This is a genomic window from Clostridium simiarum, from assembly GCF_018919175.1.
In the GTDB taxonomy this organism is placed as follows: Bacteria; Bacillota; Clostridia; order Clostridiales; family Clostridiaceae; genus Clostridium_L; species Clostridium_L simiarum.
Genome location: NZ_JAHLQL010000001.1, coordinates 1,441,789 through 1,499,459, shown reverse-complemented (window position 1 = coordinate 1,499,459; position 57,671 = coordinate 1,441,789). Strand labels below are relative to the sequence as shown.

The 57,671-nt window shown below is 30.2% G+C and carries 51 protein-coding genes and 1 riboswitch (2 of these 52 only partly in view); of the genes, 45 read left to right on the top strand and 6 right to left on the bottom strand.

What is annotated here, in order from left to right:
* Both dusA and KQI89_RS07060 read right to left on the bottom strand, forming a co-directional pair.
* Window positions 1-810: the 5' portion of a tRNA dihydrouridine(20/20a) synthase DusA gene (dusA, locus tag KQI89_RS07065; RefSeq protein ID WP_216456476.1), read on the bottom strand. 219 nt of this gene lie to the left of the window's left edge; 810 of the gene's 1,029 nt are visible here — the first part of the coding sequence; the start codon lies at window positions 808-810; the stop codon falls past the left edge of the window.
* Between the two features lie 160 nt (window positions 811-970).
* Window positions 971-1,729 (bottom strand): helix-turn-helix transcriptional regulator, encoded by a 759-nt coding sequence (locus tag KQI89_RS07060; protein WP_343216334.1) that lies wholly within the window; start codon window positions 1,727-1,729, stop codon window positions 971-973.
* Window positions 1,730-1,908: 179 nt separating this feature from the next.
* Between KQI89_RS07060 and KQI89_RS07055 the strand changes: the two genes are divergently transcribed.
* From KQI89_RS07055 to KQI89_RS06880, 36 genes are all read left to right on the top strand, one after another.
* A complete protein-coding gene (locus KQI89_RS07055; protein ID WP_216456475.1) occupies window positions 1,909-2,862 on the top strand; it encodes an ABC transporter permease in 954 nt (317 codons plus the stop codon).
* Complete coding sequence (locus KQI89_RS07050) at window positions 2,852-3,802, top strand: iron chelate uptake ABC transporter family permease subunit (RefSeq protein WP_216456474.1); 951 nt, start codon at window positions 2,852-2,854, stop codon at window positions 3,800-3,802. The genes KQI89_RS07055 and KQI89_RS07050 overlap by 11 nt, the downstream gene beginning before the upstream one ends.
* Window positions 3,799-4,554, top strand: a complete 756-nt coding sequence (locus KQI89_RS07045) for an iron ABC transporter ATP-binding protein (protein WP_216456473.1) — start codon at window positions 3,799-3,801, stop codon at window positions 4,552-4,554. The genes KQI89_RS07050 and KQI89_RS07045 overlap by 4 nt, the downstream gene beginning before the upstream one ends.
* Before the next feature lie 191 nt (window positions 4,555-4,745).
* Window positions 4,746-5,690, top strand: coding sequence for a siderophore ABC transporter substrate-binding protein (locus KQI89_RS07040; protein WP_216456472.1), 945 nt, complete (start codon window positions 4,746-4,748; stop codon window positions 5,688-5,690).
* 205 nt (window positions 5,691-5,895) lie between these two features.
* Entirely contained in the window at window positions 5,896-7,659 is a 1,764-nt protein-coding gene (locus tag KQI89_RS07035) for an ABC transporter ATP-binding protein (RefSeq protein ID WP_216456471.1), read from the top strand.
* Window positions 7,660-7,746: 87 nt separating this feature from the next.
* Window positions 7,747-7,911 carry a hypothetical protein gene (locus KQI89_RS07030; RefSeq protein WP_216456470.1) on the top strand — a complete coding sequence of 55 codons (165 nt, stop codon included), beginning with the start codon at window positions 7,747-7,749 and terminating at the stop codon, window positions 7,909-7,911.
* A gap of 43 nt (window positions 7,912-7,954) precedes the next feature.
* The gene (locus KQI89_RS07025; protein ID WP_216456469.1) at window positions 7,955-8,119 is read left to right on the top strand and encodes a hypothetical protein; all 165 of its coding nucleotides are present in this window, start codon (window positions 7,955-7,957) and stop codon (window positions 8,117-8,119) included.
* Window positions 8,120-8,164: 45 nt separating this feature from the next.
* Window positions 8,165-8,332 carry a hypothetical protein gene (locus KQI89_RS07020; RefSeq protein ID WP_187117395.1) on the top strand — a complete coding sequence of 56 codons (168 nt, stop codon included), beginning with the start codon at window positions 8,165-8,167 and terminating at the stop codon, window positions 8,330-8,332.
* Window positions 8,333-8,511: 179 nt separating this feature from the next.
* Window positions 8,512-9,948, top strand: a complete 1,437-nt coding sequence (gene ccpM, locus KQI89_RS07015; RefSeq protein WP_216456468.1) for a Cys-rich peptide radical SAM maturase CcpM — start codon at window positions 8,512-8,514, stop codon at window positions 9,946-9,948.
* Window positions 9,949-9,966: 18 nt separating this feature from the next.
* The gene (locus KQI89_RS07010; protein ID WP_216456467.1) at window positions 9,967-11,085 is read left to right on the top strand and encodes a TIGR04066 family peptide maturation system protein; all 1,119 of its coding nucleotides are present in this window, start codon (window positions 9,967-9,969) and stop codon (window positions 11,083-11,085) included.
* A 17-nt stretch (window positions 11,086-11,102) separates the two neighbouring features.
* Window positions 11,103-11,363 (top strand): peptide maturation system acyl carrier-related protein, encoded by a 261-nt coding sequence (locus KQI89_RS07005; RefSeq protein WP_216456466.1) that lies wholly within the window; start codon window positions 11,103-11,105, stop codon window positions 11,361-11,363.
* Window positions 11,364-11,441: 78 nt separating this feature from the next.
* Window positions 11,442-13,040 carry a S8 family serine peptidase gene (locus KQI89_RS07000; protein WP_216456465.1) on the top strand — a complete coding sequence of 533 codons (1,599 nt, stop codon included), beginning with the start codon at window positions 11,442-11,444 and terminating at the stop codon, window positions 13,038-13,040.
* Between the two features lie 102 nt (window positions 13,041-13,142).
* Window positions 13,143-13,331: riboswitch (cobalamin riboswitch) on the top strand.
* Between the two features lie 167 nt (window positions 13,332-13,498).
* Window positions 13,499-14,350, top strand: a complete 852-nt coding sequence (locus tag KQI89_RS06995; protein ID WP_216456464.1) for a YitT family protein — start codon at window positions 13,499-13,501, stop codon at window positions 14,348-14,350.
* A gap of 22 nt (window positions 14,351-14,372) precedes the next feature.
* Complete coding sequence (locus tag KQI89_RS06990; RefSeq protein ID WP_246582968.1) at window positions 14,373-15,425, top strand: sigma-54 interaction domain-containing protein; 1,053 nt, start codon at window positions 14,373-14,375, stop codon at window positions 15,423-15,425.
* A 307-nt stretch (window positions 15,426-15,732) separates the two neighbouring features.
* The gene (locus KQI89_RS06985; protein WP_216456463.1) at window positions 15,733-17,187 is read left to right on the top strand and encodes a 4-hydroxyphenylacetate 3-hydroxylase family protein; all 1,455 of its coding nucleotides are present in this window, start codon (window positions 15,733-15,735) and stop codon (window positions 17,185-17,187) included.
* Window positions 17,188-17,212: 25 nt separating this feature from the next.
* Window positions 17,213-18,544: an acetyl-CoA hydrolase/transferase family protein gene (locus KQI89_RS06980; RefSeq protein WP_216456462.1), complete on the top strand. Its 1,332-nt coding sequence runs from the start codon at window positions 17,213-17,215 to the stop codon at window positions 18,542-18,544.
* Between the two features lie 42 nt (window positions 18,545-18,586).
* Window positions 18,587-18,775, top strand: a complete 189-nt coding sequence (locus KQI89_RS06975) for a 4Fe-4S dicluster domain-containing protein (protein WP_032122349.1) — start codon at window positions 18,587-18,589, stop codon at window positions 18,773-18,775.
* Window positions 18,768-19,889, top strand: a complete 1,122-nt coding sequence (locus KQI89_RS06970; RefSeq protein ID WP_216456461.1) for a 2-oxoacid:acceptor oxidoreductase subunit alpha — start codon at window positions 18,768-18,770, stop codon at window positions 19,887-19,889. Before KQI89_RS06975 ends, KQI89_RS06970 begins: the two co-directional genes overlap by 8 nt.
* Window positions 19,889-20,674, top strand: coding sequence for a 2-oxoacid:ferredoxin oxidoreductase subunit beta (locus KQI89_RS06965; RefSeq protein ID WP_216456460.1), 786 nt, complete (start codon window positions 19,889-19,891; stop codon window positions 20,672-20,674). Before KQI89_RS06970 ends, KQI89_RS06965 begins: the two co-directional genes overlap by 1 nt.
* A 1-nt stretch (window position 20,675) precedes the next feature.
* Window positions 20,676-21,212 carry a 2-oxoacid:acceptor oxidoreductase family protein gene (locus tag KQI89_RS06960; RefSeq protein WP_216456459.1) on the top strand — a complete coding sequence of 179 codons (537 nt, stop codon included), beginning with the start codon at window positions 20,676-20,678 and terminating at the stop codon, window positions 21,210-21,212.
* A gap of 51 nt (window positions 21,213-21,263) precedes the next feature.
* Window positions 21,264-22,628, top strand: coding sequence for an aldehyde dehydrogenase family protein (locus KQI89_RS06955; RefSeq protein ID WP_216456458.1), 1,365 nt, complete (start codon window positions 21,264-21,266; stop codon window positions 22,626-22,628).
* Between the two features lie 125 nt (window positions 22,629-22,753).
* Window positions 22,754-23,869 carry a 4-hydroxybutyrate dehydrogenase gene (locus KQI89_RS06950; protein WP_216456457.1) on the top strand — a complete coding sequence of 372 codons (1,116 nt, stop codon included), beginning with the start codon at window positions 22,754-22,756 and terminating at the stop codon, window positions 23,867-23,869.
* Between the two features lie 301 nt (window positions 23,870-24,170).
* A complete protein-coding gene (locus KQI89_RS06945; protein WP_216456456.1) occupies window positions 24,171-24,512 on the top strand; it encodes a PadR family transcriptional regulator in 342 nt (113 codons plus the stop codon).
* On the top strand, window positions 24,493-25,218 hold the full coding sequence (locus KQI89_RS06940; RefSeq protein ID WP_216456455.1) for a hypothetical protein: 726 nt from the start codon (window positions 24,493-24,495) through the stop codon (window positions 25,216-25,218). The genes KQI89_RS06945 and KQI89_RS06940 overlap by 20 nt, the downstream gene beginning before the upstream one ends.
* Before the next feature lie 209 nt (window positions 25,219-25,427).
* Window positions 25,428-26,240 (top strand): pyrroline-5-carboxylate reductase, encoded by an 813-nt coding sequence (gene proC, locus KQI89_RS06935; protein WP_216456454.1) that lies wholly within the window; start codon window positions 25,428-25,430, stop codon window positions 26,238-26,240.
* Between the two features lie 499 nt (window positions 26,241-26,739).
* Window positions 26,740-27,762: a methylcobamide:CoM methyltransferase MtbA gene (locus tag KQI89_RS06930; RefSeq protein ID WP_216456453.1), complete on the top strand. Its 1,023-nt coding sequence runs from the start codon at window positions 26,740-26,742 to the stop codon at window positions 27,760-27,762.
* Between the two features lie 9 nt (window positions 27,763-27,771).
* Window positions 27,772-29,496 (top strand): ASKHA domain-containing protein, encoded by a 1,725-nt coding sequence (locus tag KQI89_RS06925; protein WP_216456452.1) that lies wholly within the window; start codon window positions 27,772-27,774, stop codon window positions 29,494-29,496.
* Window positions 29,497-29,737: 241 nt separating this feature from the next.
* On the top strand, window positions 29,738-30,661 hold the full coding sequence (locus KQI89_RS06920) for a uroporphyrinogen decarboxylase family protein (protein ID WP_216456451.1): 924 nt from the start codon (window positions 29,738-29,740) through the stop codon (window positions 30,659-30,661).
* Entirely contained in the window at window positions 30,658-31,344 is a 687-nt protein-coding gene (locus KQI89_RS06915; protein ID WP_216456450.1) for a corrinoid protein, read from the top strand. The genes KQI89_RS06920 and KQI89_RS06915 overlap by 4 nt, the downstream gene beginning before the upstream one ends.
* A 280-nt stretch (window positions 31,345-31,624) precedes the next feature.
* A complete protein-coding gene (locus KQI89_RS06910; protein ID WP_216456449.1) occupies window positions 31,625-34,873 on the top strand; it encodes a DEAD/DEAH box helicase in 3,249 nt (1,082 codons plus the stop codon).
* A gap of 42 nt (window positions 34,874-34,915) precedes the next feature.
* Window positions 34,916-35,392 carry a peptide-methionine (S)-S-oxide reductase MsrA gene (gene msrA / locus KQI89_RS06905; protein WP_032122339.1) on the top strand — a complete coding sequence of 159 codons (477 nt, stop codon included), beginning with the start codon at window positions 34,916-34,918 and terminating at the stop codon, window positions 35,390-35,392.
* Window positions 35,393-35,890: 498 nt separating this feature from the next.
* Window positions 35,891-37,609 carry a methyl-accepting chemotaxis protein gene (locus KQI89_RS06900; RefSeq protein ID WP_216456448.1) on the top strand — a complete coding sequence of 573 codons (1,719 nt, stop codon included), beginning with the start codon at window positions 35,891-35,893 and terminating at the stop codon, window positions 37,607-37,609.
* A 283-nt stretch (window positions 37,610-37,892) separates the two neighbouring features.
* Window positions 37,893-39,896: a S9 family peptidase gene (locus KQI89_RS17625; RefSeq protein ID WP_246582967.1), complete on the top strand. Its 2,004-nt coding sequence runs from the start codon at window positions 37,893-37,895 to the stop codon at window positions 39,894-39,896.
* 182 nt (window positions 39,897-40,078) lie between these two features.
* Window positions 40,079-40,609, top strand: coding sequence for an NfeD family protein (locus KQI89_RS06890; RefSeq protein ID WP_216456447.1), 531 nt, complete (start codon window positions 40,079-40,081; stop codon window positions 40,607-40,609).
* A gap of 79 nt (window positions 40,610-40,688) precedes the next feature.
* A complete protein-coding gene (locus tag KQI89_RS06885; RefSeq protein WP_216456688.1) occupies window positions 40,689-42,101 on the top strand; it encodes a flotillin family protein in 1,413 nt (470 codons plus the stop codon).
* 450 nt (window positions 42,102-42,551) lie between these two features.
* A complete protein-coding gene (locus tag KQI89_RS06880; RefSeq protein WP_216456446.1) occupies window positions 42,552-43,919 on the top strand; it encodes an MATE family efflux transporter in 1,368 nt (455 codons plus the stop codon).
* A 75-nt stretch (window positions 43,920-43,994) separates the two neighbouring features.
* Here the strand turns inward: KQI89_RS06880 and KQI89_RS06875 are convergent, their stop codons facing one another.
* Complete coding sequence (locus KQI89_RS06875) at window positions 43,995-45,602, bottom strand: hypothetical protein (protein WP_216456445.1); 1,608 nt, start codon at window positions 45,600-45,602, stop codon at window positions 43,995-43,997.
* Complete coding sequence (locus tag KQI89_RS06870; protein WP_032122333.1) at window positions 45,595-46,305, bottom strand: ABC transporter ATP-binding protein; 711 nt, start codon at window positions 46,303-46,305, stop codon at window positions 45,595-45,597. The genes KQI89_RS06875 and KQI89_RS06870 overlap by 8 nt, the downstream gene beginning before the upstream one ends.
* 321 nt (window positions 46,306-46,626) lie before the next feature.
* Between KQI89_RS06870 and KQI89_RS06865 the strand changes: the two genes are divergently transcribed.
* Window positions 46,627-47,055 carry a flavodoxin gene (locus KQI89_RS06865; RefSeq protein WP_032122332.1) on the top strand — a complete coding sequence of 143 codons (429 nt, stop codon included), beginning with the start codon at window positions 46,627-46,629 and terminating at the stop codon, window positions 47,053-47,055.
* A 178-nt stretch (window positions 47,056-47,233) separates the two neighbouring features.
* Here KQI89_RS06865 and KQI89_RS06860 read toward each other — a convergent pair whose 3' ends face one another.
* Window positions 47,234-47,677, bottom strand: a complete 444-nt coding sequence (locus tag KQI89_RS06860; protein ID WP_216456444.1) for a Dps family protein — start codon at window positions 47,675-47,677, stop codon at window positions 47,234-47,236.
* A gap of 186 nt (window positions 47,678-47,863) precedes the next feature.
* Entirely contained in the window at window positions 47,864-48,280 is a 417-nt protein-coding gene (locus tag KQI89_RS06855; protein ID WP_216456443.1) for a Fur family transcriptional regulator, read from the bottom strand.
* Window positions 48,281-48,460: 180 nt separating this feature from the next.
* Between KQI89_RS06855 and KQI89_RS06850 the strand changes: the two genes are divergently transcribed.
* From KQI89_RS06850 to ord, 8 genes are all read left to right on the top strand, one after another.
* A complete protein-coding gene (locus KQI89_RS06850) occupies window positions 48,461-49,744 on the top strand; it encodes a methyl-accepting chemotaxis protein (protein WP_216456442.1) in 1,284 nt (427 codons plus the stop codon).
* 329 nt (window positions 49,745-50,073) lie between these two features.
* Window positions 50,074-50,370 carry a 2-amino-4-oxopentanoate thiolase subunit OrtA gene (gene ortA, locus KQI89_RS06845; RefSeq protein ID WP_216456441.1) on the top strand — a complete coding sequence of 99 codons (297 nt, stop codon included), beginning with the start codon at window positions 50,074-50,076 and terminating at the stop codon, window positions 50,368-50,370.
* Between the two features lie 38 nt (window positions 50,371-50,408).
* Window positions 50,409-51,821: a 2-amino-4-oxopentanoate thiolase subunit OrtB gene (ortB, locus tag KQI89_RS06840; RefSeq protein WP_216456440.1), complete on the top strand. Its 1,413-nt coding sequence runs from the start codon at window positions 50,409-50,411 to the stop codon at window positions 51,819-51,821.
* Window positions 51,822-51,835: 14 nt separating this feature from the next.
* Window positions 51,836-52,204 carry an ornithine aminomutase subunit alpha gene (locus KQI89_RS06835; RefSeq protein WP_216456439.1) on the top strand — a complete coding sequence of 123 codons (369 nt, stop codon included), beginning with the start codon at window positions 51,836-51,838 and terminating at the stop codon, window positions 52,202-52,204.
* Window positions 52,201-54,405 (top strand): D-ornithine 4,5-aminomutase subunit OraE, encoded by a 2,205-nt coding sequence (gene oraE, locus KQI89_RS06830; RefSeq protein ID WP_343216331.1) that lies wholly within the window; start codon window positions 52,201-52,203, stop codon window positions 54,403-54,405. Before KQI89_RS06835 ends, oraE begins: the two co-directional genes overlap by 4 nt.
* A 36-nt stretch (window positions 54,406-54,441) precedes the next feature.
* On the top strand, window positions 54,442-55,800 hold the full coding sequence (locus tag KQI89_RS06825) for a GlmL-related ornithine degradation protein (RefSeq protein WP_216456438.1): 1,359 nt from the start codon (window positions 54,442-54,444) through the stop codon (window positions 55,798-55,800).
* 48 nt (window positions 55,801-55,848) lie between these two features.
* Complete coding sequence (orr, locus tag KQI89_RS06820) at window positions 55,849-56,958, top strand: ornithine racemase Orr (protein ID WP_216456437.1); 1,110 nt, start codon at window positions 55,849-55,851, stop codon at window positions 56,956-56,958.
* Between the two features lie 13 nt (window positions 56,959-56,971).
* On the top strand, window positions 56,972-57,671 hold the 5' portion of the coding sequence (ord, locus tag KQI89_RS06815) for a 2,4-diaminopentanoate dehydrogenase (RefSeq protein ID WP_216456436.1). It continues 356 nt past the right edge of the window; 700 of the gene's 1,056 nt are visible here — the first part of the coding sequence; its start codon is at window positions 56,972-56,974; its stop codon lies off the right edge, out of view.

Here is a 57,671-nt window from a genome sequence, read left to right as displayed (position 1 = left end):
TATGTTGTTTATTTCACCTTTATTATAAAGTGAGTCTAATTCTCTTAAGATAAAGCTGTTATTATAAGCAGCTCTTCCAATCATTGTACCGTTAACAAATTTAAGATGATGATTAATCTCCTCTAGAGTTTTTATTCCACCATTGATTTCTATATTAAGATGTGAAAATTCTTTTTTTAATCTGTAAACTTCTTCATATCTTAAAGGTGGGATTTCCCTATTCTCTTTTGGACTTAAACCTTCCAATATTGCAATTCTTGCATGAATAATAAATCTGTGGACTCTAGATTTTTCTACTATAGAAATAAAATTAACCATATCCTCATATCTATCAAGTAAAGTTCTATTAAAGCATTGAGGCAGTATGTTTTTACCATCAATGCCAATCCTATGTTTAACTGTTATGGGCTTTTTTGTGGCAGAGGCCATAGCATCAACCATTTCTTTAACAAGTTTTGGATATGCCATTAAGGTAGCACCCATAAGATTACCGGATACTCTATCAGAGGGACAACCTGCATTTAAATTAATTTCATCATAGTCCCAATTATCGGCAATTTTCACAGCCTCATAGATTTCTTCAGGACTACTACCTGCAATCTGTAGAGAGAGAGGTTTTTCAATAGTATTAAAATCTAGTAATTGCTTTCTATTACCATTAATAATACCTTGACAACTTATCATTTCCGTGTATAGTAGAGGTTTTTTCGTAAGTATCCTAGCGAAGTATCTAAAATGTCTATCAGTTCTGTCCACCATAGGAGCGATGCTAACCTTCGGCGAAACAACATTAGATATATATTTTTCCATGTGAAATCTCCTTTAAGGGTTAATACAAATAATATTTTTTATTCTATATAATTCATATTTTGCCGTCTATTATCTTATAATTTAACCATTTATTAATGGATTATGTAGCTTTTTAAGTTATCAATAGGCTTGTATTTATTATATGCTATATGAATGGTACTTAAAAAAATTCATTTCTAAACTCCATAGGAGTCTTATTATTTAGCTTTTTAAACATTGAGCTATAGTAATTTTGACTGTTAAATCCTACAGACAGTGCTATATCTAATATAGATAAATTACTTTGTATTAATAATTCTTTACTTTTATCAATCCTGACTTCATTAAGCAAAGTAGAAAATGTTTTACCAGTTCCTTTTTTTAGCATGGTACAGAAATAAGATTTATTTATATTGAGGTATTCAGATACATCATTTAAGGTTATATCATCACTATATCTTGCATCAATAAAGTCTATGGCTTTTTTTACATGTAAGCTATAGGATGATTCATTTATGCAGGTTTTTTGTTTCGTGTAATTGCTATCCCATGCAATATTTCTAAGTAGAGAAATTAAATGTGGAATACAGCAGGGGGGCTTATACGAAATACCTAGGTGAGTTACCTTAGATGAAGCATAAGGTCCCATGATATATATACCTCTATTAATATTCTTAGTACAAATATAAAAAGCGGCAAAACTTACTCCATCTAGAAAAGGAGTGTTAATAATGTAGTAACCTTTATCATTAAGACTTTCTTTATTTAAATTTTCGTAAATATTATTATTATCAAATATATCTTGAAGCATGCTATTATAGCCAACAGAATGAATCAGCTCTCCATTGAATTTAAAGGCTTTTACTGGAATGCTAGTACATAAAAAGAACTTTTCTATAGTAGATGATATATGATTATTGGCTAAGAAGATAACTATCACTCCTTTTAAAATTATCTAAATATAGTTATAAAAATCTAACTCTAGTTAATATTAAATAATTCATAAACCTGTAGAATGTAATTGATAATAAAAATCAAATGCATTTACATTTGTGATTATATCAATTGAAGAATGGAGGTGTCAAGGATAATATTGGTTACTTGTATAGGGGAGGACTTATGAAAAAGCGGTATTTAATTTTGGCACTTATTATTTTGTCTATTTGCTCCATATTTATTGGAGTAAAGGATATTAGTTTTTTTGATATATTTAATCCAGATGAGGTTAAACTTAAAGTTTTATTAATAAGTAGAATTCCAAGGCTTATAAGCATTATTGTAGCAGGGAGTAGTATGAGTATAGCAGGACTTATTATGCAACAAATAAGTCGTAATAAATTTGTATCACCAGGTACAGCTGCTACCATTGATAGTGCTAAATTAGGGATTTTAGTTTCATTAATGATATTTTCTTCGGCTAGTCCTATTCAAAAAATGATAGTTTCATTTATATTTTCTTTAGCGGGTACATTTTTATTTATGAAAATCTTAAAGAAAATAAAGTTTAAAAATGTTATTTTTATACCACTGATAGGGATAATGCTTGGAAATATAATAGATTCAATAACCACATTCTTTGCCTATAAATACAATCTTGTGCAAAGTATTTCTTCATGGTTACAGGGAGATTTCTCATTGGTTATTAAAGGAAGCTATGAACTTATGTATTTAAGCATACCTCTTGTGATAGTAGCTTTTCTCTATGCTAATAAGTTTACAGTGGCAGGCATGGGAGAGGATTTTTCTAAAAACTTAGGTCTTAATTATAATAAGGTTGTAAATGTAGGGCTTATAATAGTGTCTTTAATATCATCAGTAGTAGTTATTACTATAGGAAAAATACCATTCCTAGGGCTTATAGTACCTAATATAGTTACCCTTTATAAGGGAGATAACTTAAAAAATAGCCTTTATGATACAGCGCTACTTGGAGCAGTTTTTCTTTTAGCTTGTGACATATTAGGTAGATTAATTATCTATCCTTATGAGATATCAATAGGACTTATAGTTGGGGTAATAGGAAGTGCTATATTCCTTTATCTCTTGTTTAGGAGGAATGGAAATGAAGCATAGGAGAAGAGTAGTTTTATTAGGGGTTTTTGCAATAGTACTCATAATACTATTCATATTTATAGGAGCAAATAAAAACAATTATGATTATGTATTACCAAGAAGAGCTTTAAAGGTACTAGCTATAAGTTTAACAGCAGGGTCTATAGCTTTTTCTTCAATGATATTTCAGACAATAACTAACAATAGGATATTAACTCCCAGCGTACTAGGGTTAGATTCTTTATATATGTTTATACAAACCTTTGTAGTCTTTATATTTGGAGCTAATAATATTGCTATTATGAATAATAATGTTAATTTTCTTGTGTCTGTTGCTCTTATGGTGCTTTTTTCGATGATTTTATACAAACTTTTATTTATAGGAGAAGAAAAAAGTATTTTCTTTTTACTATTAGCAGGATTAATATTTGGAACCTTGTTCCAAAGTTTATCATCTTTTATGCAGATGCTTATTAATCCAAATGAGTTTCTAATAATCCAAGATAAGATGTTTGCTAGTTTTAATAGTATAAATACAGATATACTTCTTATATCTATTATAGGAGTTCTACTAGTTATAGCCTATGTGTATGATTATGTAAAAGTATTAGATGTTATGTCTTTAGGCAGAGAACAGGCGATAAATCTAGGAGTTTCCTATGATAAAGTTGTAAAAAAGATGCTTATAGTAGTTGCTATATTAGTATCTATATCTACTGCATTGGTAGGACCTATAACCTTCTTAGGATTGCTTGTTGTAAATCTTACCTATGAATACATAAAAACCTACAAACATAGATACTTAATTACAGGTTCTATATTTATAGGAATTATAGCTTTAGTTGGAGGACAACTTATTGTTGAAAGATTTTTAAATTTTGGTACAACCTTAAGCGTTATTATAAATTTCATTGGAGGAGTTTATTTTATGTATCTGCTGTTAAAGGAGAGTAAGGCATGATAGAGATAAAGAATGTAACAAAAAAGTATGGAAATAAGCCAGTTGTAGATGATGTATCTTTAAATATAGAAAAAGGAAAGATAACTTCTTTTATTGGACCTAATGGAGCAGGAAAAAGTACTTTGTTATCTATAATAAGTCGTCTTATTAGTAAAGATGGTGGAGAGGTGTTTATAGATGGTAAAGAAGTTGGTCATTGGGACAATAAGGAACTGGCTAAAAAAATTTCTATATTAAAACAGTCTAACCACATAAATATAAGATTAACCATTAAAGAGTTAGTTAGCTTTGGAAGATTTCCTTATTGTGAGGGGAATCTTACAGAAGAAGATTGGAAATATGTTGATGATGCTATAGAGTATTTAGAACTTAAAGATATAGAAAATAAATATTTAGATCAACTAAGTGGTGGACAAAGGCAAAGAGCTTACATAGCTATGGTAGTTGCTCAAAATACAGAGTATATACTTTTAGATGAGCCGTTAAATAGTTTAGATATGAAGCATTCAGTACAGATTATGAAAATCTTAAGAAACTTGGTAGAAGAACTTAATAAAACAGTTATATTAGTAATACATGACATTAACTTTGCATCCTGTTATTCAGATTATATAATTGCCTTAAAAGACGGAGTAATAGCAAGCCAAGGTAATACCAATCAAATTATAGATAAGAATATCTTAAGTGATATATATGAGATGGATTTTAAGATAGAAAATATAGAAGATCAAAGAATTTGTATATATTTCTAAATATACACAGAATTCTTGTCTTTAGAGGGAGTTTTTACTTTCTGTAAAGCATAGAAATCCTTATCCAGAGACGTAGCTACTCTTTATTCCAACTTTGAAGAACATGGAAGTATTAGAGCGGAGAGTCATAGAATAAAAATAAATTTGAAACTTAATTTAAGTTAATATAATAAATTATTGAGGTGAAGGACATGAACAAAAAAGTAAGTATAATAGTAGGAATTTTGATAGTTGCTATTATTGGAGGAGCTTTCTTCTTTAAATCTAAAGACAATAAAAAAGAAGAAGCTAAAAATACGGACATAAAAATTACTCATAGTCTTGGAGAGGCAACTTTAAATAAGAAGCCAGAAAAGATAGTAGCATTCGATTATGGTACTATAGATTCCTTAGATAAGATGGGTATAGAAATAGCAGGACTTCCAAAGTCAAACCTTCCAACAGGGCTTCAAAAGTTTAAGGATGATAAATATTTAGATGCAGGTACATTATTTGAGCCTAACTTTGAAAAGATACATGAACTAAAGCCAGATGTAATATTTATATCAGGAAGACAGTCTAAAGTATATGAAGACCTTAATAAGATAGCTCCAACAATATATCTTAATATAGAAGATGGAAAATACATGGAATCTTTAAAGAGTAATTTAAAAACATTAGGTGAAATATTTAAGAAAGAAGATTTTGTGAAAGCTGAAATTAAAAAGTTAGATGAGTCTATAAATGCTATAAACAAAAAGGCTTCTGAGAGTGGAAAAAAAGCTTTAGTAACTTTAACTAATAATGGTTCATTAAGTGTATATGGAAAAGATTCAAGATTTGGGCTTATACATAGTGAACTTGGATTTCCACTTTCTGACGAAAATATAGATGCATCAACCCATGGACAAAAGATAACTTTTGAATATGTTGTAGAAAAGAATCCAGATTATATGTTTGTAATTGATAGAGGTGCCGTGGTTTCTGGTGGAGAAAAATCAGTAAATAAAATATTAGAAAATGATTTAATAAAGACTACAGAAGCATATAAAAACAATAAAGTTATTTCATTAAATCCAGAGTATTGGTATATATCCCCAGGTGGATTAGGATCAACTACTGAAATGTTAAAAGAAGTAGAAAACTCTATTAAATAATTAAAGATTATTTTATATAAGGTAAACAAAAGGCCTAACACAATTAATATGTGTTAGGCCTTAGTGGTATCAAATAATTTTAATTTAAAAGCAAAATTATTTGATACCACTAATTTTATGTAAAATTAGTGGTAAATATTGACAATGAATCTTAGCAAGTATATAATAAATGTAAATATATACCTTAAAAGGAAAAAAGAATGGGGTGAACGTTATAATAATACTTAAAGATAAAAAAGTTACTAAGCAAATATTAAATATTTTTAAGCCATATAATAAAAAACTAATGTTAATAATATTTACTATGATATTAGGAACGATTATATCAATGTTTACACCCCTTATTGCAAAAAAAATAATGGATGAGGGATTAATTAATAAACATATTTATACAGTAATTAAATATTCCTTAATAGCTCTTACTATAGTGATATTTCAACAATTTATAGAATTGATTCAAACAAAATATCTATTAAACATAAATAGCAAAATTAAGTATAGATTGAATAGTAAGTGTATGTCCAAGCTATTTAAAGTTAAGATGAGTTATTATGATGAAAATAATGTAACTGAAATAATGAAAAACATATCTATGGATGTTGAGAATCTTTCAAAACTGTCAGATAGATGTACTTTATTGATTATAACAGAAGTTTTAAAGTTTGTAGGAGGGCTTATAGGATTGTTACTTATAGACTACAAACTTACTTTATGTGTAATTATATTTATTCCATTAAAATATAAGGCAACATCAATATTATCAAAGAAAAAAGAAAAATTATTTCAAAATTATATGGAGTATAACTCAGATTATTACTCATGGTTTGGAAATACTGTATCAGGAATTAGAGAAATAAAGCTTTGGAATGTGTACGATGTAAAGAAGAAAGAATTTACTAAAAAACAAAGAAAATTAATAAAAACAGATGTTAAGTTTGGGTATTTAGACAAGATAAATGATATGTGTGAAATGTCTTTAGTTCAAGGGCTAACTACTTTATTGTATGTATTAGGAGCTTATATGGTTATAGGTGATGAACTAAGCATAGGGAGTCTTTTTGCTTTTCTTACATATTCTACTTATGTAACTAATCCAATATCAATAATACTTAATGTAGGTTATTCATTTTCTACAGTATATCCATCTGCTAAAAGGTTATTTGATTTCTTAAATATGGAAGACGAACAGAGAAATAATAAAATAAAGCATAATGAAATAAATGGAGATTTAGAGCTAAAGGATGTGAGCTTTGCATATAATGAAGAAAAAATTGTGTTAAAAAATATTAACTTAAAGATAGATAAAGGAGAAAAAGTAATATTACTTGGAAATAATGGTTCAGGAAAAAGTACTCTTATAAAATTAATATTAGGGTTATATGAACCTACAGAAGGCAATATATATATGAATGATTTAAATATAAAAGATATAAAGTTTAAAGATTATAGAAATATATTTTCTGTAGTTAACCAGGATAGCTATATATTTGATGGTAGTGTAAAAGATAATATAAGTTTATTTTCCAATAAAAATATTAAGCACATAAAAGATATATGTAAAAAGAGTGGGGCCTCTGAGTTTATTGATAAACTTCCTGGGAAATATGAAGCTATTTTAGGTAAAAGAGGAGTGAAATTATCAGGTGGACAAGTACAAAGATTAGCTATAGCAAGAGCGATGGCTAAGGATTTTGATGTGCTAATTTTTGATGAAGCAACTTCAAACTGTGATTTTAAGACTCAACTATATATGAGTAATTTAGTTAAAGAGTATTTTAGAGATAAAACCTTAATAATGATAACTCATAAAATAGACATAGATTTATTAAAATCTATGGACAAAATAATAATAATGAATAACGGTTCAATAGATTGTGTTGGTAGTCATTATGATCTACTAAATAAAAATGAGTTTTATAAAGAATTAGTAAATAAATATTATCTTAGTTTAGGAAAAAAGGTTATATGAAGAAGAAATTTAAGATTAATTAGGTTTGTGTACTTGAACTTATAAATTCAAGGATTCAAATAAGTTAAAGAGGAAAGGAGGGGTTTTATGAAAAAGTTAGGTAAGGCTATGCATACAAACATGAAAACTATAGAACAATTTAACATCTTTACTAATTGTAGTTGTGACTGTAGTTGTAATCCATATAGTGGAACATTAGCTTATAGAAATTTTAAGTCACTTCAAGGTAGTGTTCTTATGTCTGACTATTAACATTTAATTTGTTAAATATTATTTTATAATGTGGGAGGGTTTTATGAAAAAGTTAGGTAAGGCTATGCATACAAACATGAAAACTATAGAACAATTTAACATCTTTACTAGTTGCAGTTGCGACTGTAGTTGTAATCCATATAGTGGAACATTAGCTTATAAAAATTTTAAGTCACTTCAAGGTAGTATTAGTTACTATGAATATTAACATTTAAGTTATTAAATCTTATTTTATAATGTGGGAGGATTTTTTATGAAAAAGCTAACTAAAAAATCAAATTTCAAAAAGGAAAATTTAGAATCTTACAACATATATGCTGGATGTGGCTGTGAATGTTCAAGCTATTGTAAGAAAAATGATGGTCAAAGTTCTTATAGAAATTTCAAGTCACTTGAAGGAAGCAATAGCTTTAGAGAATAAATTATGAAAAGTTAAATAAAAGTATTAAAAGAAGTCTAACTACACATTATTTATTGTAATTTGTAGTTTATAAATAAGGATTCAGGAGTTTAAATTCCTGAATCCTTTGAAAAATTTCTAATTATATAAAAAATATTTATTACAAAATAAAGTTAAAAATTTGATAAAGGGTGATGGTTATGGAAGAACAAAAGCCGTTTATATATACATTTGATACTTATAATAATAATTATGTATATGATGTAAATACCAATTGTATACTAAAAATAAATAAAGAATGTGGTAATATTTTAAAGAGTATACATAAAGGAAGTGTTAGTGAACAAGCTATAAATGATAATACTACACTTAAAAAGATGAAATCTCAAGGATATCTTTCGAGCCATAGATTTTCTGAAATAATTCATCCAGAGGACGAATTATTAGAATTTCATCTTAAAAACAAAGTGAACCTATTAATTCTTCAAGTTACACAGCAATGTAATCTTAGATGTAAATACTGTCCTTATTCTGGAGGCTTTTATAACAGAGAGCATGCGAATAAAAAAATGGATTTTAACACTGCTAAAAAAGCTATAGATTTCTATATAAATCATAGTACAGATAATTCAATAATAAGTATAGGGTTTTACGGTGGAGAGCCATTATTAGAATTTGAACTTATTAAAAAATGTATAGATTATACAGAGAGTAAAGTAGAGGGAAAAAAAGTGCTTTTTAATATGACTTCAAATGCAACACTACTTACTCCAGAGATTATTGATTATATGGAGAAACATGATATAAGTTTGATGGTAAGTTTAGACGGACCACAAAATGTTCATGATAAAAACAGGGATTTTTTTGGAGGAAAAGGAACCTTTGAATCTGTCATTAAAAATTTAGATATGATAAAGAAGAAGTTTCCAGAATATTTCAAAACTATAACTTTTAACTGTGTCATGGATATAGATAATGATTTTGGTTGTATAAATGAGTTTTTTACAACCTATGATGTTATAAAAGATTCTAATATAAATTTTTCTAGCTTAAACGAAGATCATGCAAAAGAGGAGAGAAAGGTAGATGGGGAGGAGTATATAAGTGATTATAATTATGAGTTATTTAAATTATTCTTATCCAAAACAGGTAGATTAGAAGAAAAGTATTTATCAAAAATGGTAAATGGTCATTACACAAATTTGAGAAACAAAATATTTGAAGAAAGACGTAGAGAAATTCAAGGGGAAAAGGGACATCCAGGTGGTCCATGTGTACCAGGGGCTCAAAGATTGTTTGTTGATATATATGGGAATTTGTATCCCTGTGAGAGAGTAAATGAATCTTCCGAAGCTATGAGAATAGGAAATGTAGATGAAGGATTCTATATGGAAAAGGTAAGGGATATTTTAAATATTGGAAAGCTTACAGAAGAAAGTTGTAAAAGCTGCTGGGCTTATAGGTATTGTTTTCTCTGTGCTTCAGCAGCAGATGATTTAAACAAGCTATCCGCTGAAAGAAAAATGACAAGATGCAAAGAAGTAAGGCAAAGTATTGGAAACATGCTTAAAGAATATTGTATTTTAAAAGAATATGGCGACTCCTTCGAGAGTATTGAGTTAGTAGAATATGTTTAAGGTATGGAGGTGAAGAGGGTGACAAAGAAAAAAGCTATGATATATCCAGTGGATAGAGAATCATTACCTTTAATAAGATATAATGACTTATTAGAAGAATACGATGTTATATATACTGTTTCACCAAAAGGTTGGGGATTTTGTGGAAAAGATTGTGGAGTTTTAGATGGTGGAAAAGAGATAAATAAGACCATAACTGATGATTTTGATACAGCACTAAATTTATGCCAGTGTGTGATATTTGTGGAATCAGATATGGTAATAGATTTTGAAGAAATGATATTTCCTAAGATAGAAAAGGCATTGAATGATGGAAAGGATATAGTATGTACAATAGAAATTCCAGATAAGTTTAAAGAAAGAATTGAAAAGTTGTGTGAGATTAAAGATGGCAGATTTAAACAATATACAAAAGAGAATAAATTCGACTTTAAGTTAATAGACAAAGAATATATATTTGATATAAATGTTCCTGTTATAGGGGTCTTTGGTACTACTGAAAGAACTGGAAAGTTTGATATACAACTTGCCCTTAGAGAAAAGTTTATAAATCAAGGATATAAGGTTTCACAGATTGGGACAAAGCATTATTCGGAGATTATGGGCTTTCATTCATTTCCTAAGTTTATGGTAAATTGTGGTATGAATGAATCTAATAAAGTAATGCTATTTAATCACTATGTCAAAAATATTGAGTTAACGGAAAAACCAGATATTATTTTAATAGGAGTACCTGGTGGAGTTATGCCTTACAATAATAACTATACAAACAAGTTTGGTATTTTAGCTTTTGAGGTTTGTAATGCTGTCCAATTTGATTCAGTGGTTATGAGTACTTTATATGAGGATTATGATGAAAGATATTTTACTACAATGCATGAGTCTTTAAAGTACAAATTAGGATTAGAAATAGATGCTTTTAATATAACACCTTTAAAGGGTGACTTTAAGATGTTAGATTTTACGAATAGGTTTGGATTTTTAACTTTAGATAGTGATTTCATAGATGACAAAATAAGAAAATTTAATAATCTAGATTTTAAGATTTTTAATATTTTAAATGAGAAAAATAAAGAAGACTTAGCGGAATATTTAATAGACAAGCTATCATCTTATTCGGATATTCAGGCTATTTAAAGGTTTGGAGGATTATGATGAAGGATAAAAAAATTATAAGAGAAAAGCTTTTAGATATATTAAGTAATAAATATAAAAGAAATATAGATAAAAAAGAAAATATATGGGATTTAAATTTATTAGGAAAAGCTATAAGAATGGAACCAAGTGATTTATTATGTTTTTTCTTTGATATAGAAAAACAATTTAATATAACTATATCGGAAGAGGATATTGTAAAAGGTAAAATTAAAACTGTAAATACAATAACAGAGGTAATTTATAAGCAATGTATATAAATTTTATAGCTTGCATGCTGAAATAATTTAAGCTATGCAAGCTATAATTATTTTTAAAACTATTATGGAGTGGGTAATATGTTGAAATACAATGAAATAGCTATTATTGATGATGGAATAAATGTGAAATTTTATAATAATATTCACAGAGTAAAAAGTAGTATTGAAATAGATGTTAATTGCAATATAACTAAGTATAAATCAGATAAAATAGAATATAGTCATGGTACGGTATGTGCATCCATAATAAAAAAATATACTAAGGAAGCCATAATTAATAGTATTAAAATAATAAATAAAAGCAAGAAAACTACAGGTAAGCAACTTATAAAGGCTATAGAATGGTGTCTAGAAAATAATATTGGCATTGCAAATTTAAGCTTAGGTTCTACGGATATAAATGAGAAAGAGGACATACGTAAATTAATTAATTATGCTGCAAATAAAGGAATGATCATAATTGCAGCAAGCAGTAATGATGATAAGATAACTTATCCAGCATCTTTTTCAAATGTAATAGGAGTAAAAACTTTAAAGGAACCAGTTCAACATGGAGAATACATATATGATTATAGACCTATAGATGGTGTAGACATATTAGCTCCTTCAATACATAAACTGAAAAACTATTTTGAAGAAGAAGAAAGCAATATGTGTAATAGTTTTGCAGCACCCTATATAACCGCTAAGGTATACAATATAATAAGAGAGGATAATACCCTTAATTCAGTTACAGACATGAAGTATAGGTTATTAAAAGACTCACTAAACTATAAAGATATTATGGATAAAAATATATTATATAATCACCCAGATTGGCTAGATAAAGCAGTTATATTTAATATAGTAAATAATAAAAACTTTAAGAAAAATAATAGCCTATATACATTTAATATAATTGAAGAAAAATTTATATATGAGAAAGACAAGTGTAAGATTTTAAAATATATAAAAGAATGTATAGATAATGAAATTTGTGAAGAGTTTGATACCATAGTTATAAAAGACTTTTACTGTAAAAATTTTAATTTAAATTACTTTGCCGAAAATTTATCTAGTTATAATAAAGGATTAGTTTATGTGAATGATTTATGTGAAAATCTGGAGCCGTTAGCTGTGGAGTATAAGAATAAGGTTTGGTTTACAGGTATACAAAAACAATTTACTTATAATTTAGAAAAATATTTTCATGTTAACATACCTGTGATTTTGATTGTAGGAGAAAAGGAAGAGGGAATGCTTAGTACTTTAAAATTACAAGAGATTTTTAGATTAAATGGTTATAGATGTGGAGTATATTCCGATATTTCATTAGCTGAGCTTTATAATATAAACTTTTTACCTTTAAAAAGTTTATATTATAAAAATAAATTAACAATTAACAGTGTTGAGGAGACTTGGGATTTAGGTGGACTTGATTTAATGATAATTTTTATAGACCTTTATGAACTAGAAATAAGTTATATTAAAAGTATAGAGGATTTTTTAGAAAATGATATAAGGATACTTATTAATCACGATTTAGATGGAGTTTTTATGCCTGATGAAAGAAAATATAATATAAATTTAGATTATAAAAATAATTTACCCATAAATCAGAATAATAGATGTAAAAATTATAATATTTCGGATATAGAAAGGGTGTATCAATATATAATAGAACTATATAATGGATAAATTTTAAAATCATTAATGTATAGTGCAAAAAATATACTTTATATTTCAGAGAAACATTGACTATTTTTTATCAAAACAATATACTTGAGATAGTAGTACAAGTTAATAAATGTAGATAAGGGTATGGAAGAATTATTTCTTTCATTTAAAAGGGAATCAGGTGAAATTCCTGAACGGTCCCGCCGCTGTAATGGGGAGAAGCTTTAGGTAATAAACCACTGACCTATGTCGGGAAGGTATAAAGTAACTATGATCCAAAGTCAGAAGACCTGCCTTTATTGGTGCACTTTAACTCTACGAGTGATAGGGGGTGTTGATTAGCTGATAATTGTTATAAGTACGGTTGTCTTTTAAAGTTCTGGGTACTTATGACTTTCATCTGTTGTGTCTTCATGCCTCTTAGCCTTAAGGTTAAGGGGTTTTTTGATGATTTCATAATATTAAAAAGGGGGGTCTTTATGGGTAGAAAAGTAAGGGATTTTATTGTTATAAATTTAGGAATTGCAATGGTAGCTTTAGGAATGTATTTTTTCTTAATGCCAAACAATTTAGCTACTGGTGGTGCTAATGGCCTAGCCATTGTAATAAATAGCTTCATACCAGCACTATCGGTTGGAATACTTATGATAATTATAAATTTAGTATTATTTATAGTAGCTTTTTTAGCTATAGGAAAAAATTTTGGGATAAAAACTATTTATTCAAGTTTAGGAGTTTCTTTTATGATACTTATATTAGAAAAGATTATTCCTATCCAAAAGTCTATAACAGGTGAACTGTTTTTAGAGCTTATTTTTGGAATAATAATATCAGGAGGAGGCATGGCTATAGTTTTTAATGAAAATGCTTCTACTGGAGGAACAGATATAATAGCTAAAATTTTAAACAAGTTTTTCCATATAAATCTAGGAAAAGCTGTACTTTTAGCAGATCTAAGCATAACTGTTATGGCTGGTTTTGCTTTTGGACCTAGACTGTCTATGTTTTCTATGTTAGGGGTTATAATAAATGGATTCATAATAGATAGCATAATTGAAGGGCTTAATATGAATAAGCAAGTTACAATAATAAGTAGTAAATATGAAGAGGTAAGAAAATATATAATAGAGGAATTAGAAAAGAGTTCAACTATATACGAGGCTATAGGCGGATTTAGTGATGAAAATAAAAAGGTAATTGTTAGTATCATGGGAAGGAGGGAATTTATTAGGCTTAAAAATTTCATAAATACTATAGATCAGGATGCTTTTGTTACAGTAAATAACATATATGAGGTATTCGGAAATGGTTTTGGTAGTTTCACTCATTAATTAAAAATAAAGGAGAATATATATGAAATTTAATGATTCAAATTATGAATCTTATACTAGTAAGACTTCTTTATGTGACTGTAGCTATACTATAGAAAATATGAAAGATAATATTTTTAAAATAAGTGATATGATAGTTGAAGATAAATTAATGATTGATATATTGAAAATTGTTACAAGTTTATCAAAAGTTGACACTACTGTATTAATTTTAGGTGAAACAGGTGTAGGAAAAGAAGGATTAGCAAAATATATGCACTATAATAGCAAGAGAAAAGATAAACCTTTTATAACCATAAATTGTGGAGCCATACCTGAAAATTTAATAGAATCTGAGCTTTTTGGATATGAGGCAGGAGCCTTTACTGGTGCTAGTAAAGAAGGAAAAATAGGATTATTTCAATTAGCCCATGAGGGAACTGTATTTTTAGATGAAGTAGGAGAATTACCTTTAGAAGTTCAGGTAAAGCTTTTAAGAGTGTTACAGGAAAAACAAATAGAAAAAGTAGGAGGAATAAAAAGTACAAAAGTTGATGTTAGGGTTCTAGGTGCAACTAATAAGGATTTAAAAGATCTTGTGGAAAAAGGAGAGTTTAGAGAAGATTTATATTACAGGCTTAGTGTTTTTCCAATAGAGATACCTCCACTTAGAAAAAGAAAAGGGGACATAGTTCCTCTTGTAAAGTATTTTTCCAAAATCATAAATGAAAAATATAATTTTAAGTGTGAGTTTGAAGAAGAGGCTTTGGATTGTTTACAATGGTATGAATGGCCAGGAAATATAAGGGAACTTAAAAATATTGTAGAAAGACATATAGTAATGCAAAGAGAAGGATTTATTAGAAAAAATGATTTAAATGATTATATTTACAAGGAAGGAAATAGAGAATTAACTTTTAGTATAAATAATCTGTGTATAAAAGGGTATGGTTTAAAAGAAATAATACAAAAGATAGAGTTAGAAATAATAGATGATGCTATAGATAGGTATGGAAATATAAGAATGGCAGCAAAAGCTTTAGGTGTAGATCCATCTACTCTAATAAGAAAGAGGCAGAAATCTATCAAAGGTTAGTAATAATAAATAAAAAGTTGCAAAAAAGCAATGTGTGCAATTTTGCAGTAATATATATAATTAAGTGTTTTCAATGCTTTACGTCATACAACATGAATTTATTGTATTTTTCCAATCATAAATTCATGTTGTATGATTTTTTTTTGCTCAAAATTAACTATAAAAATATATTGTTAAAAAAATATCTAGATGCTGATGTATAAAGGATTCAGTTGTAAATTTGTGTACCATTAAAATATGAATTTACAGAGTTGGCATTAGAGTTGCTCACTATAAGTATTGAAAATAAAAAAAGGGGTGTACTAATATGGCTTTAAAAACTAGAGAAGAGTATATAGAAAGTTTAAGATTATTGAAACAAAGAGTGTATTTATTTGGTGAGTTAATAGAAAATCCTGTGGATCATCCAATTATAAGACCTTCTTTAAACTCAGTAGCAATGACTTATGAACTTGCACAAAACCCAGAATATGAAGATATAATGACTGCAACATCTAATTTAACAGGAAAAAAAATAAATAGATTTTGTCATATTCATCAAAATACTCAAGATCTTATAAATAAAGTTAAAATGCAACGTTTGTGTGGGCAAAATACTGCATCCTGTTTTCAGCGTTGTGTAGGTATGGATGCTTTCAACGCTGTTTATAGTACGACTTTTGAAATAGATAAGGCTTATGGAACAGACTATCATGATAGGTTTAAAAAATACATGATATTTGTTCAAGAAAATGACTTAGTGGTAGATGGTGCTATGACAGATCCTAAGGGAGATAGATCTTTATCACCAAGTAAACAATCAGATCCAGATTTATACCTTAGAGTGGTTGAAAGAAGAGAGGATGGAGTGATAGTAAGAGGAGCAAAAGCTCACCAAACTGGAATGGTAAATTCTCATGAAATACTTGTTATGCCAACCATAAGTATGGGACCTGATGATAAAGATTGGGCTATATCTTTTTCGGTGCCAGTAGATACAGAAGGAGTGTTTAGTATATATGGTCGTCAATCTTGTGATACTAGAAAGCTTGAAGAAAATGCAGATATAGATTTAGGGAACTCAAATTTTGGTGGTCACGAAACATTAACTATATTTGAAGATGTATTTGTACCAAATGAAAGAATCTTTTTAAATGGAGAGAGTGAATTTGCAGGCATGATGGTAGAAAGATTTGCAGGATATCATAGACAAAGCTATGGAGGATGCAAAGTTGGGGTTGGAGATGTGTTAATTGGAGCGGCGGCAGTGGCAGCAGATTATAATGGTGCTAATAAAGCTTCGCACATAAAAGATAAACTTATAGAAATGATCCACTTAAATGAAACTTTATATAGTTGCGGAATTGCTTGCTCTTGTGAAGGTTCTGAGACTAAGTCCGGAAACTATCAAATAGACTTATTGCTTGCTAATGTTTGTAAGCAAAATATAACAAGATATCCTTATGAAATTGCTAGATTAGCTGAAGATATAGCTGGAGGTCTAATGGTTACCATGCCTTCCGAAAAGGATTTTAAAGATCCAAAAATAGGACCATATGTAGAAAAGTATTTAAAGGGAGTAGCTAGCGTATCCACAGAAAATAGGATGAGAATATTAAGACTTATAGAAAATATAACTTTGGGTAGTGCAGCAGTAGGCTATAGAACAGAATCTATGCATGGGGCTGGCTCCCCACAGGCACAGAGGATTATGATTTCAAGACAAAGCAATTTAGGACAAAAGAAAGAACTTGCCAAAAACATAGCCAATATTAAAGAATAAGTTTAAATATACAAGGAGTGAAATTATGGACTGGAAAGAGATATATAATAAAAAACTAGTATCTGCGCAGGAAGCAGCCAGTAAGATAAAGTCAAGGGATAGAGTTGTTATTGGTCATGCTGTAGGTGAACCTAAAAAAGTTATAGAAGCTATGGTAAGAGATAATAAAAAATATGCCTCTGTAGAAATAGTTCATATGGTAGGTATGGGGGAGAGCACTTATGCAAAAGAAGAAATGGAAGGATACTTTAGACATAATTCTTTCTTTTTAGGGCCCTTTACAAGAGAGGCGGCATATAGTGGAAGAGCTGATTTCACACCTTGTTTCTTTTCTGAAATACCAAGGCTCTTTAGAGAGGAATATTTAAAAGTAGATGTAGCTATAATTCAAGTGAGCAATCCGGATGAACATGGATTTTGCAGTTTTGGAGTATCTAATGATTATACAAAGCCAGCAGCAGAGTGTGCAAACATAATAATAGCAGAAGTCAATCCTAATATGCCTAGAATTTTAGGAGATAACTTTATACACATTAGTGAAATTGATTACATTGTGGAAGTGGATTATCCAGTTATGGAGTTAAAACCTTCAAAAATTAGTGATGTAGAAAAAGCTATAGGAGAAAATTGTGCAACTTTAATAGAAGATGGTGCTACATTACAACTTGGAATAGGGGCAATACCTGATGCAGTACTTTTATACTTAAAGGATAAAAAAGATTTAGGCATACATTCTGAAATGATATCAGATGGCGTAGTAGAGTTAGTTGAAACTGGGGTAATAACTAATAAAAGAAAGAGCATTCATAAAGATAAAATAATAGTTACTTTTTTAATGGGAACTAAGAAGCTTTATGATTTTGCCAACAATAACTCCATGATAGAAATGCATCCTGTGGATTATGTGAATGATCCCTGTGTTATAAGCAAAAATGATAACATGATATGCATAAATTCATGTATACAAATAGATTTAATGGGTCAAGTTGCTGCAGAATCCATAGGATTAAAGCAGTTTAGTGGAGTAGGTGGACAAGTGGATTTTATAAGAGGTGCAGGTATGGCAAGTAAAGGAAAATCTATAATAGCCATTCCCTCTACAGCTTCCAATGAAAAACTTTCAAGGATAGTTCCATTTTTAGATGAAGGTGCAGCAGTTACCACTTCTAGAAATGATATTCACTATGTGGTTACAGAGTATGGAGTAGCAGAATTAAGGGGAAAAACTCTGAAAGAAAGAGCAAGGGCTCTTATAAATATAGCTCATCCTAAATTTAGATCTGAGCTTATAAATCAGTGGGAAGAGAGATTCAAAAGCAAATTTGATTACTTTATTTATTATAAGATTCATAAGTAAAAGTTATAGAGTATTCAATTTAAAACATAGAGGGGGATATGGATGTTATATATAAATGAGAGTTTTTGCAAGGGGTGTAGTCTTTGTGTGGAATCTTGCCCTAAAAAAGTATTAGAACAAGAGTTAGGAAAAGTAAGGATAGTAAATGAGGAAAATTGCATTGAATGTGGGATCTGCGAAAATATATGTCCGGATTTTGCTATTCACTTGAGGAGGGATAAACATGAGTAATATGGTTTTGATGCAAGGTAATGAAGCTTGTGTTGAAGGGGCTTTAAAAGCAGGTATGAAGTTTTATGCAGGTTATCCTATAAGTCCAGCAAGTGAAATAGCAGAGATATCTTCTGTAAAACTTCCTAAAGTTGGAGGAAAATTCATACAAATGGAAGATGAAATTGGCGGAGCAGCAGCTATGGTGGGAGCTTCTTTGGCTGGATTAAAATCTATGACTGCCACTAGTGGACCAGGTTTTTCTTTAAAGCAAGAAGTGATAGGTTATGCCTCTATGGCGGAGGTACCTTGTGTAATAGTTGATGTTATGAGGGGGGGACCAAGTACAGGACTTCCCACTTCTGTATCTCAAGGAGATGTGATGCAAAGTATATGGGGAACTCATGGAGATCACCCAGTTATAGTTATAGCGCCTACTAGTGTTTCTACTATATATGAATTAACCATTAAGGCATTTAATTATTCAGAAAAATATAGAGTGCCAGTTATTTTGTTAATGGATGAAGTTATTGCTCATATGAGAGAAAGCGTACATTTGAAAGATGATATAGAGATTATAAATAGAAAATCACCTGAAAATATAAAGGATTTTAAGGCTTATGAATTTACAGAAGATTTAATTCCACCTATGGGAGTTATAGGGAAGGGATACAAATCTCATGTAACAGGACTTAACCATGATGAATATGGTTATCCTTCAAACTCTACAGAAGTATCTCAACAGCTTATAACTAGATTATTAGATAAAATAAATAAGAATAAAAGGGATATAGTTTTGTTTCATACCGTGAATACAGAAAAATGTAATAAGCTATTGCTTTCCTTTGGATCTGTATCAAGAGTTTGCAAGGAATTAGTGTTAAATGGTGATTTAGAAGATACAGGATTATTTGTTCCATACACCTTATGGCCATTTCCAGATGAGGAATTAATGAGAATAGTAAACAACAATAATATAGAAAAAGTATATGTACCGGAATTAAATGCAGGTCAATTAATTTATGAAGTTCAAAGGATAGTTGGAAAAAAAGCGGAGGTTATAGGATTAAATAAATATTGTGGGGAGATATTTAAGCCTGAAGAAATAGTTAAGTTTGTGAGAGGAGAAAAATAATGAAAGAAGCTTTAATGGATAAATACTTAAGAAAAGAACGTCTTCCTCACATCTGGTGTGCTGGTTGTGGAAATGGAATAGTTTTAAGTGCCTTGGTAGAAGCTATAGACTCTTTAGATATAGATAAAGAAAAACTATGTGTAGTTTCAGGTATAGGATGTTCCTCTAGAGCCGCCCAATATATGAATTTTGATACTATACATACACTACATGGAAGAGCTCTTCCTTATGCTACAGGTATTAAGCTTGCAAATCCAGAGCTAACGGTGGTAGTTATAAGTGGAGATGGAGATTGTGCTGCTATAGGAGGAAATCATCTAATACATGCATGTAGAAGAAATATAGATTTAAATTTAATAGTATTTAATAACAATATATATGGAATGACAGGAGGACAATGTTCTCCAACTACGCCACTAGAGGCAAGAACAACTACTACGGAAGAGGGAAATATATCAAGAGATTTTGATATATGCAAGCTTTCGGAAGCAGCAGGTGCTACCTATGTAGCAAGAAGTACAGTGGCACATTACAATCACTTAGTAAATATGATAAAACAATCTTTTAAAAACAAAGGATTTTCTATAGTAGAAGCCTTAACACCATGTCCAGTGCAATACGGAAGAAGAAATAAACTTGGAAAACCATACAATATGGTTAAAACTTTGAAAGAGGAAGTAGCAAATAAGAAGGAGAGTAAGTTTGAAATTGGAGTTTTAAAAAGTTATAAAGAGCCAGAGTATGTGGAACAGTATCTGAAACAAGTCTTTAGGGAGGAAAAATAAAATGAATAAAAAAGAAATAATATTTACAGGATTAGGAGGACAGGGAATAGTTAAATCCGGAGTAATATTAGCAGAAGCAGCAGTTTTAGAAGGCAGGCATGTGGTTCAAACGCAAAATTATGGTCCAGAATCAAGAGGTGGATGTTGTAGGGCAGATGTAATTATAGCTGACCAAGATATATCTTATCCGAGAGTAAATAATGCAGATATAATACTGGCCTTAAGCCAGAAGGGACTAGAGAAGTTTAAAGATTGTTCTAAGCCAGAAGCTATGATTATAGCTGATGAAACCTTAGAAGTGGGAGATATTAAAAACTGTAGAAAATTCAACATAATAAAGTATACAGAAGAGATACTAAAAAATCCTCAAGCAATAAATATGCTTTGTCTTGGTATATTAGCATCTGTAACTAATTTAGTAAGCTATGATGCTTTAAAAAAGGCTATCTGTGATAATGTTCCAAAGTCTAGTATAGATAAAAATTTACTTGCTTTTCAAGCTGGAATTGATATGACGGAACAAACCTTAAAAAATTAATTTAATGCAAAGGCTTAATTATAAAATAATTAGAATCTAGGGGGAATTTATATGTCAGCTAATTTGTATATTGATGAATTAATAAAAAGAGCTAAAGAGGCTCAAAGTAAGTTTGAAGAATTTTCACAAGAAGAAGTGGATAAAGTAGTAAAAGCTATAGCACAAGTAGTTTATACCAGAGCCGAAGAACTAGCAAAAATGGCCATAGAGGAAACAGGAATGGGTGTTTATGATGATAAAGTTCTCAAAAATAAGGGGAAGTCAAAACTTATATGGAACAATTTAAAAGGAAAAAAGTCTGTAGGGGTTATAGATGAAGATAGAGAAAAGGCTCTTATAATGGTAGCTAAACCTATGGGGGTTGTGGCGGCAGTTACACCTTGTACAAACCCTATAGTTACACCTATGTGTAATGCTATGTTTGCACTAAAAGGAAGAAATGCAATTGTAATAGCTCCACACCCTAGGGCTAAAAAGTGTGCTAAATATATAGTAGAACTATTTAATGAGAATATTTCTAAATTGGGTGCACCAGAAAATTTAATTCAAGTTATAGAAGAGCCATCTATAGAACTTACATCAGAACTTATGAAATCTGTAGATGTGGTTGTTGCTACAGGTGGTATGGGTATGGTTAAGTCAGCTTATAGTAGCGGAAAGCCAGCTTATGGCGTTGGTGCAGGAAATGTTCAATGTATAATAGATAGAGAGGTAGATATAAAGGAAGTAGTACCTAAGATTATAACAGGAAGAACCTTTGATAATGGAATAATATGTTCAGGAGAGCAGAGTGTAATAGTTCCAAAGGAAAAATATACTGAAATTATAGAAGAATTTAAAGCAAATGGAACCTATTATGTAGAAGATGAGGAAACTGTAGAAAAATTTGCAAAAGTTATATTTCCAGAGGGAAGCATAAATGGCAAAATAGTGGGACAAAGTGTTCAGTTTATAGCAGAATTAGCTGAAGTAAAGGTTCCAAAAGACACAAAAGTTATAATGCTTAAGTCTAGGGGGAAAGGCCATAAGGATATATTATGTAAGGAAAAAATGTGTCCTGTAATGGTGGCTTTTGAATATGAGGACTTTGAAGAGGCGGTAGATATAGCTCAAAGTAATTTGAACGTAGAGGGAAGAGGTCATTCCTGTGCAATACATTCAAACAATAAGGAACATATAACATATGCAGGAAACAAGTTGACTATAAGTAGACTTGTAGTTAATCAACCTTCATCCACGTCAGCGGGAGGTAGCTTATATAATGGATTTGCACCAACTACAACTTTAGGTTGTGGTTCTTGGGGAAATAACAGTATATCAGAAAACTTAGATTATAAACACTTAATAAATTTATCTAGAATAGGATTTTATAATAGTGAAGCTAAAGTACCAAAGGATGAGGAAATATGGGCTTAAATATGTACTAAGTTGACATACCTTAACCAGATATGGTGTGGTGATTATATTCACTTAAATAGAACATTGGATTATAAGTAATGGTATAAAACCAGTTTTAATTTTTAAAGAAAAGAGGAACTTTAATGAAACTTTTAGAAATTAAACCAGAGATTCATCAGTTTGAAACTTGTATAGAATTTGTTAAAGAATTTAACTTAGGAGAAGGGGACTTAATATTTACCAATAGGTTTTTATATGATAGCTTTTTAAAATCTCTAGATATTAAATGCACTTATGTATTTCAAGAGGATTACAATTTAAAAGAACCTTCTGACCATATAATTGATAGTATAATAGCTGATACTAAGCCCAAGTGTTGTAAAAGAATTATAGCTTTAGGTGGAGGATCTATTATAGATATTTCAAAAATAATAGCCCTTAAAGATGTTACTAGCACTGAAAAATTATTTGAAAGAGATATAGAGGCTATAAAGGATAAGGAACTTATAATAGTACCAACCACCTGCGGAACTGGTAGTGAGGTTACTAACATATCTATAACAGAAATAAAAGCTAAACAGACTAAACTAGGTCTTGCAGTGCCAGAGCTTTACCCTGATTATGCTATACTTATACCAGAATTAGTTAAAGGGTTACCTTATGAGTTTTTTGTTTATAGCTCCATAGATGCATTAATACATGCAACAGAAGCTTTAGTTTCTCCTAAAGCTAATTTGTATACAGAAATGTTCAGTATAGAAGCTATAAAAATGATAATAATGGGATATAAAGAAATCATAAAAAAGGGAAAAGATTATAGAAAAGAGATTATAACTCAATTTTTATTAGCTAGTAATTATGCTGGTATTGCCTTTGGTAATGCAGGGGTTGGAGCAGTTCACGCTCTATCTTACCCTTTAGGAGGAAAATATCATGTACCTCATGGAGAGGCAAACTATCAATTTTTTATAGAAGTTTTTAGGTTCTATAATGAAAAAAATCCTAAGGGAAAAATAGAAAAACTAAACCAGCTATTAGCTTCTCTTTTAAATGTAAGTAAAGAAGAAGTATATCAAGAGTTAGAAAAACTTTTAGGTAATTTAATTGAAAAGAAACAACTTAGACTATATGGTATGAAGGAAGAAGATATAAATTCTTTTACAGAAAGTGTTATAAGTACACAACAAAGGTTATTGAATAATAATTATGTGGAAATGAGTAAGGAAGACATGCTAAAAATATATAAAAATTTATTTTAAAATTTTAAATATTTAAACATTTTTTTTTGGTAGCTATGAAAATTTATTAATGCTAATATAATAAATTTTTACATTTACTTAAGCAAATATGGTAAGACACTATGAAAGGTATTAATAAAAATAACTTTCATAGTGTTTTTTAGCATAAACAGAAAATATCATAGTAGGGAGGTATTGGATAAAATTCATACAAAGTTTAAAATAAAGAGAGAGAAAAATTTCTATAGAGCTACTTGACATTACAAAGTAGTAAGTGATATATTTATCATAAGCTATTATGCAATACAAAGTAGGTGATTAAATGGCTAATAATACACAGATGTTAAAAGGACTACTTGAAGGGTGTATTTTAAACATAATAGATAAAAATGAAACCTATGGTTATGAAATATGCGAAAAATTAATAGAATTCGGCTTTGAAGGTATTTCTGAGGGAAGTGTGTACCCAATATTGATAAGGTTAGAAAAGAAAAAGTTAGTATATTCTCTCATGAAAAAATCTCCTTTAGGACCCATGAGAAAATATTATTATCTTACAGAAGAGGGGAGTTATGAGTTAAAACAATTTATATTATCTTGGAATGAAATGAAAAAAAATGTTGATAGTATATTGGGGGAGAGAAATGATGTTATCAGGGATTAGATTAAGAGTAATTAGATTAAAAGAAGAGAAAAAGTTTAATGAGAAAAACTTATGGTTATATAAGAATATAACCTCTTATATTCAAAGTAGTAATTTAACCATTAATGAGAAGGAAGAAGTTCTGCAACAAATTATGGATATGATGTTACAAGCTCAATTTGAAAATAAATCCATAGATTTATTTATCGGAAAAGATTACGAAGAATTTTGTAATTCAATTATTGAGGAACTAAATAGTAGCAAAAGCAAAACTTACAAGGTATTTAACTATATACAAAAATATTTAGTAGGAATGATATTAATAGTATTTATAATGGGTATTTCTAATCTATTTAATGGGGACTCTTCAATTTTAAGCATTACTGTTGATCAATTTATACTTGCAAATGCAATAGCTTTATTTATAATGCCTGTTTTAAGAATTAGCAAACAAGGAGATACAGATATTTTTCCCTACTATCCTTTATACGGTAAAATTAAATATAAAAATACTATTATGAATAACAAAAGTATTTTGGTTCCTATTTCTATTTATATTATTGCAATATTTATGGTGAAATTTATTATAAAAAAATTTTTAGGATCAGATGTTATGGGATATAGTATTAACCTATATAATAATATTTATTTTATATTTTTAGCTTTAATTGCAGCTGGAACAATAGAAATATATAAAAAACTATGTGAAAGATGTGGTTCAAAATAGACAGTATAGTTATTTCAACTTGATGTTGTAAATAGAGAGTTATTACTGGAGGAGTAAAAATCTTGATGATACATAGATATTATAGTTGAGCTACAGCATGTAGTAACTCTTTCAATGATTTTGATAAAATATTATAAAACTAAATAATTAACAGGACTGAGGAGTCCTTTAAAAAGGCTAGTTACTGTTAAAATTAGGAGGATTTAATTATGAAAAAGACAATAGGATTTATAGGCTGCGGAAATATGGGGCTCGCTATGGTGGGAGGAATTATTAAAAGTAATATAGTTTCTCCAAGTGATATAATTGTTGCGGATTTAAACGAAAAAAGTCTAAAAGCAGCTAATGATAAATATGGAATTAATACAACTACTGATAATAGTAAGGTTGCTCAAACTTCGGATATATTAATTTTATCTGTAAAGCCAGAGTTATATCCAATAGTAATTAATCAAATAAAAAATCAGGTAAAAGAAAATGTAATAATCGTAACTATTGCAGCTGGAAAAGATATTAAAGGCACAGAAGAAATGTTTGAAAGAAAACTAAAGGTAGTTAGAGTAATGCCTAACACCCCTGCACTTGTAGGTGAAGGGATGTCTGCATTATGTCCAAATGAAATGATAACTGATGAAGAATTAAAAGATATAGTTGCTATATTTGAAAGCTTTGGTAAGGCAGAAATAGTAAAGGAGAATCTGATGGATGTTGTAACTTCTGTAAGTGGATCAGCACCAGCTTATGTTTATATGTTTATAGAAGCTATGGCAGATGCGGCAGTACTTAATGGAATGCCAAGAAATCAAGCCTATAAATTTGCAGCACAGGCTGTGCTTGGTTCTGCAAAAATGGTATTGGAAACAGGAATGCACCCAGGTGCACTTAAAGATATGGTTTGCTCTCCAGGAGGAACCACAATAGAAGCAGTAGCAACTCTTGAAGAAAAAGGGCTAAGAACAGCTGTTATTTCAGCTATGAGAAGTTGCACTAAAAAATCTATTGAAATGTCTAATTTAAAGTAAAGAATTATATTATGTATTTAAGAGCATAATTACAAAATTTCTACGTATATACTGATGAAATTTTACTATGTATATTGGCAAAGTTACACTATGTTTTACTCAGAATTGCTTAAAGAATATTGTAATAATAAGGGATCATATCAGAGCTATATTTTGATATGATCTCTTTCATTATCAAGTTATTATTAGGCTGAAATAGAGTTTGCTTATGACAAATATACTCTCCATCGGAATCTTAGGAGATGAATTTCCGTCTTAAAAAATATCAAATACCTATACATTATATAAAAATGCAAAGAAAAAAGGTATATAAGTATTTACAAAATTGATAAGGATAAGTATGCTTTATATTTATTTATATAGGAAAAGTATATATAAGTATTGGTAAAACAAATATTAAGATTAAGTAATATTGTTTTTCTTTATAAGTATTAATACAAACCTTTTCAGATAGTATAATTCAAATGAAAGGTATGTAAAATTTTGAAAGGAGAAAGGCATGATTACTCCAAAGGAAAGATTATTTAGTGCCATAAAAAGAAAAGATGTTGACAGACCTCCATGTATTTGTCCTGGGGGAATGATGAATATGATAATAGAAGAGGTAATGGATAAAACTAAGGTAGAGTGGCCAGAAGCTCATAGTGATCCACAGCTAATGGCAAGGCTTACCTATGGAATATATGAAAATGGTGGGTTTGAAAATGTAGGAGTACCATTTTGTATGACGGTGGAAGCTGAGGCTATGGGTGCAGAGGTTTTTTTAGGATCAAAAATCAATGAACCAAGAGTATCTAAATATCCAATAGAGTCTGCAAGGCAGTGGGAGATGCTAAATAAAATTGATTTAAGGGAAGGAAGGACAAAGGTGGTGTTAGATGCTATAGGATACTTAAAAAAAATGGATAAAAACCTACCTATAATAGGTAATCTAACAGGACCTATAAGTTTAGCCTCGTCTCTTATGGAACCTACATATTTTTATAAAGAACTTAGAAAAGATCCTAAAAAGGTTCATGACTATATGAAGTTTGTTACTGAAGAACTAATTATTTTTGGAAGGGCTCAGCTAGAAGCAGGAGCAGATATTATAGCTATATCAGATCCAGGAGGCACTGGAGAGATATTAGGACCAAAATTTTTTAAGGAGTTTGCTATTCCCTATCTTAATAAAATAGTGGACGAATTAAAGCCCTATGCAGTGGGGGGAATTATCATTCATATATGCGGTAAGCTTGAAAGTATTTATAAAGAATTAAATGAACTTCATAGTGATGTTATTAGTATAGAATCTGCCACAGCAATAAAAGAGATAGCTAAGAATATAGAAGATAAAGCTATTATGGGAAATGTAAGCACCTATGCTATAGAAAAAAATAATTCTGAATCAGTAGGAAAGCTTTCAAAGTTTTGTATTGAAAGCGGGGTTCACATTCTTGCTCCAGCTTGTGGTATAGGAGTAAGAAGTGGTCTTATTAATATACAGTCAATGGTTAATGTCTGTAAAAAGTATGAAAAGTGAGGTGCTTTTATGGCTTTTGTTACATTCAAAGATAAAGACATAACTATAAGTGTAGAAGATAGTGTAAGTGTAATGGAGTGTATAAGGGTAGCGGGTTTAAATATAGAAACTCCCTGTAACGGTAAGGGGAAGTGTGGAAAATGTAAGGTTATAGCTAAAGGTGATCTATATGAAAAGACTAAAGAGGAGGAAAGATATACCACAGAAACTTTTGAAAGACTTGCTTGCATGTCAAGAGTAAAGGGAGATGTGGAGATACAGCTTATTGACAAAAAAAATGAACTTAAAACAGTAAATGAAGGATATTCAATAACCGTTGATTTAGATAGTGAAGTAAAAAAAGTGCAGTTACCAGATATAAAGTTTGAAAGTTCTATTGCCTATGAGAAAGGTATCCCCTATAAAATTAATAGCTTAGAGGTTTATAAGAAAATAGCTTTAGCAGAAAAAAATAAAAAAGATAAACTTTATGGAGTTATATTTCAGAACTACTTAATTGATATTGTAAAGGATAGGGATTCAATACTAGGTGTTGCTATAGATATAGGAACTACAGGAATTTCAGCTTATCTTATAGATTTAGAATCAGGAAATGTAATAAATAAATCATCCTCTTTAAACCCACAGACAGAGTATGGAGGTGACGTTCTATCAAGAATAACTTATTGCAATGAAGTGGAAGATGGAATAGATGTACTAAAGAAATCTATAAGAGAAAAGATAGATGATTTAATAGAGGTTTTAATAGAAGATAAATATAAGAAAGAGGAGGTATATATTTTATCAATAGCTGCTAATACTACTATGATGCATTTATTTACAGGGGTGATCCCAAATTCATTATCAAAAGCACCTTATAGACCTATTTTTAAGGACAAGTTATTAATTAAGGCTAGTGAACTTGATATACATATAAATAAAGAAGGTAAAGTACTTCTTTTGCCATCTCTTTCTTCTTATGTAGGTGCAGACATTGTAGCTGGAATTATTGCTACAGGCTTTTATAAAAAACATAATCCTGCAGTATTCATTGATATAGGAACAAATGGGGAATTAGCGGCCATATACCAATGGGAAATTACTGCATCCTCCACAGCGGCAGGACCTGCTTTTGAAGGCATGAATATTAGCTGTGGTGGAAGGGCAGAGGAGGGAGCTATAGATTCTTTTTCTATAGATGAAGACTATAATATAGTTTATTCCATCATAGGAGAAGTACAGCCTAAAAGCATATGTGGCAGTGGTCTTATTGACATAGCAGCAGCCTTTGTTCAGAAAAAGATAATACTTAAAAGTGGAAGATTCAATAAGGAACTTCCGCTAGAGATAAGGGATAGGTTAAGAGATAAGAAATTTTATATTACAGATAATATATATGTATCCCAGGAGGATATAAGGCAGATACAGCTTGCAAAGGGAGCTATATCTTCAGGTATTACAATGATTTTAAAGGAACTTGGAACTACTATAGATAAAATTGAAGAGGTAGTTGTTGCTGGATCTTTTGGATATCATTTAAATCCAGAAAGCATAAGAACCATGGGAATAATACCTAAGGACTTTAATGGAAATATAACCTTTGTTGGAAATTCTTCTATTGAAGGGGCAAGACTTTCTTTAATTAACAAAAGCATTATAGAGAAAATGGATACTATCTCCGATAAAGTAAGGGTTATAGAGCTTTCCACTCGAGATGATTTTCAAAACTACTTTGTTAAGGCTCTAAGCTTTTAAAAAGTAAACAAAATGTAGAAGATAGGTAAACACACCTATTAAAAACATCATTCACTTTATAAAGATTTAGAGAAAATACATGAAATACCCTATTAAGAGATTAAGAGATTAAGAGATTAAGAGATTAAGAGATTAAGAGAGAATTTGATTATGAGTAATGCATTTATTTATCTGAATCTTTAAAACTTTTAAACCTATAGTTAATTTACTTCAAAACTAAATGTGGGATGAGGTGAAATAAATGATGTATCAAAGAGATTTCAAATGTGTACTAGATGATAAGGAAGAAATACCTACTGGAGTTATGGAAGAATTTAAAGTGAAGTTTCCAGAAGTACATTTTAATGAAAAAGAGATGGTGGCTTTATCAAAAGCTATAAAGGAAGCTAATAAAGAGGATTTTTGCATATTGCCCTTCTGTATGACTTTAGAAGCAGAAGCTTTAGGAGCAGTAATAAACTTAGGTGATGAAAAAATGGGGCCTAGAGTATCAGCTCATACATTTACTAATTTCGAGGATTTGAAAAAATTATCTGTAATAGATATAAATAAAGGAAGGATTGCAAAAGTCTTAAGTTCAGTAGAAATACTTAAGAGTTACGGAGAGCAAGTTATATTAAAGGTTCAAGGTCCCTTTACCATAATAAATTCTTTAATAGAACCTAGGATTTTTTATAAAGCCATAAGGAAAAATAAAGAGGAAGTAGAAAAAATTATGGGAGTTATAGAGGAAAGCATAGCTTTATTTATAGAAGAAGGAATAAAAAGAGGAGCTGATATAATATCCTATGGAGATTCAGCAGGCACTATGGATGTTTTGGGACCTAAAATGTACAAGGCATATAGTGGTAGGTATAACTATAATGTACTGAAAAGAGTTCAGGATAAAATAAATAATTCTATTATTCATATATGTGGTATCACATCTTCATCTTTAGCTAAGGCTGAATTTATAGAATCTAAAGAAGTTTTAGTACCAAAGGATATTACCTACAGTGAGGCGTTGAATTGGATTATAAAAGAAAGAAAAGATATAAAGATAATTGGACATAATTGTTTGAGAAAAGCAAATAAGAAACTTCAAAAGCCAATAGTTTGGGAAATACACTTGGGAAATACACCCCCGGGGGTGTATTTCCCAAGTAAAAAGGTGGGGGATTTATGAGTGATTTAAAAAAAGGGGAATTAATTAGAGAGAAATTAACTAAAGAGGAGTTAATTAAGAGTTTATCTGATTCTGTAGTAGAAATGGATGAGGATGAAACTATAAGTATTGCGAAGGAGTGTATAGAAAATGGTATTAGTGCCTATGAAGCTATAGATAGTGGATTAGCTCATGGAATGAATAGGGCAGGGGAGCTTTATGAGGAGGGAGAATATTATATTCCAGAGTTACTTATGTGTTCTGATGCTATGTATTCAGGATTAGAGGTATTAAAGCCCTATCTAAAAAAGAATGATGTAGAAGGAAAGCATAAAGTAGTCATTGGAGTAATTCAGGGAGATACACATGATATAGGTAAGAATTTAGTTAAAATAATGATGGAAACAGAAGGTTTTGAGGTAATAGATCTAGGCAGAGATGTCCCTCCAAGAGAATTTATAGATACTGCAAAAAAAGTAAGGGCAGATATAATAGCTATGTCTACTCTTATGACCACAACTATGGATGGTATGGGAGAGGTTATTCAGTTGCTAAAGGAAGAGGGAATTAGAGAAAATATAAAAGTAATGATAGGTGGAGGACCTATATCACAAAGATTTGCAGATGAAATAGGGGCAGATTTGTATACTACAGATGCTTCAAAGGCAGCAAAGTTTGCTAAAAAAATGATTTTAAAAGAATAAATATTTAATTATAATAATTTAGATATAATAAGGAGCATTTAATCTTAAGGTTAAATGCTCCTTATTGGATATTGTAGTGTTATATTTTTTTAGTTATGATTATTATATATGGCATAGTAATTATATAGATTAAAGATTATGATATAATTTTATAATAAAGAAAAATAACCAAAATCCATTAATAGGATTATAGAATAATTAATAATGGATATAATCATTTAAATACTAATGAAAGTTTTAAAGTTACTTAAAGGGTAGAAGATTAAAAGAGGTGCAGCTTATGATGTTTAATTTTGATGACAAAAATATTGAGAATCTAATTGGAGACATAACATATAACCGTGGACTAGACATGTATCTTAGAAACAAGGTAAGAAGAATTGACGTGTTAGAAAATTCAGAAAGGATGTTTTCTGTAATTTCCATTGTAGAGTCTGCTTATGATTTAAGGGATTATAAGGTGAATATTTTAGCAAATAGAAAAAATGGAGCCTTGTTTTCTAGCTGCACTTGTGAGGCTTTTGCAAAATATAGAAGTTGTAAACATATAGGGGCGGTACTTATAAAAATAAATAGAGAAGGGGTAGATGGGAGAAATCCTAGATATTCCCTTGGGAATTATGGTGTTGAATTATTAGATTATTATAAGGATGAATCAAAGGATAACTATGAACCTAGAAAGTTTGTGAATATGGAAGTTATACTACAAATTACTGATAATTTCTATAAACCTTATTTCATGGAGCTTAAGGTGGGGTTAGGTAGATTATATGTGGTTAAAAACTTAAGAGAGTTTATAGAAAGTATTTTTATAGATGGGAAAACTATTTATTTTGGTAAGGAGTTTCAATTTAATCCTGAAAGTCATTACTTTTCAGAAAAGGATTATGAGATTCTTTTGATGCTTAAGGAAATATACGATAGTAATGAACATGTAAATGAGAATATTTATATTAATAGAGCCATATTTTTTAGTGGTAAAAAAGCTTATTTAACAGAATCACAGCTTTTAAGACTGTTAAAGTTAAAGAGGGGAGATTATATAAGCGCAAATCTTAAAGGATATGAATTTAAAGCCATAGAGATATGCATAGGGGATATGCCTCTTAACTTTAATCTTTCTATTAAGGATGAAATGCTAAATCTAAGTCTTGAAGAAGACTTTCCAGAAGCAGTAGATAAAAAAAGTAAGATTTATATTCATAAGGATAAACTATACCTTCCTTCAGAAAATCAAATTAAGACTTTTGCTCCTATTTATAAAATTATGGAGAAAAAAAAGAGCCAAAGCATAGAGTTTCCAAAAGATAAGATTGAAGAAGTAGCCACTTATATTATTCCTAGTCTTAAATCCATAAGTGAAACTTTAATTGCAGATGAAGATTTAGGTAATATTATTAAAGAAGAACCATTAAATATTAAGTTTTACTTAGATAAAGAAGATGATTTTGTAAGTTGTGATGTAGTATTTAATTATGGGAAAATATCTTTTACATTAAAAAAACAGGATAAAAACCCGGAAGATGTTGTAATAGTAAGAAAGCTTAAAGAGGAAAATCATGCATTAAGAGTTTTAGAACACATTGGGTTTAATAGAGAGAAGGATAAGTATTATTTGAAAGAAGAAGATGATATCGTTGATTTTATCACAGAAGGCATAGAAAACATATCAAGCTTAGGTGAGGTTTATTATTCAGACAGTTTTAAAGATATTCAGGTTATTTCTTCAAAAAGCTTTAAATCTTCTATATCATTAAACAATTCAAACTTACTAGAATTTGATTTTGAAATTGAAGGTGTTGATAGAGCTGAGCTTAAAGGATTGTTTAACTCATTAAAACATCGTAGGAAATATCATAGACTTAAAAATGGGAATATACTTCCATTAAATTCAAAGGATATTAAGGATTTTAATTTTTTAATGGAAAACTTGGATATGGATATGGGTAAGCTAGCTAAGGGAAAGGTTACTTTACCAAAGTATGCTTCTCTTTATATAGATGAAAACATAAAAGAGAGTAATCTTCAGTTTATTTCAATGAATAAAGAGTTTAAAGATTTAATTCATACAATAAAGGATATTAAAGAATTAGATTATAAATTACCAGAAAATCTTACAGGAAATTTGAGGGACTATCAAAAGGTAGGATTTAAGTGGTTTAAAACCTTATCTTATTGTGGGTTTGGAGGAATACTAGGAGATGAAATGGGCCTTGGAAAAACCTTTCAGGCTATAAGCTATATTGCATCAGAAAAGGAAGAAGGAAATCTTAATAAACCAGCATTAATAGTTTGCCCTACATCTTTAGTATATAATTGGCTTAATGAATTTGAAAAGTTTGCTCCTCATATTAATGTACTTGTGATTTCAGGAAGTAAAAATGAAAGACTATGCCAAAGAGAAGAAATATTAAATCATGATGTGATTATAACCTCATATCCTCTTATAAGGAGAGATATAGATGAATATAAAGATATAGCTTTTAGCATATGTATTTTAGATGAGGCACAGCAAGTTAAAAATCCTTCTTCATTAAATGCACAGTCTGTTAAGGAGATAAATGCGCCGAAACGATTTGCCCTAACAGGAACTCCTATTGAAAACTCTTTAACAGAGCTTTGGTCTATTTTCGACTTTATTATGCCAGGATATTTAAAGACTCATGGCAGGTTTTCAAAAAAGTTTGAAGTCCCCATAGTAAAGGATAAGAACCAAACTGTGTTAAAAGAACTATTAAAACTTATAAGACCTTTTATTTTAAGAAGATTTAAAAAAGATGTAGCTCTTGAACTCCCACCTAAAATAGAGCACAAAGTAGTAGTAGATATGACTGAAGATCAGAAAAAAGTATATGCCTCTTATGTAGAATCCTTTAAAGAAGAGATGAAAGAGGAGATTAAAGAAAAAGGATTTAACAAAAGTAAAATTAAGATACTTTCTCTATTAACAAGGCTTAGACAAATTTGCTGTGATCCTTCAAGCTTTTTAGATAATTATAATGGAGATAGTGGTAAATACATTGCATTAGATGAAATATTAGAAGAAAGTCTTTTAAACGGACATAGAATTTTGCTCTTTTCACAGTTTACTACAATTTTAAATAATATAAGAAAAAGATTAGATAAATCAGGTATAGAATCCATGTATTTAGACGGATCAGTGTCTTCTAGTGAAAGAATGGAAATGGTTGATGAATTTAATCAGGGAGAAACACAGGTTTTCTTAATATCTTTAAAGGCCGGAGGGACTGGGTTAAACCTTACTGGAGCAGACTTAGTTATACACTTTGACCCTTGGTGGAATCCAGCAGTAGAAGATCAGGCTGTAGACAGGGCTCATAGAATAGGTCAAAGAAAGACTGTAGAAGTGATAAAGCTAATTACAAAAGGAACTATAGAAGAAAAAATCTATGATCTTCAGGAAAAGAAAAGAGAGATTATAGAAAGTGTCATTGATGGTGAAAATCATGAAAATGTAATTTTAAGCACTATGACAGAGGAAGATATAGAAGAATTATTTAAAAGTTAATATGACCTATGGTGATTAAAATAAAATTAAGGAGGTTAACAAATGAAAGAAATAGTATTTTGTGGAGGTTGCTTTTGGGGTGTAGAAGAATATATGTCAAGAATTAAAGGGGTATTGGAAACAAAGGTTGGCTATGCTAATGGTAACAAAGAAAACCCAACTTATGAAGAGGTTTGTGGGAAGACTACAGGCCATGCAGAAGCCTGCTTTGTTAAATATGATGAAAGCATTATAACCTTAGAGGAATTATTAAATAAATTTTGGCACATAATAGATCCTACTATAATTAATAGGCAAGGAAATGATGTAGGAAGTCAATATAGAACAGGTATATATTATCTAAAAGAAGAAGATTTAAATATCATATTAAAAAGTAAAGACAAAGAACAAGAAAAATATGAAAAACCAATAGTAACTGAAATAGAACCTCTCAAGTGCTTTTATGATGCAGAGGAATATCATCAAAGGTATTTAAAGAAAAATCCAGGAGGTTACTGTCATATAAACCTAGATTATTAACTTATAATATAAATAAAGTAAAAACAACTAACTTTTCCTTAAGTTGGTTGTTTTTTATAGCAAGCTTCTTTATTTTAGAAGGTAAATAATAAAATGCTTTTACCAATAAATAAACAGAGTTCTTGCCTTTAGGGGGTTTTTTATTCCCTCTAAAGTTTAGAAATCCTTATCCAGGGAGGTAGCCCCTCTTTATTCCCATTTTGAAGAAGATGGAAGTATTAGTGCGGGTAGTCATGGGATGAAGTTTTAATCCTATAGTTATTTAACTATGGGATTTTTATTTAAAAAGAAATAAAAGATATACTATATGTAAAATTGAAAAAATTATAATGTAGTTATAAATACAATTAAAATTTATGATGTGCTTAAATACAAATATAATAAATATATAGGAAAAAAGTAGAACATTGTTGTAAAGACTTATATAAACCATTAAAATAATATACATATTCATGATAAATTAAAATAACCGTTAGGTAATTTAATGGGAGGAAGAAGATGATAAATAATTTAAAAGTAAGATGGAAGATAATTTTATTATCCGCTTTGATGTCTATACTATGCTTGATTATTGGATTTGCAGGTTATCATTATATTTCAAAAGCTAATAAGGGTATGGAGAGTTTATATGGGGATAATTTAATTTCTGTTCAAACTATTAATGACAATAGAAATCAATCTAGAGCTATAGAAGCGGATATATATTATATAATTTTACATTCAGGGGATAAAAAAGCACAAGATGAGAGATTACAGGATATAGAAGAACGAGTAAAAGTATTTGAAGAAAACTGGGAAGAATATAAGAAAACTCCTTTAGATGATTTTGAAAAAGATAAAATTCCTACAATTGAAGCTAAACTTCAAAAATACAAGGCAGGAAGAGATGAAGTTCTAAAGCTTGCACTGGAAGGCAAGCAGCAAGAAGCATTAAATAAGTATCATGATATAGAAGATACTGCAAAAGAATTTCAAGATGATTTAAATGAATTAGCAGTATATAGTGTTAAGAATGCTAAGAATACAGTAGATTTGAATGGTAAGGAATTTAATAAATCTATAAAAATATTCGAGGTAATTATGCTAATTAGTATAGCTGTATCTATATTATTTACATGGATTATTTCAAAATCCATTTCAATTCCATTAGGAGCAGCAGTAGAATATTTAAATAAGATATCCACAGGAGATTTTTCTAAAAATATTCCAGAAGTATTTAATAAGAGAAAAGATGAAATTGGTGATATGGGAAAAGCAATGGATTTGATGAGGGAGTCTTTAAAGGAATTAGTTACAAGTGTAAAATCTCAATCTAACAGTATAGAATACATAGTTAACAATACCTTAGCAAATGTAAATGAGCTTAATATTAACATAGAGGAGGTTTCAGCAACTACAGAGCAGCTGTCAGCAGGTATGGAAGAGACTTCTGCTTCTTCAGAAGAAATGAATGCATCCTCTTTGGAAATAGAAAGGGCTGTTCAAGATATTGCTAAAAGAGCTGAAGAGGGAGCAGTTTCAGCAGGGGAAATAAGTAAAAGAGCAATTACTATAAAAAAGGATATTATGTTATCCCAAGAAAAAGCAATGGGTGTATTTAAAGATACTAAAGCTACCTTAGAAAAGGCAATTGAAAATTCAAAAGTAGTACAGCAAATAAGTATACTATCTGAATCAATTATGCAGATAACTTCTCAAACTAACCTATTAGCCTTAAATGCAGCTATAGAAGCAGCAAGGGCTGGTGAGGCAGGAAAAGGATTTTCTGTAGTGGCAGAAGAAATAAGAAAGCTGGCAGAACAATCTAAGGATACTGTAGTTGAAATACAAAACATAACAGAGAAGGTTACTGAATCAGTAAATGATCTATCCCATAGCTCTAATGATCTACTTAATTTTATGTCTGTGGATGTTTATAATGATTATCAAGATATAATAGATGTTTCAGAGACATATAATAAAGATGCAAAATTTGTGGATGAACTTGTAACAGAGTTTAGTGCTACCTCAGAAGAACTGCTTGCTTCTATTCAAGATATGTTAAAAACTATAGAACAAGTAACTAAGGCAGCCAATGAAGGAGCAGAAGGGACAACTAATATTGCTGAAACAGTAATGGATATAACCCAAAAGTCCACTGACATAATAAAAGAAGCAGAAAATTCAAAAGAAGTTGCAGATAAGCTAAAAGTAGAAGTAGATAAGTTTAAAATTTAAATAAAGTAAATTTCAATAAGTTTATTTAATAAAAAGTCTATGCCAATTAAAATGGTATAGACTTTTTAATTTTTAATAGTTCTTATAGAATAAATAGGAGAATCTATTTATATTTCTAATGCAGATGAAGTTTAGTGAAATTAATTATAAAAGATACAGTTTTTTATTTTATCATATAAGATTTAACCTAATATTATTCGGAAAATTCAAAATAGAAAATCCAATGTAGTATAATAGAGTGTATAAAACAATGAGTGTTAAGCTAATAAGAGGAGGGTAAAAAATGAAAAACTTAAAACTAGATGATTTTACAAAATATAAATTTTTATCAAATGTTAACCTATCTCCCAATGAAGATTTTGCTTGCTTTGTTGTACATGAGCCAAATACAGAGGATAATAACTATTATTCCAATTTATGGTTATATAATATTAAGGAAAATAAATATAGTAAGTTAACCTCCTTTAATAAGGAATCTAAATTTATATGGCTAGAGGATGGAGAAAACATAATATTTTCAAGTGTTAGAGATGATAAAGATAAGGAAAAATTAGAAAAGGGAGAAAAGTTTACTCAGTTTTATAAAATAAATATTTATGGTGGAGAGGCTGAAAAGTTTTTTAGGATACCATTGAATGTGGGAGCAATTAAAGAAATTAATGAAGAAAAATTTATATTTACAGCACAATATAATCCAGTGGAATTTGATTTAGAAAGTTTAAGTGAGGAAGAAAAGTCAAAGGAATTAAAAAGAAGAAAAGAAGAAAAAGACTATGAAGTAATAGATGAAATTCCATTTTGGAGTAATGGTGGCGGATTTACAAATAAGAAAAGAAATAGACTATACATCTATGATGTAAAAACTAACAAATGTGAAGCCATAACTGAAGAGTTAATGACTATAGGCGCTTTTAATTTAAATGAAGATAAATCAAAGCTAGTATTTATTGCTAATACCTTTAAAGATAGATCACCCATAACGGATAATATTTATATTTATCATGTAGAAGATAAGAATTTAGAAAAGCTAATGGAAAGTGAAGAATTTTCCTATGCTTATGCAGATTTCATAAATGAGGACAATATTATTTTACTTGGTAGTTACATGAATAGATATGGAATAAACGAAAATAATAAATTCTATAAGCTAAATTTAAAAACTAGAGAAATGAGTTGTATAACTCCAAACTTTGAAACTAGTACATGGAATTCTGTGGGATCTGATTGCAGATATGGAGGATCACCAAGTGTTAAAAGAGATGGAGAGTATTTATATTTTATAACCACAGAAGGGTACAGCTCTCATTTAAATAGGATAAGCTTAGAGGGAACCATAGAAAAGATAATAGAAGGTAATGGGTCTGTAGATAGCTATTCAGTAAAGAATGAAAAAGTACTATTTGTAGGATTAAGAGATTTAAAGCTTCAAGAATTATATATGCTAAATGAAAAAGAAGAGTTTCAAATAACTGATTTTAATGGATGGATTAATAAAGAAATAAAATTGTCAAAACCTGAAAGGTTGAACGTTCTTACAGCCCCTGAAGTCTTAATAGATGGGTGGGTGTTAAAACCTGTGGATTTTGATGAAAATAAAAAGTATCCTGCCATACTTGATATACATGGAGGGCCAAAAACCGTTTATGGAGAGGTGTTTTATCATGAAATGCAGTACTGGGCTAATGAAGGATATTTTGTATTTTTCTGTAATCCAAGAGGAAGTGATGGCAGAGGTAATGAATTCTCAGATATAAGAGGAAAGTATGGTACTATTGATTATGATGACATAATGAGATTTACTGATGAGGTTTTAAATAAGTACACCAATATAGATAAGGATAGGGTTGGAGTAACTGGCGGGTCCTATGGTGGATTTATGACTAACTGGATAATTGGACATACTGATAGATTTAAAGCAGCAGCTTCTCAAAGAAGTATATCAAACTGGATATCAAAGTTTGGAACTACAGATATAGGTTATTATTTTGTAGATGACCAACAGGGAGGAACACCATGGAATGATCCTGATAAATTATGGTGGCACTCACCACTAAGATATGCAGATAAAGCAAAAACACCAACTTTGTTTATTCACTCTGACGAGGACTATAGATGTTGGATGGCAGAGGCGCTACAAATGTTTACTGCCCTTAAATATCATGGAGTAGATTCAAGAATATGCCTCTTTAAAGGAGAAAATCACGAACTAAGTAGAAGTGGAAAGCCAAAACACAGAATAAGAAGACTTGAGGAAATAACAAATTGGTTTAAACATTATTTAAAATAAGAATAACTTATAATAGAGGTATCTGTTATTATGCAGATACCTTTTGTTCCATTGCTATGATTTAGAGAAGATTATGCATTACTTTTAGATATTTTTTGCAGTGATGTAAAAATATCATAAACATAAATTATTTTGAAACATAATATGGTATAATATATAAAAATATGTCTTTAGGGGTAGTTATGGTAAAAGTGTTTTATATTTGTTTTTTAATAGGATTAGTTTATTCTGTTTTATCTGTAATATTAGGAGGATTATTTGATATATTTAATATTGATGGAGGGTTGGATTTTAATTTTGAATTTCCTTTTGCATCTTTGATGAAACCTGCAGTAATAGCTTCTTTTTTAACAGTATTTGGGGGCATGGGACTTATAGGTACAAAGAGAGGATGGAAATATACCATTTTAATTGCAGTGGTTTTAGGAATAGTTGTAGCTTTTTCTATATGGAAGTTCGTTATAGTTAATTTAGCCAAAGCAGAAAATACTAGTTCCATAAAAAGAGAGGAGCTTATTGGAGTAGAGGCTTCTGTTATAGAAGCTATTTTAGAAGGAAAGGTAGGTTCTATAACCTATGTGGTAAATGGAAACAAATACTCATCTCCAGCTAGAAATATTAAAGGTACAAGATTAGATAAAGGGGAAAAAGTTATTATAATAGAAATTAAAGAAAGTACATTTTTCGTCATTTCTTTAAAAGAAAATCAATGAGATAATTATTAATTTCTAAAAGAAATAATATATTAAATCTAAAAAATAAAAAGGGGGAAGGTTTGTGGAAAATTATATCATGCCCATAATGATAGGAGTAATCATACTAATAGTCCTTGGAATAGTTCTTTCGATGTGGAAAAAGGTTCCTCAAGATAAAGCTATAGTAGTTACAGGACTTAAAAAGAGGGTAATATCTGGTGGTGGAGGAATAGTCATTCCCATATTAGAAAGAACAGATAAGATATCCTTAGAGAATATGAAAATTGAAGTTAGGATTGGCAATGCACTTACAGAGCAAGGAGTTGGAATTACCGCAGATGGAGTTTCAGTTATTAAGGTAAAATCTGATCATGAATCAGTACTTGCCGCTATAGAGCAATTTAATACAGGAAATGAAGAAAAAACTATAGCTATAATTAAAGATACCTCCAAGGATGTACTTGAAGGAAAATTAAGAGAAATAGTTTCTAAGATGACTGTAGAAGAAATCTACAAAGATAGAGAAATGTTTGCAGCTCGTGTTCAAGAGGTTGCAGCTATAGACTTAGATCAAATGGGATTAGAAATTAAAACCTTTACTATAAGAGACATTTCAGATGAAAATGGATACTTAAAGGCTCTAGGTAAAGGAAGAATTGCTGAAGTTAAAAGAGATGCTGATATAGCAGAGGCAGAAGCGCAAAAAGAAACTAAGATAAAAACTTCAGAAGCCTTTAGGGAAGGGGAAGCTGCTAAACTTATAGCTGAAACTTCTGTTTCCGAATCTATGAAAAACAAAGAATTAAAGGTTCAAGCTTATAGAAAAGATCAAGAAACATCTAAGGCTGTAGCTGATTTAGCTTATGAAATAGAAGCTAATAAAGTTAAAAAAGAAGTTACTGAAACAGAAATGATGGTTCAAATAATAAGAAAACAAAAGGAAATAGAACTTGCAGAGCAGGAGTCTTTAAGAAAAGAAAAAGAACTAGAAGCAACTGTAAAGAAAGAATCTGAAGCAGATAAATATCAGGCTATACAGGAAGCCCAAGCTAAAGCTGAGGCTATTAAGTTAGAAGGTGAAGCTAAAGCAGAAGCTATGAGACTAGAAGGTATGGCTAAGGTTGAAATTATTAGAGAAACAGGTAAGGCAGAAGCAGAGGCTATGATGAAAAAAGCGGAGGCCTTTAAGCAATACAATGAAGCTGCTGTACTTCAAATGGTAGTAGAAAAATTACCAGATTTAGCGAAAGCTATAGCAGAGCCCTTAGCTAAGACAGAAAAAATAGTAATCATAGATGGAGGAAAAGGGGAATCTCAGGGAGGAGCCTCAAAGGTTGCAGGGTATGTTACGGACATAATGACTAAAGTTCCAGAGACTGTAAAGGCAACTACAGGAATAGACTTATTAAGCATTCTTAAAGGAATGGGAAATAGAGAAGAATTGAATGATAAAGAAATAGAAGAAGTTAATAAAGAAGTTATTATAGAAGAGCATGGTATAGAAGAATAATGATTAAATAAGCCTGTAGATGAAACAGGCTTATTTTTATGATATTTAAAGAAACAAAAAACAAAAGGAACTTAGCCACCGGCGAAGGACAAGCTAAGTTCCATGTAATTAGCACTGTTAGTACCAACTGCTTAATTATCATAACATGAAACTTGGTTAATAGCAATAACATTTTGCCATCATTTCAATATTCTCTTTTCTATATTGTTTAATAATGAAAAATGTGTACAATTAAATAATATGAAAAATGCAGAACAAAATTATAGATAGCAATGAAATTATAATCTCTAGTAAAATGACACAAAAACAACAGGAAGAAGTATATTTAGATAATACTATAGCCTAAACCTTGATTTATAAAGGAATATAGTAGTATCATAGTATATTGTAGACAAGGGATGAAACTAAAGAATATAACATATAGTAATACTTCATAAAGGGGATGATAGAATGTCCAAAAGGTCAACGGACTTAGGTAAGGGGTCCGTAGGAAAACTTTTGTTAAAACTGGCACTTCCAGCTATTGTTGCTCAACTTGTAAATGTATTATACAACATAGTTGATAGAATTTTCATAGGTAGGATGCCAAGTGGAGATATTGCAATGGCTGGAGTAGGAATAGCTTTTCCTATTATTATGACAATATCAGCTTTTAGTGCATTGATTGGTATGGGGGGAGCTCCACTAGCTGCTATTAAAATGGGTGAAGGGGATAATGAAGGTGCAGAAAAAATAATGAGCAATAGCTTTGCTATGTTATTAATATTAGGGGCCATTTTAACTGTAGTCTTTATAATATTTAAAGAGCCTATACTATGGGCTTTTGGTGCAAGTGAAGCCACTATTGGATTTGCTATAGATTATTTAACTTTATATCTTATAGGTACTATATTTGTACAGATTGCATTAGGTATGAATCCATTTATATATACTCAAGGTTTCGCAAAAATAGGTATGGCTACAGTAATTAGCGGTGCAATTATAAATATGGTATTAGACCCTATATTTATATTTGTATTTAATATGGGGGTTAAAGGAGCAGCTTTAGCCACTATTTTAGCTCAAATAGTTTCAGCACTATGGGTTTTATACTTCCTATTAGGAAAGAAAAGTATAATTAAAATTAGAAAAAAACATTTAGTTCCAAATTTAAAAGTAGTGGCACCTATTATGGCCCTTGGTATATCACCTTTTATAATGCAATCTACGGAAAGCTTAGTGCTAATATCACTAAATAATAAGTTACAAATGTATGGTGGAGATTTGGCGGTAGGTGCTATGACTATAATGAGTAGCATTATGCAGATAGTAACCCTACCTATAATTGGATTATCTCAAGGAGCGCAGCCAATTATAAGCTATAATTTTGGAGCTAAAAACTTAGATAGAGTAAAGAAAACCTTTAAGCTATTATTTATAAATTGTATAGCTTATACAATTATTATGTGGGGATTACTTATGCTATTCCCAGAAATATTTGTGGCTATATTTAATAAGAAACCAGAACTTGTAGAAATTACATCTATGAGTATAAAGATATTCTTTGGAGGGATTTTTCTATTCGGTGCACAAATAGCTTGCCAGCAAACATTCCTTGCTCTAGGACAGGCTAAAATATCACTTATAATGGCATTATTAAGAAAAATAGTATTATTAATACCTCTTATATTTATACTTCCAATGTTTTTTGAAAATAAATTGAAGGCGGTATTGATGGCAGAGCCCATAGCAGATATATTAGCGGCTCTTACAACCATGTTATGCTTTTCTATCTTTTATAAGAAGACCTTTTTGAATAATGATAATATAAATTTTTAGACTATGCTTAATATAAATTTAGAGTATATAGGTAAGTAATTAGAGGCTTGTTTTAAAACAAGCCTCTAACTATTTTTATTTTAATTTAAAGGTTTTAGGTGCTAATCTATAAGTTAAAATTAGTGCAATTATAATATAGACAATGGTTATAATTAATACCCCTAAGGTAAAAAAGTATGAAGAGGTCTTAATTTTAAGGCACATATAGCTAAGGAAATACACTAATCCATTTATAATTTTAAATAATGGGCTTTTCACTGTCAGTTCTTTTGTATAAGGCTGTATTACATAATACATGAACAAATAATGTATTGAGAAGAAACAGGATAAACAGAGTATACATAAAAATAAAGGAATTATTCTAAAAAGCTCCATAACTGAAGCACTAGTAGCCATAATCACAGCTATAGCAATGCATAAAGTTAAAGCAGGGATTATATTAAGAATAACCACTCTTTTAAGTCTTGAGGTGAAGTTTGATAAAATAACCTTTTTATCACGATAATAGCTATACCTTAAAAGGCTTACATCACAATTATAAAACATAGCCTTAGAGATTCTTTCTCCTGTTGAAAGACTATACATTATGAATACCAACAAAGGAGTACTTCTTTTAATTGTTTCTACAAACCATACTTTTTTAGAAGGCATAAATATCACAAAGTACATGGCAATTAAAAATAAAATAACTATAGCTATAACTCTCCTTTTTATTGGATCTACCATTATTCTTCTATGACGAAGGAAAAATAATGAGTTTAAATATTCATAGCCTTGCTTTCTGTCATAAGTTTTTGTATTTAAGTCTTTCGTATTTAGTTTATTTTCATCTAATTTTACATCTACAAAGTTTAGATCCGATTTAAATGTTTCTATATTAAATAAATTATCTTTGGTTAATAAAGTTTTAGATATCGTAGTGTATTTTTTATATTTCCATATGTATATAAAGGCTAATGAGGCTAAAATGAGTGTAATAATTAATGACCAAAAATTAAATAATATACTTTGAAAATTAATAGTTAAACCTATTAAAGGTAATACATAAGCAAGAGCAAGTCCAACTATTATTAAAGAATATATAAAAAAATTATTATTTGATAGAATTTTTCCTCTTTTATCATAGATATAAAGATGCAACCATTCCCCTATAAGTCTAAAAGCAGCTAATTCAGTTATAAGCATTATAGCTTTTAGTGGGGAAAGTTCAATTCTTATTCCTATAATCATCATAGGAATAAGAAAATATATAAACTTTTCTATATTTCTATATAATATCTGTCCAAGATAGTACTCTTTTGGGTTAGATCTCATTAAGGTTATCATATTAAAGGCAGACTTATTATTAGTATCAAAAATTATTAAATTCATGAAGGAACCTAAAACAAAACTTAGAAAGAAAAATATGTGTAAAAATTCAGGTAGAATCTGTGTTTTATCCTTAGTAATTAAATAAGAAGGCAAAATAACCATTAAGCCCAAATAAAAGGCCTTTCCGAGAAATCCTCCTAACACTCCAAATATTTCACGTATAACACCTATAATTAGTTTAGCTTTGGTTTGTTTATATAGGTTTTCAGGTACTTTCTTTCCTATAAGAGGTATTCTCTTAATAGAGTATATTAAGGAATTGGCATTTTCTACAAAGGAGACTTTGAAACTATTTACAAAGGTTCTAAACATAGTTTTCCTCCTTTAAAATTTCCATGATTTTCTCTTCAAATTCAGGACTCTTTAGAAGTTCACTATCCAGTTCTTCTAAAACACCATTATTCAAAACCACTAGTTCATCACATAAGTCGGTAGCAAGCTGCAAGATGTGTGTGGAAAAAATGATAATATGATCAGTTTTTATTTTTTTAAGTAAATTTTTAATTTCAAGAGCTACAACTACATCAAAGGAGGTCAAAGGTTCATCTAACAAAATTACAGGAGGTCTGGTTATTAAAAAACAAACCATCTGTATTTTGTTTTTCATTCCATGAGAATAACCTTTTATTAGACGATATCTGTCTTCTTCATTGATTTTTATAATGTCAAAATACTCATTAATAGTTAGTAAATTTGTGATTTTATCTTTGTTAATATCAATATAGAATTTTAAAAACTCATATCCAGTTAAAAATTCTGGAAGTACAGGTTCGGAAAAAACATATCCTACCTTTGAGTAATTTATTTCCTCATTACTTTGTCCTTCTTCAAAAAGCACTACTTTGCCATGATCATAGCTAAGATCTCCGCTTATACAATTAAAAAGGGTGGTTTTTCCTGCGCCATTACGGCCTAATAATCCATAAATCTTACCTTTTTCAAATATAAAGGAGGAGTTTTTTAGCACCTTTTTTTCTCCAAAACTTTTTTCTATGTTTTCTAATATCAGCTTCATTATGTTGTCTCCCTTCAACTATTAACTGTAAATTTACAAATATAAAAACATTATTTATTGTAAACTATAGATTATTCATATAATAATTATAGCAAAATTTAAAGTATTTGTAATTAATACCATGAAAAGAGTAAATAGCTAATGAAAATTATAAGAAAAATATGATTATTAATTATCTGAATAAAAGTTTTAATAAGGAGCGCAGTATATTATTAGCAATTATAATAAAAACATTTTCCAATTTAATATTGTTAAATATAGAAAAATATGCTACACTACAGTTAGTAATGATAATCAATATCATTGGAGGGGGGTATTTATATGAAAAAAATATCAATAATATACTGGAGTGGAACAGGTAATACAGAAAAAATGGCAGAATTAATTTCAGAAGGAGCTGTTTCTTCTGACACTAAGGTGAATCTATTAAATGTTTCTTCTGCTACAATTGAAGATGTAACAGGGGCAGATGTAATCGCATTAGGTTGTTCAGCTATGGGAGATGAGGTTTTAGAAGAAGGCGAAATGGAGCCATTTGTAGAGAGTATTCAGGATAAATTAAGTGGAAAAAATGTAGCTTTATTTGGATCTTATGGCTGGGGTGATGGACAGTGGATGAGAGACTGGAAGGAAAGAATGGAGAATTCCAATGCAATCTTAATTAACGATGGGTTGATGGTAAATGGTGAGCCTGATGGCGAAGGAATAAAAGAGTGCAAAGAACTAGGTAAAAAGTTAGCAAGTTTATAATTATTAAAGTAAAACTTCAATCAATATAAAATTATTTGATTGAAGTTTTACTTTTTTAAAGGAAACTCATCCTCATATCTTCGGATGAGTACTCAAAGAGTAAGCGACGACCATCAAACTACAGGTTTGGGTATCTGCTTAACCGATTCACACAAGATCATAGATCTTGGTTCACTGCTTAAGCACTATATGCTTCTAACATCCATAGAGTTTTTTCATAATTTGCTATAAACTGAGTTAGCATATCGGCAGTTGGAACATCTTTTAGTTCTTCTGCTATTTTAAGAATGTTGTTAGAGCTATCTAACATAAGTTTGAAATCCTTAATTACTAATTCTACAGATTCTTTTGAAGATATAGCTTCACTGGATTTTTCTTCTATTGTAGCAATCTCAAGATATTCTTTCATGCTTGCAGCAGGTCTTTCACCTATAGTTAATAATCTTTCTGCCACTGCATCTAAATCTAAAGAAACTTGATTATAGAAGTTTTCAAATTGAGCATGTAGTTCAAAGAATCCTGTACCATTTACATTCCAATGATAGTTATGAAGTTTAACATATAGTATATTTAAATTTGCAAGATAAACATTTAATTCCTTAGTTAGATTTTCTTTATTCATAAAAGTACCTCCTATGTGTTTAATATTTGTAATGATTATTTATTTGTAATGATTACAATACAATAATAACTCTTAAATTAGTTATTGTCAATATATAAATGAAAAAAGCTGAGAAATTTTATTCTCAGCTTTTTTTACATAATATCAATATTTACGGGGATAGAGGAAAGCTACTTTCCTTAATGCCTATAATCTTTTAGAACAATTAGGACACGTACCTCTAAAATGAATATATTGATCCTTTACAATATAATCTTTTAGATCTTCATTAGCAATTTTACTGAAATCTAAGTTTATGTCATATAAGGTTTGACATTTATCACATTTAAAATGTGCATGGGGTTTAGGATTAAATATGTCATATCTTGCTTCGTTACCTTCTATAGTAATGACTTCTACTATTTTTTTTTCTGCAAAAAGATTTAAAGTATTATATATTGTTGTTTTAGATAAAGTGGGGATATCATCTATTAAATCATCATATATCTGACTAACAGTAGGATGATTATGATGCTCTATTATATATTCTAAAACTCTCTTTCGTTGATATGAAGGCTTAATACCGTGATCCCTTAAATAAGTATCAACATTATTTATATGCATTTTTTACATCCTTCCTATTATATTTATTACAATTTTAAATCAATTATAATTATATTATAGATAAAGAAAAAAATATATACAAGTATATAAGAATTTTATGATTTAGGAGTAAAATTTTGTATATTTCCATGGTATAATACATATAGACAATACTGATAATAACGAAAGAAGGGTTAAGACATGTCAATTGGGAAAAAGATTATAACTGTGTTTACTTCCACTATAATTTTATTAATGGTTACAGTAGCTCTATACATTTATAGGTATCATTCTAAAATAGATGCTATTATCATGAATTCTATGATGAAGGGAATAATTGTTATAGCTATAATAGCTGGTTTAATTTTTACCATATTAGCATATGGAATAGTAAAACTTATAATAGAGCCATTAAATGCTATAATAGAGCTTTTAAGAAGAACTTCAAAATTAGACCTAGAGAAGGAGTCTAGTATAAAGGTATATATGAAACGAAAAGATGAGGTTGGTAAGATTGCCAACGCTACCTATGATTTAAGAAAGGCTATGAGAAATATAATTGCTACATTATCTGAGGTTTCAAAATCTACAGAAATTAATGCGCAAAATATAAAAGAAATGTTGCAAGGTGTTGCCCTTGGAAATAATGAGACTGTAGCTACCACAGAGGAGCTTTTAGCAGGAACTGAAGAAAGTGCAGCTTTAGCAGAGGATGTTTCAAATTCGGCAGTTGAGATATTACAAAATATAGAGGTAGTTAAGACAAAAGCAGAGGAAGGCTTTAATTACTCAGAAGGCATAAAGGTAAGAGCAGAGGAAATAAGTAAGAATGCCTTAAAATCTAAGAAACAATCAGAAGATATATATATTAATGTTAAAGAAAACATGGAAAATGCTATAGAGGATTCTAATGCAGTTTATGAAATAAATCAATTAGCAGAATCTATACTAGCTATAACAGAGCAGACAAATCTTCTAGCATTAAATGCAGCTATAGAAGCAGCAAGAGCTGGGGAGTCAGGACGTGGTTTTGCTGTAGTAGCAGATGAAATAAGAAAGCTTGCAGATGAATCATCTAATACGGTAAGTAAGATTCAAGATATAGTAAAGAGAGTTAATGATGCTGTAAATAATTTGGCTAAGAGCAGCAATGAAATATTGGAGTTTGTAGATAATGATGTTGCAGGGGATTATGAAAATATGGTTGTTATAGGGGAAAACTATAATAAGGATGCAGAGGAAATGAAGAATACCATGGAAGAGTTTAAGAATATAGTGGAGGATTTAAAAAATTCTGCAGAAGGTATTAAAACTTCTATGGCAGAAGTAGCCACAACCATCCAAGAAGAAGCTAAAGGTTCAGAAATCATAGCATATAAAGCTGAAAATGTTTCCAAAAGTATAGAGGGAGTAAATTCTATATCTGAAGAAAACTTAAAAGGAGCTATGGAAATAAAAGATGTAGTTTCAAGGTTTAAGCTTTAGAGTAATAAAGTAATATTATATAGGAAAGTCATCTACATATTAGAATATTATGAATAAAACCTACGCTAAATAGTAAAATGTATTATTTAGCATAGGTTTTATTTTATTTTTACACTAATAAGTTTTTATTTTTAAAAATTAGAAAATAATACCCTTTAATTCCATAAAAAGTATGATAATATATAATATATAGAGTTAAATTTTGGGAAACATGTCTTCAAAATTATTTAACCTTAGATACCATCCTTACAACTAAAATCTGTTATAAGCAAATTCCATATTAAATTAATAATTATTTGATGAAAATTTAAATAGGTAGGTGAAGTAATATGATAAAAAAAGGCACTTGGATTGAAATTGAAGAGGTTGTTTTGACTACAGAACATAGGGCTTTAAACATACCAAAAGAAACCAAAGAAACCCCTCTTAAATGTTGGATAAGAGGATACTGTCTTAATGACTGTAATTTAGGTGAAGAAGTAGAAGTTGAAACTAATGTAGGTAGAATTGTTAAAGGAAAAGTGGTAGAGATAGAACCAGGATACTATCATAGCTATGGTAAACACGTGGCTGAAATAGATAGGATAGGAAAACAAGCAAGAGAAATAATAGGAAATATTAAATAATGTTTTTTAGGCAGAGTTAATAAGGGGGGAATATAAAAATGAATAAATACCAAGAGCTTATGGATAGAAAAAATGAAATAATGCTTGAGTCTGTGGGCATAGATTTTAATAAATATGAAGTTGGAAAGCTTTCATTTAATTATGAAGCTTTAATGAAAGATGTGGGGTATTCCTTAGAAGAAATTAGAGAAATACAAAAGGATGCAGGGGTTGGACAAACACCCTTATTGGAATTAAAAAATATTACCAAACTGGCAAGGAAATCTTCAAAGACTGGAAGAGCAGCTAGAATATTTGTAAAAGATGAAAGTTGTAATCCTTCAGGAAGTTTTAAAGATAGGAGAGCTGCTATATCTGTATATGATGCAATGAAGAGAGGATATAGTGGGGTAGCTGCAGCCACTTCAGGGAATTATGGAGCAGCAGTTGCATCACAGGCCAATATAAGAGGACTCAAATGCATAATAGCTAATGAATGTTATGATTCAAAAAAGGTGGGGCAGCCGGAGATATTAGAAAAGGGAAGAAAATGTGAAGGCTTTGGAGCAGAAGTTCTTAGACTTACTGTAGGCCCTGAATTATTTTATACCTATTTAAAAATACTTGAAGATACAGGATATTATAACGCATCATTATATTCATCTTATGGTATAGCAGGAATTGAAACCTTAGGATATGAAATAGCAAAGGAGTGCAGAGAAAGGTTAGGTAAAGAGCCAGAGGCGGTAATTATAACTCATGCAGGAGGAGGAAATGTTACTGGCACTGCAAGGGGGCTTATTAAAGAGGGAGCTTTGAATACAAAAGTAATAGGAGCTTCTGTAGATCTTTCAGGACTTCATATGGCATCAGATATAGATTTTAATAAAAAATCTTTTACAACAGGTCATACGGGTTTTGGAATTCCATTTATGACTTATCCAGATAGATCTGATGTGCCAAGAAGTGCAGCAAGGCCTTTAAGATATTTAGATAGATATGTAACAATCACTCAAGGAGAAGTATTTTGGATGACTGAAGTATTAGCTCAACTTGAAGGATTAGAAAGAGGTCCTGCTGGAAATACATCTTTAGTAGCAGCTTTTGTTATTAGTCAAGAATATGACGATGATGATGTGATAGTTGTTCAAGAAACTGAGTATACAGGAGCAGGGAAACATTTAATACCTCAACTTAATTTTGCTAAGGAAAATGGAATTAAAGTTTTCATTGGTGATCCAAAGGATCAAGTACCAGGTGAGAACATAGTAATTCCTTCACATCCAAACTTAGTTTCAGTTAAGGAAATGGATATGGAAGCTTTAAGAAATTCTTATATAAAAAATAGTATTGGAAAGTTGACAGAAAATAAGGTACAACCAGTGGATGTAGAATTTTTATCTAAAGAAACTAAGTTATCTAAAGAAATAGTATTAGAAATATTAAATAAGCATAATATTGAAATAGATTAAAGGAGGAATAGCTTATGAAGAGGGAAGATGATTTTGAGAAAAGGAGAGAGCACTTAAAGGATTTGACTAATGAAGAACTTTATGAAAGATTTTGGAGCCTTACAGAAGAAATTGTTAAACCTATGGTGGACTTAGCTTATACCCATACTTCTCCATCTATTGAGCGCTCGGTAGTTTTAAGAATGGGATTTTCAAGTCTTGAAGCCAAAGAAATAATTGAATATGGGACTAAATGGAATTTGCTTGGAAAGGGTATGGGAAATGTAATTTTAACCTATGCAAAACTTAAGGGAACAGGTTACATTAAAGCAGGAAAGGAATTAGCTAAAGGCATAGGCTGGGATATTGTTAGTGAGGATATGAAGGCAGGTGGGGATCAATGATGGAAGGTTTACAAGAAAATAAAAAACTTAATATAGAGGAAATCTTAAAAGATTTAGATAAGTATGAGCCAAAATGGAGGGGGTGGCATTGGAGGGAAGAGTATAGGGAAGGTAAGGTTGGAGAATTTGTATATGGTGAAATATCAGAATCTTTAAAAAATAGTCATCCTCTTCCTGCTGCAAGAAGTTTTGGTAATATAGATCCTCAACCAAGAGCTGTAATAACTACAGAAATTGCATCAGGAAGGTTTGAAGATGATATAAGAAGGATGAGAATGGCAGCCTGGCACGGTGCTGATCATTTAATGGTTATAAGAACAGCAGGGCAAAGCCATTTTGATGGATTGATAGAAGGAAGTCCAGAGGGAATAGGAGGAGTTCCTATTACAAGAAAAGAGGTTAGGGCAACGAGAAAAGCTATAGACTTAATAGAAGAAGAGGTAGGAAGAAAGATTAATTTCCACTCCTATGTATCTGGAGTAGCAGGTCCTGATGTAGCAGTTATGTTTGCAGAGGAGGGAGTTAATGGAGCTCATCAAGATCCACAATATAATGTGCTTTATAGAAACATAAATATGTTTAGATCTTTTGTAGATGCTGCAGTAGCAAAGCATATAATGGCATCAGTAGGAATGCTTCAAATAGATGGTGCTCATAATGCTAATGCAACTGCCATGAAAGGATATAATGTTATGCCAGAACTTATGGTACAGCATGCAATCAATTCAAAGTTTTCTGAGATTGTTGGAATAAAGCCGGAGAATATTGCCCTTTCAACTGTACCACCCACTTCAGCACCAGCTCCTTGTATGAGATATGACTTGCCTTACGCAGTAGCACTTAGACAATTTTTCAAAAAATACAAAATGAGAGCTCAAATGAATACAAAATATATAGAATCCTGTGAAAGAGAGGCTACTGTTGGGCATACACTTAATTTATTAATATCAAAATTAACCTCAGCGGATATTCAAAGTACCATAACTCCTGATGAAGGAAGAAATGTGCCATGGCATTATAATAACATTCATGCTATAAATACAGCTAAGCAAGCCTTTATATCCATGGATGGATTAATGGATATGGTAGAACTTAAAAAAACAGGCTATCTACCAGAAAAGGTAAGAGAAATTCAAGAGAGAGCAGTATTATTTCTTGAAGAAATAATAGAATCTGGTGGTTATTTTAAAGCAGTGGATTCAGGATTTTTTATAGATTCTGGTGAGTATCCAGAAAGAAATGGAGATGGCATTAGAAGAAAGATGGATGGAGGAGATGCTACTGATACTATAGTGATGAGAGAGGAGGACTACTTTGCGCCAGTTTGTGCTCAATTTGGATATAATAACATTCCAAAAGAATATAAAAAACCTTGTGAGGCTATAGAGGAGTGTACCCTATGTAATCATTCAAAAATTCAATATATTGACGAATTAGATGATAATGACAATGTGATGAAGAGAATGGAGAGAGTTAAAGAAGATGGAACTGTAGTGCCAGAGGTTCAATGGGCTAAAGATGGATATGTAAAGATAACTTTGTGCTTACCGGAAAATGAGCAAATTAGTGAAGCGGCAGCTGTGGAAATAGGTAAGAGAATGAACTTAAAAGATGTAGAAATACTTCATAAACAAGTACTTCAAAAGGCTGAAGGAACTCTTGTAGAGATTAAGGGGATATGTGACTTTACGCCTATAAGACGTGATGAATTATCTCTTCCAAAGAGAAGGAAGAATCTTTCAGATGAAGTTATGAAAGAGTATGTAAAAAAGAATCCTATAAAGGTTGTTGCTGCCACAGTTGGGGAAGATGAGCACTCTGTAGGACTAAGAGAAGTCATAGATATTAAGCATGGTGGAGTTGAAAAATTTGGTATTGAAGCAATTTATCTTGGAACATCTTGTTCTATAGAAAAGCTTGTAGATGCGGCTATAGAGTCAGAGGCTCAAGCCATATTATGTAGCACAATAATTACTCATAATGATGTTCATACAAGGAACATGAAAAAACTTAATGATCTTTGCATGGAAAAAGGGGTAAGAGATAAAATCATACTTGTTTCAGGAGGTACTCAAGTAACAGATGAAATTGCTAGAGCAAATGGTATGGATGTAGGTTTTGGAAGAGGATCAAATGGAACAGATGTAGCGTCCTTTATAATAAAAAGATTAATGGGATTGGAGGAAACAGAAGAGGACTAAAATTTAGCCTAGACTATATTAGAGAGGATGGGTTTTGTGAAGGTAGATTATTTGGTGGCTGAAATTGGAAGTACCACTACAGTAGTTACAGCTTTTAATATAATAGAAAGCAATAAGGGAAGGGTTTTTGTGGATATACCCTTTCAAGGAGAAAGTTGTACCACGGTTCTAGAAGGAGATGTAACTATTGGACTTAAAAATGCAATAAAGCAAATAGAAAAAGATATAAAAGAAGAACTTACATGGAATAGAATGTTAGCCACTAGTAGTGCAGCAGGGGGACTTAAAATAACTGTACATGGGCTTATGGAACAAATGACTGTTAGAGCAGCAAGGGAAGCAGCTTTAGGTGCCGGAGGCATAATTAAAATGGTTACTGGTGGGAAAATGAGAAAAAGTGATTTAAAAAGAATCCAGGATATAAATCCTAGTATGATAATCATAGCTGGAGGTACAGATTATGGTGAGAGAGAAACAGCACTTTATAATGCAGAACTAATAAGTGGAGAGAAGTTTAATAAACCTATAGTATATTGTGGAAATATAGAAAATAGAGAAGAGATAAAAGACATATTAAAAGGGGAAGAATTATATATAATTGATAACGTTTACCCTAACATAGATGAGCTTAATGTGGAACCTGCAAGAGCTATAATACAGAAAGCTTTTGAAAAAAATATTGTAAAAGCTCCTGGTATGAGCAAAATAAAGGAAATGGTAAATGGAAGTATAATGCCAACTCCAGGGGCCGTTATGGAAAGTGCAAAGATTTTATATGATATCCTAGGGGATTTAGTGGTTTTTGATGTGGGGGGAGCCACTACAGATGTGCACTCTGTTACAGAAGGTAGCAGTGTGATTTTAGATATACTAATGAATCCTGAGCCAAAAGCTAAAAGAACTGTAGAAGGAGATCTTGGAGTTTTTGTGAACAGTAAAAATCTAATAGAACTTATGGGCATAAGAGATCTGGGACAAGTTACTAAAGAATATATAAAACAGCATATAAAGCCTATACCTGTTGATAAAGAGGATATAAATGCCAGTATAATGTTAACAAAAAAAGCTGTAGAGGTTGCAATAGATAGACATGTAGGGATAATTAAAAGAAAATATGGTGGAGAAAGTGGATTTATAGCCTTTGGAAAGGATTTATCTCAAGTGAAATATATAATAGGAACCGGAGGGGCATTAACAAAAATTCCTGGAGGATGCGAGTTACTTTTAGGTATAAGGTATCTAAAGGATGATATCACTATGCTTCCAAGAAAGGGGGCTAAGGTGCTTTTAGATAATAACTACATTATGGCCTCTGCTGGAGTTTTAAGTAGAGAAAATAAAGAGGCAGCTAAAGCTTTGTTAATGCAGAGTTTGGCTATAAGAGAGGATATATAAAATGTTTTTAATTTTATGAAGTCAGTATGAAAAAAGGGGAGTATATTTATGAGAAAAGTCTATCCTTGCATAGAAGTGGACTTATTAAAATTAACTCATAATGTTAAAGAGATTGTATCTATGTGTAAGAAAAAGAATATAAGTGTTACCTCAGTAACTAAAGTATTTTGTGCCTATAGCCCAATTGTAGAAGCTATACTTAGAGGTGGAGTAACGGACGTTGCAGACTCTAGAATATTAAACTTAAAAAAGTTAAAACACATGAATTGTAATAAAATGCTACTAAAAATTCCAATGATAAGTGAAGTTTATGAGGTAGTTGAATATAGTGATGTTAGTTTAAATTCAGAGATAGACACAATAAAACATTTATCAAAGGCAGCAAAAGATTTAAACAAAACTCATAATATTATACTTATGGTAGATATAGGAGACTTAAGAGAGGGTGTATTGGTGGGAGAGGTAATAGATACTGTTAGAGAAATAATAGCCCTAGATAATATTAACTTAATTGGAATTGGCACTAATCTTACTTGCTATGGTGGAGTAATTCCTGATAGTGATAACTTAAGTAAGCTTATTAAACTTAAAGAAGAAATAAAAGATACCTTTAACTTAAACTTACCTGTTATTTCAGGAGGAAACTCTAGTAGCCTTCATATGGTTATAAATGACACCATGCCAAAAGGAATTAATCAACTAAGAATTGGGGAATCCATAGTATTAGGGAGAGAGACAGCCTATGGAGAACCAGTGCCTAATTGTTATGATGATGTTTTTATATTAAAAGGAGAGATTGTGGAATTAAAAAATAAACCAACGGTACCCACAGGTAAATTGGGGATGGATGCCTTTGGAAATAGGCCTAAGTTTGAAGATAAGGGCATAAGAAAAAGGGCTATTATAGCAGTAGGAAAACAGGATATAAGGTTAGAAGGATTGGTACCAGTAGATGATAATATAACTGTCTTTGGCGCTAGTAGTGATCACTTAATTTTAGATGTAACTGATAGTAAAAAGAACCTTAAGCTTGGAGATATTGTAGATTTTAAAATGGACTATGGATGTTTACTTTCGGTTATGACTTCCCCCTATATTGAAAAATATTACTATGAAACTACTTGCGTAGATGAATTAAGTAAAATAGAAAATTTTTAGGAGGAGTTTATTTATGAAAGAAAAGATAAGAGTGGTAATTTGGGGATTAGGTTCTATGGGAAGCGGAATTGCAAATATGATATTAGGTAAGAAGGGGTTTAAAATTGTAGGGGCCATTGATATGGATCCTAATAAAGTAGGTAAAAAACTTTATGAAATTTTAGGTGTTGAGGAAAATGAGGATAACTGCTGTATAGTTACAAAAGAGCCTTCAGAAGTTATAAAAAGGGATTTTGCAGAGGTTTGTGTTATAGCAACAGCTTCCTTTACAAGGGTTGTATTTCCTTTAATAAAAATGGCAGCAGAAGCTGGAATGGATATAGTAACCACAGCAGAAGAAATGTCATATCCAAGAGCTCAAGAACCAAAATTATCAGAGGAAATGGACAAGATAGCTAAAGAAAATAAGGTTTCAATATTAGGAACTGGTGTAAACCCAGGATTTATAATGGATTTAATGGTTATAATGCTTACAGGAGTTTGTGACAGAGTTGATAGTTTGGAAGTTTCTAGAATCAATGACTTAGCTTGTTTTGGAAAAGCAGTTATGGTAGAGCAAGGAATAGGACTTAATAAAGAGGAATTTATAAAGGGAGTTAAAGAAGATACAGTTGCAGGGCATGTAGGATTTTTAGAATCTTTTGGAATGATTGAAGAAGCTTTTGCACTTAAGTTTAATAATATTAGACAAGAGAAAGAACCAATTCTTACTA

Coding starts and splice junctions, on each gene's coding strand:
- KQI89_RS07055 (WP_216456475.1), top strand. CDS start 1,909: ATGAAAAAGCGGTATTTAATTTTGGCACTTATTATTTTGTCTATTTGC.
- KQI89_RS07050 (WP_216456474.1), top strand. CDS start 2,852: ATGAAGCATAGGAGAAGAGTAGTTTTATTAGGGGTTTTTGCAATAGTA.
- KQI89_RS07045 (WP_216456473.1), top strand. CDS start 3,799: ATGATAGAGATAAAGAATGTAACAAAAAAGTATGGAAATAAGCCAGTT.
- KQI89_RS07040 (WP_216456472.1), top strand. CDS start 4,746: ATGAACAAAAAAGTAAGTATAATAGTAGGAATTTTGATAGTTGCTATT.
- KQI89_RS07030 (WP_216456470.1), top strand. CDS start 7,747: ATGAAAAAGTTAGGTAAGGCTATGCATACAAACATGAAAACTATAGAA.
- KQI89_RS07025 (WP_216456469.1), top strand. CDS start 7,955: ATGAAAAAGTTAGGTAAGGCTATGCATACAAACATGAAAACTATAGAA.
- KQI89_RS07020 (WP_187117395.1), top strand. CDS start 8,165: ATGAAAAAGCTAACTAAAAAATCAAATTTCAAAAAGGAAAATTTAGAA.
- ccpM (WP_216456468.1), top strand. CDS start 8,512: ATGGAAGAACAAAAGCCGTTTATATATACATTTGATACTTATAATAAT.
- KQI89_RS07005 (WP_216456466.1), top strand. CDS start 11,103: ATGAAGGATAAAAAAATTATAAGAGAAAAGCTTTTAGATATATTAAGT.
- KQI89_RS07000 (WP_216456465.1), top strand. CDS start 11,442: ATGTTGAAATACAATGAAATAGCTATTATTGATGATGGAATAAATGTG.
- KQI89_RS06995 (WP_216456464.1), top strand. CDS start 13,499: ATGGGTAGAAAAGTAAGGGATTTTATTGTTATAAATTTAGGAATTGCA.
- KQI89_RS06990 (WP_246582968.1), top strand. CDS start 14,373: ATGAAATTTAATGATTCAAATTATGAATCTTATACTAGTAAGACTTCT.
- KQI89_RS06985 (WP_216456463.1), top strand. CDS start 15,733: ATGGCTTTAAAAACTAGAGAAGAGTATATAGAAAGTTTAAGATTATTG.
- KQI89_RS06980 (WP_216456462.1), top strand. CDS start 17,213: ATGGACTGGAAAGAGATATATAATAAAAAACTAGTATCTGCGCAGGAA.
- KQI89_RS06975 (WP_032122349.1), top strand. CDS start 18,587: ATGTTATATATAAATGAGAGTTTTTGCAAGGGGTGTAGTCTTTGTGTG.
- KQI89_RS06970 (WP_216456461.1), top strand. CDS start 18,768: ATGAGTAATATGGTTTTGATGCAAGGTAATGAAGCTTGTGTTGAAGGG.
- KQI89_RS06965 (WP_216456460.1), top strand. CDS start 19,889: ATGAAAGAAGCTTTAATGGATAAATACTTAAGAAAAGAACGTCTTCCT.
- KQI89_RS06960 (WP_216456459.1), top strand. CDS start 20,676: ATGAATAAAAAAGAAATAATATTTACAGGATTAGGAGGACAGGGAATA.
- KQI89_RS06955 (WP_216456458.1), top strand. CDS start 21,264: ATGTCAGCTAATTTGTATATTGATGAATTAATAAAAAGAGCTAAAGAG.
- KQI89_RS06950 (WP_216456457.1), top strand. CDS start 22,754: ATGAAACTTTTAGAAATTAAACCAGAGATTCATCAGTTTGAAACTTGT.
- KQI89_RS06945 (WP_216456456.1), top strand. CDS start 24,171: ATGGCTAATAATACACAGATGTTAAAAGGACTACTTGAAGGGTGTATT.
- KQI89_RS06940 (WP_216456455.1), top strand. CDS start 24,493: ATGATGTTATCAGGGATTAGATTAAGAGTAATTAGATTAAAAGAAGAG.
- proC (WP_216456454.1), top strand. CDS start 25,428: ATGAAAAAGACAATAGGATTTATAGGCTGCGGAAATATGGGGCTCGCT.
- KQI89_RS06930 (WP_216456453.1), top strand. CDS start 26,740: ATGATTACTCCAAAGGAAAGATTATTTAGTGCCATAAAAAGAAAAGAT.
- KQI89_RS06925 (WP_216456452.1), top strand. CDS start 27,772: ATGGCTTTTGTTACATTCAAAGATAAAGACATAACTATAAGTGTAGAA.
- KQI89_RS06920 (WP_216456451.1), top strand. CDS start 29,738: ATGATGTATCAAAGAGATTTCAAATGTGTACTAGATGATAAGGAAGAA.
- KQI89_RS06915 (WP_216456450.1), top strand. CDS start 30,658: ATGAGTGATTTAAAAAAAGGGGAATTAATTAGAGAGAAATTAACTAAA.
- KQI89_RS06910 (WP_216456449.1), top strand. CDS start 31,625: ATGATGTTTAATTTTGATGACAAAAATATTGAGAATCTAATTGGAGAC.
- msrA (WP_032122339.1), top strand. CDS start 34,916: ATGAAAGAAATAGTATTTTGTGGAGGTTGCTTTTGGGGTGTAGAAGAA.
- KQI89_RS06900 (WP_216456448.1), top strand. CDS start 35,891: ATGATAAATAATTTAAAAGTAAGATGGAAGATAATTTTATTATCCGCT.
- KQI89_RS17625 (WP_246582967.1), top strand. CDS start 37,893: ATGAAAAACTTAAAACTAGATGATTTTACAAAATATAAATTTTTATCA.
- KQI89_RS06890 (WP_216456447.1), top strand. CDS start 40,079: ATGGTAAAAGTGTTTTATATTTGTTTTTTAATAGGATTAGTTTATTCT.
- KQI89_RS06885 (WP_216456688.1), top strand. CDS start 40,689: ATGCCCATAATGATAGGAGTAATCATACTAATAGTCCTTGGAATAGTT.
- KQI89_RS06880 (WP_216456446.1), top strand. CDS start 42,552: ATGTCCAAAAGGTCAACGGACTTAGGTAAGGGGTCCGTAGGAAAACTT.
- KQI89_RS06875 (WP_216456445.1), bottom strand. CDS start 45,602: ATGTTTAGAACCTTTGTAAATAGTTTCAAAGTCTCCTTTGTAGAAAAT.
- KQI89_RS06870 (WP_032122333.1), bottom strand. CDS start 46,305: ATGAAGCTGATATTAGAAAACATAGAAAAAAGTTTTGGAGAAAAAAAG.
- KQI89_RS06865 (WP_032122332.1), top strand. CDS start 46,627: ATGAAAAAAATATCAATAATATACTGGAGTGGAACAGGTAATACAGAA.
- KQI89_RS06860 (WP_216456444.1), bottom strand. CDS start 47,677: ATGAATAAAGAAAATCTAACTAAGGAATTAAATGTTTATCTTGCAAAT.
- KQI89_RS06855 (WP_216456443.1), bottom strand. CDS start 48,280: ATGCATATAAATAATGTTGATACTTATTTAAGGGATCACGGTATTAAG.
- KQI89_RS06850 (WP_216456442.1), top strand. CDS start 48,461: ATGTCAATTGGGAAAAAGATTATAACTGTGTTTACTTCCACTATAATT.
- ortA (WP_216456441.1), top strand. CDS start 50,074: ATGATAAAAAAAGGCACTTGGATTGAAATTGAAGAGGTTGTTTTGACT.
- ortB (WP_216456440.1), top strand. CDS start 50,409: ATGAATAAATACCAAGAGCTTATGGATAGAAAAAATGAAATAATGCTT.
- KQI89_RS06835 (WP_216456439.1), top strand. CDS start 51,836: ATGAAGAGGGAAGATGATTTTGAGAAAAGGAGAGAGCACTTAAAGGAT.
- oraE (WP_343216331.1), top strand. CDS start 52,201: ATGATGGAAGGTTTACAAGAAAATAAAAAACTTAATATAGAGGAAATC.
- orr (WP_216456437.1), top strand. CDS start 55,849: ATGAGAAAAGTCTATCCTTGCATAGAAGTGGACTTATTAAAATTAACT.